This is a genomic window from Micromonospora sp. CA-244673 (assembly GCF_050948395.1).
GTDB lineage: Bacteria > Actinomycetota > Actinomycetes > Mycobacteriales > Micromonosporaceae > Micromonospora.
In genome coordinates this window covers 3,570,162-3,625,013 of record NZ_CP192019.1, presented here as the reverse complement: position 1 = coordinate 3,625,013, position 54,852 = coordinate 3,570,162, and the positions used below count along the sequence as shown (strand labels likewise).

At 72.4% G+C, this 54,852-nt stretch carries 58 protein-coding genes (2 of these 58 running past the window's edge); 28 read left to right on the top strand and 30 right to left on the bottom strand.

The features are described from left to right. From yjfF to ACQP12_RS16810, 11 genes are all read right to left on the bottom strand, one after another. Window positions 1-385 carry the beginning of a galactofuranose ABC transporter, permease protein YjfF gene (yjfF, locus tag ACQP12_RS16860; RefSeq protein ID WP_433279990.1) on the bottom strand. 605 nt of this gene lie to the left of the window's left edge, so the window shows 385 of its 990 coding nt (coding positions 1-385); the start codon lies at window positions 383-385; its stop codon lies beyond the left edge, outside the window. Further along, window positions 382-1,452 carry an ABC transporter permease gene (locus ACQP12_RS16855; RefSeq protein WP_433279988.1) on the bottom strand — a complete coding sequence of 357 codons (1,071 nt, stop codon included), beginning with the start codon at window positions 1,450-1,452 and terminating at the stop codon, window positions 382-384. Before ACQP12_RS16855 ends, yjfF begins: the two co-directional genes overlap by 4 nt. Further along, a complete protein-coding gene (locus ACQP12_RS16850) occupies window positions 1,449-2,987 on the bottom strand; it encodes a sugar ABC transporter ATP-binding protein (protein ID WP_433279986.1) in 1,539 nt (512 codons plus the stop codon). Before ACQP12_RS16850 ends, ACQP12_RS16855 begins: the two co-directional genes overlap by 4 nt. Before the next feature lie 111 nt (window positions 2,988-3,098). Next, on the bottom strand, window positions 3,099-4,091 hold the full coding sequence (locus ACQP12_RS16845; RefSeq protein ID WP_357951233.1) for an ABC transporter substrate-binding protein: 993 nt from the start codon (window positions 4,089-4,091) through the stop codon (window positions 3,099-3,101). Window positions 4,092-4,227: 136 nt separating this feature from the next. Then, window positions 4,228-4,920, bottom strand: coding sequence for an L-ribulose-5-phosphate 4-epimerase (locus tag ACQP12_RS16840; RefSeq protein WP_433279984.1), 693 nt, complete (start codon window positions 4,918-4,920; stop codon window positions 4,228-4,230). Then, window positions 4,917-6,596 carry a ribulokinase gene (gene araB, locus ACQP12_RS16835; protein WP_433289301.1) on the bottom strand — a complete coding sequence of 560 codons (1,680 nt, stop codon included), beginning with the start codon at window positions 6,594-6,596 and terminating at the stop codon, window positions 4,917-4,919. Before araB ends, ACQP12_RS16840 begins: the two co-directional genes overlap by 4 nt. 265 nt (window positions 6,597-6,861) lie before the next feature. Then, entirely contained in the window at window positions 6,862-7,848 is a 987-nt protein-coding gene (locus ACQP12_RS16830; RefSeq protein WP_433289299.1) for a LacI family DNA-binding transcriptional regulator, read from the bottom strand. A gap of 225 nt (window positions 7,849-8,073) precedes the next feature. Then, a complete protein-coding gene (locus tag ACQP12_RS16825) occupies window positions 8,074-8,577 on the bottom strand; it encodes a hypothetical protein (protein ID WP_433279983.1) in 504 nt (167 codons plus the stop codon). A gap of 63 nt (window positions 8,578-8,640) precedes the next feature. Continuing rightward, entirely contained in the window at window positions 8,641-10,380 is a 1,740-nt protein-coding gene (locus ACQP12_RS16820) for a multicopper oxidase family protein (RefSeq protein WP_433279981.1), read from the bottom strand. Next, window positions 10,377-10,829: a DUF6220 domain-containing protein gene (locus ACQP12_RS16815; protein ID WP_433279979.1), complete on the bottom strand. Its 453-nt coding sequence runs from the start codon at window positions 10,827-10,829 to the stop codon at window positions 10,377-10,379. The genes ACQP12_RS16820 and ACQP12_RS16815 overlap by 4 nt, the downstream gene beginning before the upstream one ends. Before the next feature lie 12 nt (window positions 10,830-10,841). Beyond that, on the bottom strand, window positions 10,842-11,831 hold the full coding sequence (locus ACQP12_RS16810) for a carboxymuconolactone decarboxylase family protein (RefSeq protein WP_433279977.1): 990 nt from the start codon (window positions 11,829-11,831) through the stop codon (window positions 10,842-10,844). 143 nt (window positions 11,832-11,974) lie between these two features. Here ACQP12_RS16810 and ACQP12_RS16805 point away from each other — a divergent pair, with 143 nt between their 5' ends. The 3 genes from ACQP12_RS16805 (at window position 11,975) to ACQP12_RS16795 (ending at window position 15,204) form a co-directional block, all read left to right on the top strand. Next, window positions 11,975-13,105 carry a sensor histidine kinase gene (locus tag ACQP12_RS16805; protein ID WP_433279975.1) on the top strand — a complete coding sequence of 377 codons (1,131 nt, stop codon included), beginning with the start codon at window positions 11,975-11,977 and terminating at the stop codon, window positions 13,103-13,105. A 60-nt stretch (window positions 13,106-13,165) separates the two neighbouring features. Next, entirely contained in the window at window positions 13,166-13,828 is a 663-nt protein-coding gene (locus ACQP12_RS16800; protein WP_433279973.1) for a response regulator, read from the top strand. A 95-nt stretch (window positions 13,829-13,923) separates the two neighbouring features. Next, window positions 13,924-15,204, top strand: a complete 1,281-nt coding sequence (locus ACQP12_RS16795; protein ID WP_433279971.1) for a D-alanyl-D-alanine carboxypeptidase family protein — start codon at window positions 13,924-13,926, stop codon at window positions 15,202-15,204. Between the two features lie 42 nt (window positions 15,205-15,246). On the opposite strand, the gene ACQP12_RS16790 is transcribed toward ACQP12_RS16795, so the two are convergent. The 5 genes from ACQP12_RS16790 to ACQP12_RS16770 all read right to left on the bottom strand — a co-directional run bounded on the left by ACQP12_RS16790 (window position 15,247) and on the right by ACQP12_RS16770 (window position 19,409). Continuing rightward, a complete protein-coding gene (locus ACQP12_RS16790; protein ID WP_433279969.1) occupies window positions 15,247-17,589 on the bottom strand; it encodes a hypothetical protein in 2,343 nt (780 codons plus the stop codon). Window positions 17,590-17,722: 133 nt separating this feature from the next. After that, entirely contained in the window at window positions 17,723-18,166 is a 444-nt protein-coding gene (locus tag ACQP12_RS16785) for an OsmC family protein (protein WP_357950943.1), read from the bottom strand. A 70-nt stretch (window positions 18,167-18,236) separates the two neighbouring features. Beyond that, window positions 18,237-18,491, bottom strand: a complete 255-nt coding sequence (locus ACQP12_RS16780; RefSeq protein WP_433279967.1) for a DUF202 domain-containing protein — start codon at window positions 18,489-18,491, stop codon at window positions 18,237-18,239. Next, complete coding sequence (locus ACQP12_RS16775) at window positions 18,488-18,841, bottom strand: YidH family protein (protein WP_433279965.1); 354 nt, start codon at window positions 18,839-18,841, stop codon at window positions 18,488-18,490. The genes ACQP12_RS16780 and ACQP12_RS16775 overlap by 4 nt, the downstream gene beginning before the upstream one ends. Then, entirely contained in the window at window positions 18,834-19,409 is a 576-nt protein-coding gene (locus ACQP12_RS16770) for a formylglycine-generating enzyme family protein (RefSeq protein WP_433289297.1), read from the bottom strand. Before ACQP12_RS16770 ends, ACQP12_RS16775 begins: the two co-directional genes overlap by 8 nt. 293 nt (window positions 19,410-19,702) lie before the next feature. Here ACQP12_RS16770 and ACQP12_RS16765 point away from each other — a divergent pair, with 293 nt between their 5' ends. Next, window positions 19,703-20,200: a hypothetical protein gene (locus tag ACQP12_RS16765; protein ID WP_433279964.1), complete on the top strand. Its 498-nt coding sequence runs from the start codon at window positions 19,703-19,705 to the stop codon at window positions 20,198-20,200. Window positions 20,201-20,278: 78 nt separating this feature from the next. On the opposite strand, the gene ACQP12_RS16760 is transcribed toward ACQP12_RS16765, so the two are convergent. From ACQP12_RS16760 to tnpA, 3 genes are all read right to left on the bottom strand, one after another. Next, window positions 20,279-20,671 (bottom strand): hypothetical protein, encoded by a 393-nt coding sequence (locus ACQP12_RS16760; protein ID WP_433279962.1) that lies wholly within the window; start codon window positions 20,669-20,671, stop codon window positions 20,279-20,281. A gap of 153 nt (window positions 20,672-20,824) precedes the next feature. Further along, complete coding sequence (locus tag ACQP12_RS16755; protein WP_433279960.1) at window positions 20,825-22,042, bottom strand: RNA-guided endonuclease InsQ/TnpB family protein; 1,218 nt, start codon at window positions 22,040-22,042, stop codon at window positions 20,825-20,827. Next, window positions 22,043-22,441 (bottom strand): IS200/IS605 family transposase, encoded by a 399-nt coding sequence (gene tnpA / locus ACQP12_RS16750; protein WP_433279958.1) that lies wholly within the window; start codon window positions 22,439-22,441, stop codon window positions 22,043-22,045. It lies immediately after the preceding gene. Window positions 22,442-22,807: 366 nt separating this feature from the next. On the opposite strand from tnpA, the gene ACQP12_RS16745 reads away from it, so the two are divergent. Then, window positions 22,808-23,278: a nitroreductase/quinone reductase family protein gene (locus ACQP12_RS16745; protein WP_433279956.1), complete on the top strand. Its 471-nt coding sequence runs from the start codon at window positions 22,808-22,810 to the stop codon at window positions 23,276-23,278. A gap of 38 nt (window positions 23,279-23,316) precedes the next feature. Here ACQP12_RS16745 and ACQP12_RS16740 read toward each other — a convergent pair whose 3' ends face one another. The 3 genes from ACQP12_RS16740 to ACQP12_RS16730 all read right to left on the bottom strand — a co-directional run bounded on the left by ACQP12_RS16740 (window position 23,317) and on the right by ACQP12_RS16730 (window position 27,091). Continuing rightward, window positions 23,317-23,640, bottom strand: coding sequence for a nuclear transport factor 2 family protein (locus ACQP12_RS16740; RefSeq protein WP_433279954.1), 324 nt, complete (start codon window positions 23,638-23,640; stop codon window positions 23,317-23,319). 128 nt (window positions 23,641-23,768) lie between these two features. Beyond that, window positions 23,769-26,942, bottom strand: a complete 3,174-nt coding sequence (locus tag ACQP12_RS16735; protein ID WP_433279952.1) for a S8 family peptidase — start codon at window positions 26,940-26,942, stop codon at window positions 23,769-23,771. Next, complete coding sequence (locus ACQP12_RS16730) at window positions 26,930-27,091, bottom strand: hypothetical protein (protein ID WP_433279950.1); 162 nt, start codon at window positions 27,089-27,091, stop codon at window positions 26,930-26,932. The genes ACQP12_RS16735 and ACQP12_RS16730 overlap by 13 nt, the downstream gene beginning before the upstream one ends. An 85-nt stretch (window positions 27,092-27,176) precedes the next feature. Here ACQP12_RS16730 and ACQP12_RS16725 point away from each other — a divergent pair, with 85 nt between their 5' ends. From ACQP12_RS16725 to ACQP12_RS16690, 8 genes are all read left to right on the top strand, one after another. Further along, window positions 27,177-27,677: a SigE family RNA polymerase sigma factor gene (locus ACQP12_RS16725; protein ID WP_357950958.1), complete on the top strand. Its 501-nt coding sequence runs from the start codon at window positions 27,177-27,179 to the stop codon at window positions 27,675-27,677. Then, entirely contained in the window at window positions 27,670-28,389 is a 720-nt protein-coding gene (locus ACQP12_RS16720) for a hypothetical protein (protein ID WP_433279948.1), read from the top strand. The genes ACQP12_RS16725 and ACQP12_RS16720 overlap by 8 nt, the downstream gene beginning before the upstream one ends. Before the next feature lie 119 nt (window positions 28,390-28,508). Further along, the gene (locus ACQP12_RS16715) at window positions 28,509-29,123 is read left to right on the top strand and encodes a hypothetical protein (RefSeq protein WP_433279946.1); all 615 of its coding nucleotides are present in this window, start codon (window positions 28,509-28,511) and stop codon (window positions 29,121-29,123) included. A 135-nt stretch (window positions 29,124-29,258) separates the two neighbouring features. Further along, complete coding sequence (locus ACQP12_RS16710; protein WP_433279944.1) at window positions 29,259-29,588, top strand: YciI family protein; 330 nt, start codon at window positions 29,259-29,261, stop codon at window positions 29,586-29,588. Further along, window positions 29,588-30,808 (top strand): RNA polymerase sigma factor, encoded by a 1,221-nt coding sequence (locus ACQP12_RS16705; protein WP_433279942.1) that lies wholly within the window; start codon window positions 29,588-29,590, stop codon window positions 30,806-30,808. Before ACQP12_RS16710 ends, ACQP12_RS16705 begins: the two co-directional genes overlap by 1 nt. A 319-nt stretch (window positions 30,809-31,127) precedes the next feature. Beyond that, complete coding sequence (locus ACQP12_RS16700) at window positions 31,128-31,601, top strand: MmcQ/YjbR family DNA-binding protein (RefSeq protein ID WP_433279940.1); 474 nt, start codon at window positions 31,128-31,130, stop codon at window positions 31,599-31,601. 5 nt (window positions 31,602-31,606) lie between these two features. Beyond that, window positions 31,607-33,010, top strand: a complete 1,404-nt coding sequence (gene sthA / locus ACQP12_RS16695; protein WP_357950974.1) for a Si-specific NAD(P)(+) transhydrogenase — start codon at window positions 31,607-31,609, stop codon at window positions 33,008-33,010. Window positions 33,011-33,123: 113 nt separating this feature from the next. After that, window positions 33,124-33,996: a class I SAM-dependent methyltransferase gene (locus tag ACQP12_RS16690; protein ID WP_433289044.1), complete on the top strand. Its 873-nt coding sequence runs from the start codon at window positions 33,124-33,126 to the stop codon at window positions 33,994-33,996. 29 nt (window positions 33,997-34,025) lie between these two features. Here the strand turns inward: ACQP12_RS16690 and ACQP12_RS16685 are convergent, their stop codons facing one another. After that, window positions 34,026-35,126, bottom strand: a complete 1,101-nt coding sequence (locus ACQP12_RS16685) for a DNA glycosylase AlkZ-like family protein (RefSeq protein ID WP_433289041.1) — start codon at window positions 35,124-35,126, stop codon at window positions 34,026-34,028. An 81-nt stretch (window positions 35,127-35,207) separates the two neighbouring features. On the opposite strand from ACQP12_RS16685, the gene ACQP12_RS16680 reads away from it, so the two are divergent. Both ACQP12_RS16680 and ACQP12_RS16675 read left to right on the top strand, forming a co-directional pair. Continuing rightward, window positions 35,208-35,546 (top strand): ArsR/SmtB family transcription factor, encoded by a 339-nt coding sequence (locus ACQP12_RS16680; protein WP_262284028.1) that lies wholly within the window; start codon window positions 35,208-35,210, stop codon window positions 35,544-35,546. After that, on the top strand, window positions 35,543-36,022 hold the full coding sequence (locus ACQP12_RS16675) for an SRPBCC family protein (RefSeq protein WP_433289038.1): 480 nt from the start codon (window positions 35,543-35,545) through the stop codon (window positions 36,020-36,022). Before ACQP12_RS16680 ends, ACQP12_RS16675 begins: the two co-directional genes overlap by 4 nt. A gap of 74 nt (window positions 36,023-36,096) precedes the next feature. Here ACQP12_RS16675 and ACQP12_RS16670 read toward each other — a convergent pair whose 3' ends face one another. The 3 genes from ACQP12_RS16670 to ACQP12_RS16660 form a co-directional block, all read right to left on the bottom strand. Beyond that, entirely contained in the window at window positions 36,097-36,891 is a 795-nt protein-coding gene (locus ACQP12_RS16670) for a S1 family peptidase (protein WP_357950985.1), read from the bottom strand. A 124-nt stretch (window positions 36,892-37,015) separates the two neighbouring features. Further along, the gene (locus ACQP12_RS16665; protein WP_433289036.1) at window positions 37,016-37,912 is read right to left on the bottom strand and encodes a GNAT family N-acetyltransferase; all 897 of its coding nucleotides are present in this window, start codon (window positions 37,910-37,912) and stop codon (window positions 37,016-37,018) included. Between the two features lie 134 nt (window positions 37,913-38,046). Next, window positions 38,047-38,475 (bottom strand): DUF6010 family protein, encoded by a 429-nt coding sequence (locus tag ACQP12_RS16660; protein WP_433289034.1) that lies wholly within the window; start codon window positions 38,473-38,475, stop codon window positions 38,047-38,049. A 105-nt stretch (window positions 38,476-38,580) separates the two neighbouring features. Here ACQP12_RS16660 and ACQP12_RS16655 point away from each other — a divergent pair, with 105 nt between their 5' ends. Next, window positions 38,581-39,546 carry a GlxA family transcriptional regulator gene (locus ACQP12_RS16655; RefSeq protein ID WP_433289032.1) on the top strand — a complete coding sequence of 322 codons (966 nt, stop codon included), beginning with the start codon at window positions 38,581-38,583 and terminating at the stop codon, window positions 39,544-39,546. A gap of 40 nt (window positions 39,547-39,586) precedes the next feature. On the opposite strand, the gene ACQP12_RS16650 is transcribed toward ACQP12_RS16655, so the two are convergent. From ACQP12_RS16650 to ACQP12_RS16640, 3 genes are all read right to left on the bottom strand, one after another. Further along, window positions 39,587-40,045: an SRPBCC domain-containing protein gene (locus ACQP12_RS16650; RefSeq protein ID WP_433289030.1), complete on the bottom strand. Its 459-nt coding sequence runs from the start codon at window positions 40,043-40,045 to the stop codon at window positions 39,587-39,589. 130 nt (window positions 40,046-40,175) lie between these two features. After that, a complete protein-coding gene (locus tag ACQP12_RS16645; protein ID WP_433289028.1) occupies window positions 40,176-41,648 on the bottom strand; it encodes a M1 family metallopeptidase in 1,473 nt (490 codons plus the stop codon). Between the two features lie 64 nt (window positions 41,649-41,712). Beyond that, window positions 41,713-42,372 (bottom strand): helix-turn-helix transcriptional regulator, encoded by a 660-nt coding sequence (locus ACQP12_RS16640; RefSeq protein ID WP_433289026.1) that lies wholly within the window; start codon window positions 42,370-42,372, stop codon window positions 41,713-41,715. Between the two features lie 114 nt (window positions 42,373-42,486). Between ACQP12_RS16640 and ACQP12_RS16635 the strand changes: the two genes are divergently transcribed. Genes ACQP12_RS16635 through ACQP12_RS16620 form a run of 4 tightly spaced genes read left to right on the top strand, consistent with a single transcriptional unit; the run spans window position 42,487 to window position 45,256 of the window. Beyond that, complete coding sequence (locus ACQP12_RS16635; protein ID WP_433289024.1) at window positions 42,487-42,996, top strand: DUF2231 domain-containing protein; 510 nt, start codon at window positions 42,487-42,489, stop codon at window positions 42,994-42,996. Next, window positions 42,996-43,391 carry a hypothetical protein gene (locus ACQP12_RS16630; protein ID WP_433289022.1) on the top strand — a complete coding sequence of 132 codons (396 nt, stop codon included), beginning with the start codon at window positions 42,996-42,998 and terminating at the stop codon, window positions 43,389-43,391. The genes ACQP12_RS16635 and ACQP12_RS16630 overlap by 1 nt, the downstream gene beginning before the upstream one ends. Window position 43,392: 1 nt before the next feature. Beyond that, window positions 43,393-43,989, top strand: a complete 597-nt coding sequence (gene folE / locus ACQP12_RS16625) for a GTP cyclohydrolase I FolE (RefSeq protein WP_433289020.1) — start codon at window positions 43,393-43,395, stop codon at window positions 43,987-43,989. Between the two features lie 28 nt (window positions 43,990-44,017). Beyond that, on the top strand, window positions 44,018-45,256 hold the full coding sequence (locus ACQP12_RS16620; protein ID WP_433289018.1) for an NAD(P)/FAD-dependent oxidoreductase: 1,239 nt from the start codon (window positions 44,018-44,020) through the stop codon (window positions 45,254-45,256). Window positions 45,257-45,316: 60 nt separating this feature from the next. On the opposite strand, the gene ACQP12_RS16615 is transcribed toward ACQP12_RS16620, so the two are convergent. Beyond that, entirely contained in the window at window positions 45,317-46,669 is a 1,353-nt protein-coding gene (locus ACQP12_RS16615; RefSeq protein WP_433289016.1) for a hypothetical protein, read from the bottom strand. Between the two features lie 415 nt (window positions 46,670-47,084). On the opposite strand from ACQP12_RS16615, the gene ACQP12_RS16610 reads away from it, so the two are divergent. The 8 genes in view from ACQP12_RS16610 to ACQP12_RS16575 are tightly spaced (at most 39 nt apart) and all read left to right on the top strand, a layout consistent with a single transcriptional unit that may run on beyond the window. Next, window positions 47,085-48,086 carry a LacI family DNA-binding transcriptional regulator gene (locus tag ACQP12_RS16610; protein WP_433289014.1) on the top strand — a complete coding sequence of 334 codons (1,002 nt, stop codon included), beginning with the start codon at window positions 47,085-47,087 and terminating at the stop codon, window positions 48,084-48,086. A 39-nt stretch (window positions 48,087-48,125) separates the two neighbouring features. Beyond that, window positions 48,126-49,721, top strand: coding sequence for an FAD-dependent oxidoreductase (locus tag ACQP12_RS16605; protein ID WP_433289012.1), 1,596 nt, complete (start codon window positions 48,126-48,128; stop codon window positions 49,719-49,721). Window positions 49,722-49,748: 27 nt separating this feature from the next. Further along, entirely contained in the window at window positions 49,749-51,032 is a 1,284-nt protein-coding gene (locus ACQP12_RS16600; protein WP_357943744.1) for an ABC transporter substrate-binding protein, read from the top strand. Between the two features lie 11 nt (window positions 51,033-51,043). Then, window positions 51,044-51,991 (top strand): carbohydrate ABC transporter permease, encoded by a 948-nt coding sequence (locus tag ACQP12_RS16595; RefSeq protein WP_357943742.1) that lies wholly within the window; start codon window positions 51,044-51,046, stop codon window positions 51,989-51,991. Then, entirely contained in the window at window positions 51,981-52,823 is an 843-nt protein-coding gene (locus ACQP12_RS16590; protein ID WP_151462263.1) for a carbohydrate ABC transporter permease, read from the top strand. The genes ACQP12_RS16595 and ACQP12_RS16590 overlap by 11 nt, the downstream gene beginning before the upstream one ends. Further along, the gene (locus tag ACQP12_RS16585) at window positions 52,820-53,734 is read left to right on the top strand and encodes an ROK family protein (protein ID WP_433289009.1); all 915 of its coding nucleotides are present in this window, start codon (window positions 52,820-52,822) and stop codon (window positions 53,732-53,734) included. Before ACQP12_RS16590 ends, ACQP12_RS16585 begins: the two co-directional genes overlap by 4 nt. Further along, window positions 53,731-54,438, top strand: coding sequence for an N-acetylmannosamine-6-phosphate 2-epimerase (locus ACQP12_RS16580; protein ID WP_433289008.1), 708 nt, complete (start codon window positions 53,731-53,733; stop codon window positions 54,436-54,438). Before ACQP12_RS16585 ends, ACQP12_RS16580 begins: the two co-directional genes overlap by 4 nt. A gap of 2 nt (window positions 54,439-54,440) precedes the next feature. After that, on the top strand, window positions 54,441-54,852 hold the 5' portion of the coding sequence (locus tag ACQP12_RS16575; RefSeq protein ID WP_433289006.1) for a DUF4127 family protein. 1,229 nt of this gene lie beyond the right edge of the window; the window shows 412 of its 1,641 coding nt (coding positions 1-412); the start codon lies at window positions 54,441-54,443; its stop codon lies off the right edge, out of view.

Below are 54,852 nucleotides of genomic sequence, written 5' to 3'. Positions count from 1 at the left end.
GCTGGATGTCGAAGAAGTGGATCACACAGCCCATCAGGAAGCCGAGCATCGGCCCGATGAGCAGCGCGACGAGCAGCACCAGCGCCGCGGGCAGCCCCTCGCGCAGCAGGAACGCCGACACCATCGCGGTCATCGCGACGACCGAGCCGACGGAGAGGTCGATCCCTCCGGTGAGGATCACGAAGGTCATCCCGACGGCGACGACGAGCAGGAAGCCGTTGTCGATGAAGACGTTGAAGACGACCTGGACGTTCGAGAACGCGCGGTACTGGGACACGCCGACGCCGTACAGGACCAGCAGCAGGGCGAGGGTGGCCAGCACCGGGACGTGCCGCCGGGGCAGCCGCGACCGGGTACGCGCGGCCAGCAGGGAGAGGGTCGTCATGCCGGCACCTGCTCCTTCGGCTGCTCGGTGGCGGGGGTGGGCCCGGCCGCCGGGGCCCGGCGTCGGGTGAAGCGGGCCCGGAAGCCCGGCGCCTGGATGAGGCAGACCGCGATGACCACGACCGCCTTGAACAGCAGCGAGGTCTGGGGCGAGATGTTCATGGCGTACACCGTGGTGGTGAGGGTCTGGATGAGCAGCGCGCCGAGGATGGTGCCGCCGAGGGAGAACCGGCCGCCCGCGAGAGAGGTGCCGCCGATGACCACGGCGAGGATCGCGTCCAGCTCGACCCAGAGGCCCGCCGCGTTGCCGTCGGCGCTGGACACGTTGGCCGTCATCATGAAGCCGGCGACCGCGGCGCAGGCCGCGCTGATCACGTAGACGAGGAACGTGATCCGCGCGGACCGGATGCCGGCCAGGCGGCTGGCCTGGGCGTTGCCACCGACCGACTCGATGATCAGGCCGAGGGCGGTCCGCCGGGTCACCGCGGCGACCAGGAGAGCCGCGGCGAGGGCGAGGAAGATGGCCAGCGGCAGGGTCAGCAGGTGACCGACGCCGATCGCCTTGTACGGGGCCGAGTTGATGGTCAGGATCTGCCCCTCCGTGATCAGCTGGGCGAGGCCCCGACCCGCGACCATGAGGATGAGGGTGGCGATGATCGGCTGGATGCCGATGACCGCGACCAGCACGCCGTTCCAGGCGCCGAGCACGAGGGCCACCCCGAGCCCGAGGGCCAGCGCGGTCAACACCCCACCGATGCTGTTCTGGTCGCGCTGCTGGCTGATGTGGAGGCAGGCGATGGCGCCGCTGATGGCGCAGAGCGAGCCCACCGACAGGTCGATGCCGCCGGTGGCGATCACCAGCGTCATGCCGAGCGCGACCAGGATCAGCGGCGCGCTCAGCCGGAGGATGTCGATCAGGCTGCCGTACAGGTGACCGTCGCGCATCTGCACCGACAGGAAGCCGGGGCGGTAGACGGTGTTGGCGGCCAGCATGCCGACGAGGACGACGACCGGCCAGAAGAGCCGGTGTGTCGTCAACGCCCGGTAGCCGGCCGTTCGGTTGCTCATGACGGCACCCCTTCGTGCCCGGCGCCGGCCGCGATGGTCTGCATGATCCGGTCGGCGTCGATGCTCTGGTCGTTGGTGAGTCGCGCGACCATCTCCCGGTCGCGCATCACGGCGATCGTGTGGCTGAGGCGGAGCACCTCCTCCAGCTCGGCGGAGACGAACAGCACCGCCATGCCGCCGTCGGAGAGCTGCGCGACCAGCCGCTGGATCTCGGTCTTGGCGCCGATGTCGATGCCCCGGGTCGGCTCGTCGAGGATCAGCAGGCGCGGCTCGGTGATGAGCCAGCGCGCGAGCAGGACCTTCTGCTGGTTGCCGCCGGAGAGGTTGCCCACCGGGATGTCCGGGTCGGCCGGCCGGATGCTCAGGGCCTGCACGTACCGTTCGACCAGCTCGTCCTGCCGGCGGCGGGGTACGGGCCGGAGCCAGCCCCGCGCGGCCTGCAGGGCCAGGATGATGTTCTCCCGCACGGACAGCTCGGCGACGATGCCCTCGGCTCGCCGGTTCTCCGAGCAGAAGCCGATGCCGTGGCCGATGGCGGTCACCGGGGTACGCAGCGCCGTGGGTGTGCCGTGCACCCGGACGGTGCCGTGGTCGGCACGGTCGGCGCCGAACAGCAGCCGGGCGACCTCGGTACGGCCCGAGCCGAGCAGCCCGGCGAGGCCGACCACCTCCCCCTCGTGGATGGTGAGGTCGAACCGTGCGACCGCCGAGCGGCGTCCCAGCTCGCGCACCTCCAGCAGCGGTGCGCCCTCCGCCGGCGCGGCGTCGTGCCGGGACTGCTCGTCGAGTCGCTCCAGCACCCGCAGTTCCTTGCCGATCATCTTCTCCACCAGGCCGAGTTGGGGAAGCTCGCTCGTCGGGTACTCGCCGACGAGCTGGCCGTTGCGCAGCACGGTGATCCGGTCGGCGATCTCGTAGACCTGGTCCAGGAAGTGGGTGACGAACAGGATCGCGAGGCCGTCGTCGCGCAGCTGCCGCATGACCCGGAACAGCTGCGCGACCTCGCCCGCGTCGAGGCTGGAGGTGGGTTCGTCGAGGACCAGCACCCGCGCCTCGATGTCGATGGCGCGGGCGATCGCCACCATCTGCTGCACGGCCAGCGAGTAGCTGCCGAGCTGCGCGTTGACGTCGATGTCGAGGTCCAGCCGGGCGAGGAGGGCGCGGGCGCGCCGCCGCATCTCCGCCCACCGCACCGCGCCGAGCCGGCGGGGTTCCCGGCCGATGAAGATGTTCTCCGCCACGGAGAGGTTGGTGCAGAGATTGACCTCCTGGTAGACGGTGCTCACGCCGGCGGCGGTGGCCTGCATCGGGCCGGTGAAGGACACCTGCTCGCCGCCGAGCGTGACCGTGCCGTGGTCGGCGCTGTAGACGCCGGTCAACACCTTGATGAGGGTCGACTTGCCGGCGCCGTTCTCGCCCATGAGGGCGTGCACCTCGCCCGGGAGGAGGCGGAAGTCCACGCCGTCGAGCGCCCGTACCCCCGGGAAGGACTTGCTGATCCCGGTCATTGTCAGCACTGGATGGCTACCCGTCATGCCACCGGGTCCTTTCCTGGTCGATGAGGCGGTGGGCGGTGTGGGCGCGGCGGCCGGGCCCGAGGCCCGGCCGCCGCTTCCGGATGCGGGGTCGCGACCCCCGTGGTCCGGTCAGTACTTGCGGTTGGGCAGTGCTTCCTTCGCCTGCTCCTGGGTGAAGGTGGTCTCCTGGGTCTCGATCCGGGCCGGCACCTCCTCGCCGTTGTGCACCTTCTTGACCAGGTCCATGAGCTGGGGACCGAGCAGCGGGCTGCACTCGGCGATGAAGTTGAACTTTCCGTCGGCGAGGGCCTGCATCCCGTCCTTGACCGCGTCGACGGTGATGATGGTGATGTCCTTGCCGGGCACCTTCCCGGCCGCGGTGATCGCCTCCAGCGCGCCCAGACCCATGTCGTCGTTGTGGGCGAACAGCACGTCGATCTTCGGGTTGGCCTTCAGGAACTGCTCCATCACCTGCTTGCCGCCGGCGCGGGTGAAGTCACCGGACTGGGAAGCGACGATCTTGAGGTTGGGGTTGGCCGCGATCGCCTCGGCGAAGCCCTTCTTCCGGTCGTTCGCCGGCGCCGAGCCGGTCGTGCCCTGCAGCTCGACGATGGTGACCGGGCCGGTGGCGGCCTTCTTCTGCTCCACCAGCCACTCCCCCGCGAGGCGGCCTTCCTTCACGAAGTCCGACCCGAGGAAGGTCTTGTAGAGCGACTTGTCGGCCGAGTCGACGGAGCGGTCGGTGAGGATGACCGGGATCTTGGCGTCCTTGGCCTCCTTGAGCACGGTGTCCCACCCGGACTCCACCACCGGCGAGAAGGCGATCACGTCCACCTTCTGCTGGATGAAGTTGCGGATGGCCTTGATCTGGTTCTCCTGCTTCTGCTGGGCGTCGTCGAACTTGAGGTCGATCCCGGCCTCCGTCGCGGCCTCCTTGATCGAGGTGGTGTTCGCCGTGCGCCAGCCGCTCTCCGCGCCGACCTGGGAGAAGCCGAGCGTGATCTTGCCGTCGTCGCCGCCGCTGCCGCCCGTGTCGCTGTTGCCGCAGGCCGCCACGCCGGTGGCGAGCAGCGCGGCGGCGAGCACCGCGATGACCTTGCGGGACGGCGGGTGTGTCCTCATTCTCTTCACCGCAAATCTCCTCGGGGTAAGCGTTCTGGGAGGCCGCGCGCCCCCGTGGGCGCACGGCCTGCGCTGGTGGTGGTGGGTGGTGCGACGCGGACGGTCCGGGGAACGGCCGCGCGATCGGGGCGGCCCCTCAGGGGCTCGCCGGTGAGGGAGGCCGCTGTCCGTAGGCGTTCTGGTAGCGGTCGTGCAGGGCGTCGACGTCGGCGGCCGCCATCGGCAGCGGCGCGCCGAGCGCCCGGGCCAGGTGCGCCGTGCGGGCGATGTCCTCGCACATGACCGCGGCCTTCACCGCGGCGCGGGCGTCCCGCCCGATGGTGAAGACGCCGTGGTTGCGCATGAGCACCGCCGGCGAGCGGTGCCCGGCGAGGGTCGCCACGATCCCCTTGCCGATGTCCTCGCCGCCGATCAGGGCGAACGGACCGATCGGAATCTCGCCGCCGAACTCGTCGGCCTGGGCGGTGAGGTGGCACGGGATCGACTCGCCGCGGGCCGCCCAGGCGGTCGCGTACCCGCTGTGCGTGTGCACCACCCCGCCCACCTCGGGCAGGGCGCGGTAGACGTAGGCGTGGGCGGCGGTGTCGCTCGACGGCGCGAGGTCGCCCTCGACGACGACGCCGTCGAGGTCGCACACGACCATGTTCTCCGGGGCGAGGTCGTCGTAGTCGACGCCGCTCGGCTTGATCACCATGAGGTTCTGTCCGGGCACCCGGGCCGAGACGTTCCCGGACGTCCACGCGACCAGCCGGTAGCGGGTGAGTTCGGCGTGCAGCCGGGCAATGCTCTCCCGCAGCCGCCGGATCTGCTGACCGGGCTCGGCGCTCATGCGACCACCTCCAGCGGCGTGTCGACCTGTGCCGCCGGTCGTTCGACGGCGGCGTTGCGCAACGCGCGGAGGCGGGACATGACGTCGTTGCCGCCGCGTCCGAAGTGGTCGTGCAGGGTCCGGTACTCGGCGTAGAGCGCGTCGTAGGCCCTCGCCCGCCCGGGATCCGGCCGGTAGGCGTCGCGGTCGACCCGGCCCATCGCCGCCGAGGCCGCGTAGACGTCCGGATAGGCGCCGGCGGCGACCGCCGCGTGGATGGCCGAGCCCAGCGCGGGCCCCTGCGCCGAACCGATGAGGCTCAGCGGCCGGTTGGTGACGTCGCTGTAGATCTGCATGAGCAGCGGGTTGGCCGTCAGGCCGCCGGCCACCACCAGCTCCCGGATCGGCACCCCCGCCTCGACGAACGCCTCGATGATCATGCGGGTGCCGTACGCGGTCGACTCCAGCAACGCCCGGTAGACGTCCGCCGGCCGGGTGGCCAACGTCAGCCCCAGGATGAGACCGCTCAGGTCGTGGTTGACCAGCAGGGAGCGGTTGCCGTTCCACCAGTCCAGCGCGATCAGTCCGTGGGCGCCGACCGGCTGCGCCGCGGCCAGCTCGCAGAGCCGTTCGTGCGAGTCGACACCCGCCGGCGCGGCGTGCGCGACGAACCAGCCGAAGATGTCGCCGACGCCGCTCTGGCCGGCCTCGTAGCCCCAGGCGTCCGGGCTGAGTCCACCCTCGACGACACCGCACATGCCCGGCACCTCGGCCAGCTCGGTGCCGTTGACCACGTGACAGGTCGAGGTGCCCATGATGGCGACGAGGTGGCCGGGCACCAGCGCCCGGGCGGAGGCGGCGGTGACGTGGGCGTCGACGTTGCCGGCCGCGACCGCGATGCCCTCGGGCAGGCCGGTCCACGCGGCGGCCTCGGCGGTGAGCGCGCCGGCCCGGGCGCCCATGGGAAGCAGTGGCCCGTCCAGCTTGGCCACAAAGTCGGCGAACCCCGGGTCGAGCGCCGCCAGGAAGTCGCGGGACGGATAGCGGCCGTCCTGGCGGATGCCCTTGTAGCCGGCCGTGCAGATGTTGCGGGTCTCCACCCCGCAGAGCTGCCAGACGATCCAGTCGGCCGCCTCGACGAACCGCGTGGCGCGACGGTAGATCTCCGGGTCCTCGTCGAGGATCTGCAGGCCCTTGGCGAACTGCCACTCGGCGGAGATCTTCCCGCCGTAGCGGTGGAGCCATGCCTCGCGGCGCTCGTGCGCGAGCGCGTTGATCCGGTCGGCGTGCGGCTGCGCGGCGTGGTGCTTCCACAGCTTCACCCAGGCGTGCGGCCGGCTGCGCAGCTCCGGCACCTCGCAGAGCGGGGTGCCGTCGGCCAGTGCGGGCAGGACGGTGCAGGCGGTGAAGTCGGTCGCGACCCCGATCACGCGGGCCGGGTCGATCCCCGCGGCGGCCACGGCGGCCGGCACCGCGTGCCGCAGCACCTCCCGGTAGTCCTCGGGGTCCTGCAACGCCCAGTCCGGTGGGAGCGGCGTCCCGTCCGGGAGCGTGGACTCGATCACCCCGTGCCGGTACTCGTGGACCGCGGTGCCGAGCTCCGCGCCGTCCCCGACGCGGACCACCAGGGCCCGGCCCGACAGCGTTCCGAAGTCGACCCCGACGACGTACCGGTCCCCCGATCCGGTCACTCCCACCACCTCCGCCTGCCTGTGCCGTGGCTCACATTGTTAGCGCTCACATTGGTGGTGGTCAAGGCGCCGGCGCAACAGTTCGGTAACCGGCAGGGTCGTTGCCGGGAAGCGCGGTTCGGGGCTCTGCCCACGATCCGTCCGGCGTGCGGGCGCGACGGCCTCGGCGGCGAACACCACGGACCGAGCGATCACCAGCCGCGGGAGCTCAAGCCCTGTTAGCGGTCACAGCGTCGGCACAACGGACGTTGGCCCGGCCCACCGCGGCCGGTCAGGCCGGCGGGGCGGCGACGCTGTCGCGGGAGACGAGCCTCGGTGCGATGGTCCGCCGCAGCTCACCGACCACGCCGGACTCGATCTGGGCGAGCAGCAGATCCAGACTGGCCCGGGCCACCGCGACGAAGTCCGGCCGCACCGTCGTCAACGGCGGAATGAAATACGCCGCCTCCGGCACATCATCGAAACCCACCACACTGATCTCCGCCGGCACCCGACGACCATGCTCATGCAACGCCCGCAACACACCCAACGCGAGGTGGTCGTTGGCCGTGAACACCGCCGTCACCTCAGGCATCCGCGCCAACACCTGCCCACACCGGTAACCCGACGCCGCCGACCAGTCCCCCGCCACCAACGGCGGCACCTCAGCACCCGCCACCCGCAGCGCCTCCCGCCACCCCTCAATACGCCCCGCACTGTCAAACCAGTCCGCCGGCCCCGACACATGCCACACCGTCCGGTGACCCGCCTGCAACAGATGCCGCGTCGCCGCCCGCGCCCCCGCCACCTGATCCACCGTCACCAACGGCACCGGCCGACGCGGATCACCATCCACCGTCACCAGCGGAACGTCCTTCGGCAGATGCTCCAACGCCTCACCAGCCGACTCGACAGGAGCGATGACGACAATGCCCGCCACCCGATGCGCCAGATGCCGCTCCACCGCCGCGGAAATCGACACCCGATCCAAATCCCGCACACTACCCACCGTGACCGCGAAACCCACCTCCGCCGCGGTCTGCTCCAACGCCGCCAACAACGACGCCGGCCCATACAACGTCGTGTTCTGCGCCACCACACCAATCACCTGCGACCGACCCGTCACCAACGCCCGAGCCGCCCGATTCGGCCGATACCCCAACTCCACAATCGCCGCCTGCACCCGCAGACGCGTCTGCTCCCGCACATTCGGATGCCCGTTCAACACCCGCGACACCGTCTGATGCGACACCCCCGCAAGCCGAGCCACATCCGTCATCGCGGGACCACGCACGGCACACACCCTCCCCGCCAAGCCCCGACCGCCAAGCCCCCCGGCAGCCCCCGGCACGGCGCCGGGGCCACCCGGCGCGAACGAGCGGCCAGTGTACGCCCCGGCGCGTGCCCTCCCCGGCGAAGCGCCGCCGCGCTCCCGGCCAGGGGCCGGGAGCGCGGCGGCAGCTCAGGGCGGCGTCACACCGCCCTGAGCTGAGGCACGTGTCGCTCAGCCGCAGTTGCCCCAGCTGGACCGACCGGCGCTCTGCCAACTGGTGGCGTACAGGACCTCGCCGCGGTACATCACACACTTGTCGCGGGCGGAACGCTGGATCGCGGCGTAGTACTTGTAGCTGCCGGAGTCGTCGACCCAGGAATCGCCCTCCACCCGGATGCCCGCCGACGCCCCCGTCGTCGAGCCGAGGGCCACCCGCTTGAGGGTGGCGACACAGTTGTAGCCGCTCGCGCTGTTGTACATCAGGTAGACGTCACCCACCCTGGTGCCGTCCGGCGCGGTGATCGACCGGTGGCCGTCACTGGCGTAGGCCCACGAGCCACCGAAGTCGTTGTTGCACGCCTGCGCCGCCGTGAACGGGTTCGCGGCCTGAGCGGGCGTAGCGAGCGTCACCGCCGCGACGGTCGCGGCGAGAATCGAGATGGCCAGTCGTCGCGCTGATCGGCGCACACTTCCTCCAGACAATCCGGCGCGGGAGCCGCGCACACGGGTCGCCATGATCCCACAGTGGATGGTCACCAAGATCACCGACTCCGCGACGCACGCCCGCCGCCCGGACGATCACGAGTACATCAGGTGCAGCGTCATCCCGGCGTCGGCGTGCGCCAGGTTGTGGCAGTGGTTGGCCCACATGCCGGGATTGTCGGCCCGGAACGCCACCTCCCAGACGTCGCCGGGGCGCACGTCGAAGGAGTCCAGCCACAGCGGGCTTCCGGTGGCCGGCGCTCCGTTGCGGGACAGCACCAGGACGTGGTGGCCGTGCAGATGCCACGGGTGCACGACCTGGGACCGGTTCACGATCGTGAACCGGACGGCGTCGCCGAGGCGGACGACCTGGGGCGGGATGTCCGGGTCGGCCGCGCCGTTGACGGTGTGGGCGTATCGCGGAAGCAGTCCGTGCAGGTCCAGGCCGCGGTCGAGCACGAGGGTGAACGTCCGGTCGAAGCGGGACCACGGCACCGGGGCAGGCGCGCCGTAGCCGAGCGGATCCAGCACCGGCCACCCGGCGGTCGCCGCCGACACCGGTCCGGTCGAGTAGACGGCCCGTCCGTCGACGAACAGCGCCACGGGCGTGGCGGGCGCGGTGAACACCAGGTCGTAGCGGCCCCCGGCCGGGATGAGGACGGCGGTGTCCACGAGGGAGGTCGGGCCCCGCAGGTCCGATCCGTCGATCGCGGCGACCCGGAACGGGGTGCCGGCCAGGGCGTACCGGTGCGTCGTGCTGTCCGTGTTGATCAACCGCAGCCGCACGGGCGTCCCCGCCTCGACCGGCTCGGTTCTCGGCTCGGGCAGCGGACGGCCGGAGAGGGTGTGCACCGGCACCGTGACGTCGACGCCGGTCGCCGGCGCCGGGCGCACCACCAGGACGCCGTAGAGCCCCATCCGCACGCCGACGTCGGACACCGCATGCGTGTGGTACCAGTAGGTCCCGGCCTGATCGGCGCGGAACCGGTAGACGAACTCCTGGCCGGGCAGCACCGCCGCCTGCGTCACGCCGGGCACCCCGTCCTGGCTGTTCGGCACGTCGTACCCGTGCCAGTGCAGCGTGACGCCGCGCGCGATGTCCCGGTTGCGCAGCGTCACCTCCAGGACGTCGCCGACGGCGGCGGTCAGCTCCGGCCCGGGAACCTGCCCGTCGAAGGCCCACGCCGCGACGTCGCGGCCACCGGCGCGCACCGTCGCTGTTCCGGCCGTCAGGGTGAACCGCCTGGTCGGTTCGCCCACGGTCCGCGCATCCCCAGCTCCGTGATCATGGGGTACGGCGGGAGCGGCGCCCGGGGCGGCGGCCAGCGCGGTTCCGGTCAGCAGCGCCGCGACCGCCACCACGAGGGCCACCCGCGAGACCGTCCGGGACGGGGGCGCGCCGAGGAAGCGCCACGAGACCGCGGTCGCCGTGACGACCCCGGCGACCGCGAGCAGTCCCGCGCCCGCCGACGCGGGATAGCCGTGCAGGACCGTCACGAGCAGGGCGCCGCTGTCGGCGTACCCGGCGAAGAGGAGCGGAACCGCGACGGAGCGGATGTCGCCCGGGGCCCGCAGCAGCCGCGGCCCGGCGACCACCACCCCGGCGAGCGCGAGCGGCGCGGCGATGAGGACCTTCTCCGCCGCGAACCACCAGCCGGCGCGGGCGAGCGCGGTGATCGTGACGGCGCGGGCGAGCGTGGCGACCAGGGCGAGGGCCGCCAGTCCGAGGGCGAGCGGCCGGCGCCGGGCGGCCGACGCGGCGCCGCCGCCCAGCCACCCGGCGGCCGCGAGGACCGCGATCACGAGGTCGGCCGCGAGCAGCGAGCCGACGGTCATGCCGGCTCCCCTTCCCGGACGGTCACCTGGGCGACCTCGGCCGGCGCCGGGCTCGCCAGCTTCCGGGCTGCCCGGAGCACGCCGACCACGACGTGCACCGCGACGATCCCGTTGACCGCGTGCAGCCCGGCGATGGTCAGGCCGACCGGCGTGCTCCCGCCGGCGGCGTCGGTCGTGCCGTTCGCGAGCGTGGCGAGGAGCGCCTGCAGGATGACGAGGCCGAGCGGCAGGACCGTCAGTCCGACGAGCCGGCCCGGCGCCTTCGCCAGGGCGGCGAACAGGATGGTGAGCAGGGTGAGGACCGGGATGACCGCCATCCCGGTGGCGCTGTGCAGCGCGTAGGCGCGCTCGCCCGCGGGTTTCGTGAACGCGCCCACGGCGGCGAAGACGAACTGCAGGGCGAACGCGACGAGCAACAGGGTGCTGGTGACGACGAAGGCTTTCCGCATGATCGTTTCCCCCTAGAGACGAGCCGAGGTCAGTGCCCGGGCGACGTGATCGGTGGCCGTCATCGCGCCGTACGCGACCAGCCGCACGAGGTCGGCGTCGCCCGGATGGGACAGCCGCCAGAGGGCGACGTCGCCCGGGCTGATCGAGCCGGGCGCGAACGCCGCCAGCAGCGCGATCCGCGTCCCGACGCGGTCCGTCCCGGGCACGTCCCGGACCAGGTCGACGGCCCAGTCCGCGGGCCGGTCCGGGAACCTTCCGTCCTCCCAGCGCACGGTCGCCGCGACGGTCTGGCGGGCCACGTCGCCCAGCAGATCCCCGCCGCGCAGGGCGGCGTCGCGCAGCGCCGCGTACGCCACGCCGACCGGGCTGTCCCCGGCCCAGGCCGGTGGCGCCGTCGTGCCGGCGTCGACGAACGGGAGGCTCCGGCCGGGTTCCTTCGCGCCGCGGGCCGTCCTGGCGTAGAGCCGGCCCCCGACCGAGCGCACCATCGGGGAGCGCTGCAGGCCGCCGGGCAGCAGATCGGGGTCGAGCAGCGCGGACACGACCCGGTTGATGAAGTGGAAGGCGAGCAGGGTGCCGGTGAACTCCGGGCGGTACCGGCCGGTCCAGTCGGCGGCCGCGGGGCTGCGGCTGGCCTCGGCCCAGCGGGCGAGTTCGGCGTGCCTCGGCTCCGGTGGCGTCCCGCCCTGCGCGATGACCTCGGCCAGCGCGTGCTCGCCGAGCGCGTGCAGCAGCATCACGTGCGCGTCGACGCAGAACCGGCAGCGGTTGGCCCGGGACACCGACGACGCCACGAGCTCACGCTCGACCCGGGACGCGTCGCCGGCGAGCAGGGCCTCGCGCATGAGCGCCCAGGTCGCGGCCATCACCTCCGGTACGGCCGACAGCGCCTGGAAGGTGGGCACCGGCCCGAGGAACTCGTCCCGCAGCTGCCGGTAGACCTCCGCGGTGAGTCCCGTGGCAGCCGACGCTTTCGCGGGGGTGAAGAAGCGGTATGTCATGGGTTCGATGCTTGCCGCGGACGGCCGGGAAAGCGTCGTGCCGTCGCAGGCACTTGCCCGGCCGCCGATACCACCTCCGCGGTACGCCCCATCTACCACGGACGCGGGATGCTCCCCGAGGACTGCCGTTCTACAGTTCGACCATGCGCCGCGACCTGCCGTACGCCCTCAGCGGCCTCTTCCTCGGTGCCCTCCTGCTCGGCAACGCCGCGCTCGCGCCGGACGCCGCACCGGTCGGGGTGCTCGACGTCGCCCTGGTGCTGGCCATGGCGGCGGCCCTGGCGGTGTGCCGGCGGCACCCCGTGGTGGCGTTGGGCGTGGTGACCGCCGCCATGCTGGCCGTCCACGTCCGGGTCCATTCCGGGGTGTCCGCCGCGTTTCCCGTCCTCGGCGTCGTCTACGTCGCCGCCTGGCGGGGGCACCGATCGGCCGCCGCCCTGGCCAGTCTCGTGTTCCTCGGCGGTTTCCTGGCCCGCGACGTCTCGGTCGCGCCCGCCGGCCGGCCCGGCCAGCTGATCGTCGAGCGGACGGCCCTGCTGCTGGGCTGGTTCGTCGCGGCCAACGTCGCCGGGCTCGTCGCGCGGCAGCGCCGGGCGTACCTGGAACAGGTCGAGCAGCGGGCGTTCGAGGCGGAACGCACCCGCGAGGAGATGGCGTTGCGCCGCGCCGGGGAGGAGCGCCTGCGCATCGCCCGCGATCTGCACGACTCGCTGACCCACAACATCTCCGTCATCAAGGTGCAGACCGGGATCGCCGTGCACCTGGCCCGCAAGCACGGCGAGGAACCGTCGGCCACGCTGCTGGCGATCCAGGAGGCCAGCAGCGCCGCCATGCGGGAGCTGCGGGCGACCCTGGACGTCCTGCGCGCGCCCTCCGACGGGGACCGTGTCGGGCTGGACCGGGTGGGCGAACTCGCCGAGCGGACCAGTGCGGCCGGCGTACCGGTGCGGCTGACCGTGACCGGTCAGCCCGGGGACCTGCCCGCCGAGGTCGATCAGGCCGGCTATCGCGTCGTCCAGGAGGCCCTGACCAACGTGGCCCGCCACGCCGGCCCCGCCACCGCCGAGATCCACGTCGAGTACGCCCCGGCACAGCTGACCGTCTCGGTGACCGACGACGGTCAGGCGTCGCCGGTCCGCCCGGTGACACCGGGTGTGGGCCTGCGCGGCATGCGGGAGCGGGTCACCGGGCTGGGCGGCACCCTGCAGGCCGCCGCCCGCGACGGCGGCGGGTTCGCGGTCCGGGCGACCTTCCCGCTCGGCGGCCCGGCATGACCGGGCGCGTGCGCGAGGTCCGGCCGGCTCGGTCCGCTCCGACGGGAGGGAGGAGCCGGCATGATCCGGGTTCTGCTGGTTGACGACCAGGCCCTGATGCGGGCCGGGTTCCGGGCGTTGCTCGACGCCGAGGAGGGCCTGGAGGTCGTCGGCGAGGCCGTCGACGGCGCCTCTGCCGTCCAGCTGTCGCGACGCCTGCGGCCGGACGTCGTGCTGATGGACGTGCAGATGCCGGGGCTCGACGGCATCGAAGCCACCCGGCGCCTCGCCGCCGATCCCGACCTGGCCGCGGTCCGCGTCCTCATCCTCACCAACTACGGGCTCGACTCCTACGTGTTCGCCGCTCTCCGCGCGGGCGCCAGCGGGTTCCTCCTCAAGGACGCCGACCCCGCCGACCTGCTGCAGGCCATCGGCGTCGTGGCGCGCGGCGACGCGCTGCTCGCCCCGGCGGTCACGCGCGCGCTCATCAGCGAGTTCGTGGCCGGCCCCCGACCGGCCGACCCGGCGGCCGGCCGCGACGTGCTGACCGCCCGCGAGCAGGAGATCGTCGAGCTGGTCGCCCGGGGGCTGAGCAACGACGAGATCGCCGAGGGTATGGTGATCAGCCCGCTGACCGCCAAGACACACGTGAACCGGGCGATGACGAAACTGCACTGCCGCGACCGCGCCCAACTGGTCGTGTGGGCGTACGAGTCGGGGTTGATCACGCCGCGCCGCCGGTGACAGCCGCCTTGACCAGGTGACGGCAGTGGTGATACCGAGATCACCACGCCGCCGGCTGCCGAGCCACGCGGAGTACCACACGGGGAGAAATCAGCATGCTCGACTCTGCGACGACCCAGGTGATCCCACCGGTCCCGCCGCCGCCTCGCCGCCGGCGGCGCCTCCCGGTGCTGATCAGCGTCCTGACGACCCTGCTCCTGATCGCCGCCGTGCTGGTGGCGGTCGAACCGCTGCGCCACCCGCTGCCCGCGCCGACCGTCACCCGGACGCTGGCCGCGTCGACGGTCATCCCCGGCAAGGCACCGACGGTGCCGTGGCCGCGTTCCGGGCAGGCCGCCCTCTTCGTGGAGGGCGTCGGATCCATGGGCACCTCGGGCGGCAGCGAGCCGATGCCCATCGGAAGCGTGGCCAAGGTGATGACGGCCTACGTCATCCTGACCGAGCACCCCCTCGACCGGGGCGAGCATGGGCCCAAGCTGACGGTCAGCGCGGCGCAGGCGGCCGCCTACCCGAGCGAGCTCGCGCGCGGCGAGTCCCTCATCCGGGTCGCCGCGGGCGCGGTCTTCACCGAACGCCAGGCCCTCCAGGCGGTGCTGTTGCCGTCGGCGAACAACATGGCGCGGATCCTCGCCGCCTGGGACGCCGGCAGCATCGACGCGTTCGTCGACAAGATGAACGACACGGCCGCCGAACTCGGCATGCGGGACACCCGCTACACCGACCCGTCCGGGCTCAGCCCGCAGACCGTCAGCACCGCCGTCGACCAGGTGATCATTGCCCGCAAGGCGATGGCGCTGCCCGCGTTCGCGGAGATCGTGGCCCAGAAGAAGGCCACCCTGCCCGTCGCCGGCGAGGTCAAGAACTACAACTCGCTCGTCGGCCGCAACGGCGTGGTGGGGATCAAGACCGGGTCCACCGACGAGGCCGGCGGGTGCCTGTCCTTCGCGTTCGTCCTCACCGTGGGCGGCCGGAAGATCACCGTGGTCGGCGCCGTCCTCGGGCAGCCCGGCGTGGACACCCCGGTCCAGTTGGAGCGGGTCTTCCGGGTGACCCGCTCGCTGATCCGCAGCGCCACCTCCGCCATCGGGCTGCACCCGGCCGTCCGGGCCGGCGACCCGGTCGCCACGGTACGGGGGCCATTCGGCGCCGAGACCACGCTGACCGCCGCGAAGGACCTCTCCGTGGTCGGCTGGCCGGGCCTCCGCGTCAAGCTGGCCACCGACATCCCAGCCGTGCCGGCCGAGCTGCCCGCCGGCGCCGCACACGGCCGGGTCAGCGCCGCCGCCGGCGGCGGCAGGCCCGTCACGACCCCACTGCGGTCGGGCGTACGGCTCGAACCCCCCGGCACCTGGGACCGCATCCGTCGGCACCGCTGACCGGGTGGTGCGGCGCGCCGGCCGGCGGCCGGCGCGCCCCGGTCACCGCAGCAGGCTCGCCGCCTTGGCGACCGCCTGCTTGAAGCTCGCCAGCGCCTCGTCGTAGTGCGCCGCCTGCAGCCGGCTGCGACCGGCGGCGATCAGGCCGGCGATCGTCGCGAGCTCCCTGGTCGCCTGCGGGCTTGCCGCCTGCGCCCTCGCCAGCTCGGTCCTGGCGATCGATTCGCCGGTGAGCCCGACCTGCTGCAGTTGCGCGCTCGGCGACGCGCCGCGCGACTGCGCGATGAGCAGGTACGACGTCGCGTGGCCGAGCTTGGTGACGGCGGCGGCCGGGTTCCCGGCCAGCAACGCGTCCAGGGCTCCGTTGCGGGCCGCGCCGCCGTGGTTGCCGATGAGTTCGTCACGTGCCGAGAGCAGGGCGGACCGTACGGCCGGCGTGGCGGTCGGAAGCATGGCGGTGAGCTGGTCGGCGACGTCCTGGAGCAGGTGGGCGGGCGCGCGGATGACGAACGGAACCGTCGATGCCGTGGGCGCGAACTGCCCGGAGCGCCGGGTCTCGATCGTGAGCTGGTACGTGCCGGCGGGCAGATCCGGCGGAGTGGTCACCGTCGCCGCGCCGTTCGCGTCGGTCGTGGCGGTGGCGGTGAACGCCACGACACCCTCGTGGCGAAGCGTGAACGTCACGGTGGCTCCCGCGACACCGGCCCCGGAGTCGTCCTCGGGGGCGAGCCGGGCGGAGAGGGTGGGCGTCGAGCCGGCCGGCGCCAGCGGCAGCAGCCCGGCGAGGTCGAGCCGGGTGTTCCTGAGCGCGACGTCGACCGTCAGCGGGGAGGTCGTCGCGACGGCGGGGTTGGTCTGGCTCCAGCCTCGGATCGCGATGTCGTACGTCCCGACGGCCGCGTCGGCGTTCGGCGTGACGGTCGTCCGGGCGAGGGCGGTCTCGCCGGCGCAGAGGATCCGGGCGCCCCTGGTCATCGTCCAGCCGGGCGGCAGGTTCACGGGCTCGAAGAAGAACGTGTCGCAGCCGGACTCGGCGGTGTTCATGACGGGGACGTCGACGGTGTGGCTGCTCCCCGCGACGGCGCGGACCGGGCCCGCCTGGTCCAGCGGGTAGGTGTCGACGAGAATGCCGGGTCCCGGCACGTCGAAGTACGCCCGGACCGTCTCGTCCTTGGCCCCGATCGCACGGACCGCCACACCGGACGGGGTGCCGTCGGCCCACTCCCGTGCCATGGTCCGCTGCGGAGTGTTGGGGTCGGAGGGATCCCAGGCGTCCCGGCTCGACCCGCCGTAGTTGTTCGTGGGGGTGGTCGTGCCGTCGGGCAGCATCGGCTCGATCGGCCGCAGGCCGTTGGCGACGCCCAAGGAGTTGTCGTTGACGCGCCAGATGACGAGCCCGGCGTCACTCGCGCCCTGGTCGTAGGTGCCCGGCGTCAGTTCGCGGTTCTCCACCATGAAGTAGTCGTTCGTGCCGTCGTCGGGGTCGTACAGGATGAAGGAGTCCCCCGTGGTGTCGGCCCGCCGGATGTCGTAGAAGCCGTCGGCCTCCACCACGACCGGTGTGGTCCAGCCCAGATGCATCTTCGTCCAGGAGTTCGGCGCGAACAGGGCGGTGTCCGGCAGGTTGCAGGTCGGCCCCGCGAAGTCGAGCCGTCCGGCGCCGAAGCCGTAGAGGTCGGCCATGTCGGTCAGGGCGTGGCCGTTCTCGTGGATGATCGTGATCAGGTTGGTCGCGGTGTTGACCAACGGCACCTGCAGGGCGTTGAGGTTGGTGCCGTCCAGCGTGACGGGGGCGACGCCGCTGTTCAGCCCGCATCCCTGACCCAGCGGGAGGCTGGGTTCGGCCTCGAGCATGTTGACGATGATTTCCTGGTTGTCGAGCCGGCCGTTTCCGTCGACGTCGTAGGTCGAGTAGTCGAAGAAGGGGTCGGCGAGCTCGAGCAACGTCTTGTTGCGCTGCACGATCGACGTGGCGAAGAACTGCGCCTTCGTCCCGGGATAGCGCACCTGCACGACGCCGTCCTGTGCGGTCCCCTGGTATTCGGAGGCCGGGAAGACGAACAGGTCGTTGAACGACAACCGCCGGAAGTAGTCGCCGACGCTCGGGAAGGTGGTGCTGGGGAAGCCGGTGCCGAAGTAGCGCCGGGCGACCGTCGTCGCGTCGAAGTCGTTCGGGTAGTCGACGTCGTCCCAGCGGATGTAGATCACGAGGAGGGCGCGGTCGGCCTGACCACCCGCGTGACTGAACAGCGGCCGGCTCACATGCGTGGTGCCGGGGTGGGAGAAGTCGTGCGGCGGGGAGGGATACGGCACGGCGAGGGCCGGCGTGGCGAGGCCCAGGGCGACGACGAGGACCACGAGGAGGGTGCCGGCTCTGCGCATCATGATCGCCTCTGGATGCTGGTGACGACTCTCCCACCATCTCTACGCCCCTGCGAGGGCAGCAACAATGCGCCGTTCGGCCAGCGGGCGCCGGATTCCGGGCGGGCGCCTTCGGCGCCCGTGACCTGAGGAAACCTCAGTCCTCGACGGACGGGGCAGCCTGGACGGTCGTGACCGGCGTCCCACTTTCGACGGTACGGGAGACGGTGCAGAGCCGGTCGTGCGACTGCTGCAGCGATCGGGGCAGGGCCTCGCGCGCCTTGTCGCCGTCGGCGCCCGCCGGGAACGTCACCGTGAACTCGACCTTGAGGTTCCGCATCCGGTTTCCGCCGGCCTCGTCCCGGATCTTGTCACCCGTGACGTCGACGGTGAACCGGGTCGGCTCGGCGCGGCGGCTGGTGATGTGGTCGACGTCGATCGCGGTGCAGCCGCCGATGGCGGCCAGCAGCAGCTCCACCGGCGTGAAGTCCCCGTCCTCACCGGTGCCCATCGACATCGACCCGCCGCGGACATTCCGGGCGACGTACTTCCCCATGCTGGTGCGCTCGATCTCCACCGAGCGGAAGGTGTCCTCACTCATGACAGAAAGCTACCCGGCGCCTCTCCCCCGCACAGCGGCAACGGTGCGCCGCTCGGTTATCCCGCGTTCGCTACGCCGCGAGCAGGAGGCCCGCCAGGGTCAGGGCGCCGGTGGCGGTCGCGAGGCCGGCGACGGCGAGCAGACGGTCGCGACGCAGCGCGAGGACCGCAGAAAGCGCCGTGGCCGACCCGGCGGCCACGAACAGCGACCCGGAGCCGGTGTGCAGGCCGAGACGGACGAGCAGCAGGGCGCTGACGAGGGCGACCGCGGCGGTACGCGTCCACGCCATTGCCGTCCGTTCCCGTTGCAGGCCGGGATCCCTCACGACACGACGGCGACGACGAGCACGCCGGTGCCGAGCACGCCCAGCGCGGCGGCGACCAGGACCAGCAGCGGGGTGAACGGGATGCCCTGGCCGAGGCGCATGGCGCGTTGGGTGCGGGCCCAACGGCGGTAGGCGGCGACCGGAAGCAGCGTGCCGGCCACCGCGAGCACCGCGGCGAGGCCGCTGCGGGTGCCGGTCAGCGCCGACGCCGGCAGGAACTGGATCACCACGACCGCGCTGGCCAGCAGGGCCAGCGCGGTGCGGATCCAGGCGAGGAACGTGCGTTCGTTGGCGAGGGAGAAGCGGTAGTCGGGTTCGGTGCCCTCGCGCATCCAGACGGGCTCAGGCATCGATGGCGCACCGGAAGCCGGCGTGACCGGTGGTGCTGTCCGGCGTGGACGACGTACGGGCCGAGACCCGGTAACGGTTGCAGTAGGACTCGTGACACAGGTAGGAGCCGCCACGCATGACCCGCGTCGTGCCGGCCGGCGGGCCCGCCGGGTCCATCCGGGTCGCCGGCGAGGACTCGGCATGCCAGTCGGTGCTGAACCAGTCGGCGCACCATTCCCAGACGTTCCCGCTGGTGTTGAAGAGGCCGTGACCGTTGGGGCGGAACGCGTTCACCGGCGCGGTGCCGATGTGGCCGTCGTCGCCGGTGTTCCGTCGCGGGAAGTCGCCCTGCCAGGTGTTGCAGCGGTGCTGGCCACGCGGGGTGAACTCGTCGCCCCACGGGAAGCGGGCCTGGTCGAGGCCGCCGCGTGCGGCCTTCTCCCATTCGGCCTCGGTGGGCAGGCGCTTGCCGGCCCACGCGGCGTAGGCGGTCGCGTCGTTCCACGACACGTGCACCACGGGGTGGTTCGCCCGCCTGGTCACGTCCGAGCCCGGTCCCTCCGGCGCGCGCCACGACGCCGCCTCCACCGGGAGCCACCACGGCGCGTGTTCATCGACGCAACACGTGTTGAACAGCCGTGACCCGACCGAGACCTGTGACGATCCCGTCCCGCTCGGTGTCCCCACGGCGATGTGCCGTGCCTGCTCGCCGAGGGCCTGCCCAACCCCGAGATCGCCGAGCGGCTCGTGATCAGGCGACGAGACCGTGAAGACCCACACCGGCCGGCTGCTGGGTAAGCTGAGCCTCCGGGACCGGGCGCAGGCGATCCTCGTCACCCAAGGTCCGGGCTGGTCGTCCCGCGCGGCAATCGGAGTGAACGGTGAACGACGACGCGCTCGCCACCTCGCTCGCGGCGCACCTGGACGCACTGACCTTCGCGGACCGGTCGACCGACGAGGTCACCGCGCTGCTTGTCGACGCGGTCGCCGCGTGGGGTGCGGCCCAGGGCTTTCGGGTGTACCGGCGCGCCACGAGTGTCGTCCCGCTTCCCGCCCCGTACCAGAACCGGCACTCGGTCGTGGACGTCGCCTTCGCTCGTCCCGCCGCTCATCCCGTCGTGATCGAGGTGGACCGCACGGACCGCCGGCGCACGGTGCAGAAGCTGCTCGCCGAGGCCGCCGCCGGCCGGGTCGCGCTCTGGGTGCGCTGGGGGCCGGGACCGTTCGCCGTACCGCCCGCGCCGGTCCGCCTTGTCACCTGCGAAGTCGCCGTGCGCAACCACAGGCACTCGCGACTGCCGGCCCGTCCCGCGCCGCAGCACTCCGCGCCGGCCGGCGCCGCGGCGGATCCGGTCGAGCTTCCGCTCATCGCAGATTGAGCTTCGTGCCCTCGTGGCCGGCGACGAACCCGAGCCGTCCGAGGACACGGGTGGCGTGGACGTAGCCGACAGCCTCGATCAACGACTGGCCGTCATCGCTTCGTCGGCCCACTCCCGTGCCATGGTCCGCTGCGGAGTGTTGGGGTCGGAGGGATCCCAGGCGTCCCGGCTCGACCCGCCGTAGTTGTTCGTGGAGGTGGTCGTGCCGTCGGGCAGCATCGGCTCGATCGGCCGCAGGCCGTTGGCGACGCCCAAGGAGTTGTCGTTGACGCGCCAGATGACGAGCCCGGCGTCACTCGCGCCCTGGTCGTAGGTGCCCGGCGTCAGTTCGCGGTTCTCCACCATGAAGTAGTCGTTGGTGCCGTCGTCGGGGTCGTACAGGATGAAGGAGTCCCCCGTGGTGTCGGCCCGCCGGATGTCGTAGAAGCCGTCGGCCTCCACCACGGCCGGTGTGGTCCAGCCCAGATGCATCTTCGTCCAGGAGTTCGGCGCGAACAGGGCGGTGTCCGGCAGGTTGCAGGTGGGCCCCGCGAAGTCGAGCCGTCCGGCGCCGATTCGGCAACATCTGGTGGTTGACTTCCTCCCCGCGCCTGAAGGGCGGGGATTCCCGTGGCTGAGGCGCGTTCACGCCGCGAGCCGTTCGGGTGGTTGGCGTTTCACAGACAGCCCTGCGGCTAGGTCTCCACGCCCTGTTACCGCCAGCCCGGCGGCGAGGATGTTCTTGGCCGCGTTTACGTCGGCGTGGTCCTGATGCCCGCAGGCGACGCACCGGAAGACCGCTTGGCTCTCGCGGGACTCCGAGGCGACATGCTTGCAGGCGTTGCAGGTCTGCGACGTGTACGCCGGGTTGACCTTCTCGATCTTTGCCCCGTAGTAGCGGGCGGCGTGTTCCAGCTTGAGCAGGAATCCGCCCCACCCTTTGGCGAGGATGGCCCGGTTCAGGCCAGCCTTCTGGCGGACGTTACGGCCGGGCTGCTCAACGGTGCCCTTCGCGCTGGCCGTCATGTTCTTGATCCGCAGGCCCTCGACAGCGACCATGCCGTGCTCGCGGACCAGGCGCACGGCGGTCTGCGCGGCGAAGTCAGCTCTGCGGGCCCGGATACGGGCGTTGAGCCGGCCGAGTTGCGCGCGGGTAGCGTCGCGACGTTTCGATCCGCGGTTGCGGCCATGGACCCGCAGCGACCGCGATAGGCGCTGCTGCAACCGCTTGAGCCGGGCCGCCTCGCCCGCGGTGACGAACTCCCGGTCGTCCAGCCCCCCGTCAGAGGTGGCCACCGCCACGGTGACACCCCGGTCCACCCCGACCGGCGGCTTACCGTTCGCCGCCGCCTCGGCAACGCCGTCCTCGACGCAGAACGAGATGTACCAGCGTCCGCCGTCACGGCAGACGGTGGCGTTGCGGATCGCGCCACCCAACGGCCTGGTCCACCGAAACCTGACCGGCCCGAACTTCGGCAGGCGCACCTCACCCCACCTGCGGTTCAGCCGCCGCACCGCAATGTGCTTGGGGTCGGGAAACCGAAACGACGGGGCCGTGCGGGCCTTGGACCGCCAGCGCACCCTCCACGTGCCATGCGTCTTGCACGCCCGGTCCAGGTCCCGCAGGGTTTGCTGCAACGTGTGCGACGGCGCGTCGGCCAGCCACGCGCAGTCCGGGTCCTTCTTCGCCTCGGCCATCTGCCCGGCCTGCTCGTTGTAGCCAATGAACGCGCCGCGGCGGCGGTACTCACGGCGCTGCTCCAACGCCGTGTTCCACACCGCCCGACACACCGCGCCGACCTGTCCGGCGTAGGCGGCCTGCTCGTCGGTGAAAGCGAGCAGATAGCGGCGGCCGGTCAGCATTCAGCGGCCCTTCTGCTGCTCGACATACTCCTTCACCGCTGCCAGCGGCGCGTCACCGGCGGTCGCCACGAAGTACGAATTCGTCCATAAAGTCGGCAACCGGGAACGCAGCGACGGAAACTCCTCACGCAGCACCCGAGACGTCCGTGCCTTGACCGCCTTGACGAGCTTGTGGACACCGAACCGCGGGTCCACCTCGACAAGCAAGTGCACCTGATCGGGTCTGACCTCCAACGCCACCAGCCACGCCCCCTTCTCCTCCACCACCTCACCGATGAGCTGCTCCAACCGCTCCTCGATCCGGCCGCCGAGCACCCGGCGTCGGTACTTCGGGCACCACACAACGTGGAAAGCGCACTGGAACACGACGTTGCTGTTCGACCGCAGGGCAACCGACACCCGCGCCACATACAACCTCGTGCTATCTACTGTCCGTCCGAAATCGACACGCTAGCCCCACGGCCAAAGCCGGGGGGTCTGCGCGCTACGCACTTCGATCAACACAGCGATCGAGGACGTCGCACCCGAGGTGGGGATGCGGCGGCTCGCCGAACCGCGGTACGCCGAGGCGAGCGCGACGCACAGGAGACCCTGGACCGGGAGCTGAACGGCCGCACCGACAGCGTCGTCAGCCGCCCGGTGATCGGCTGACGGCAGACGGCAGACGGGCGCGGTGGACGACCGGCCACCCGGCACCGCCGGTCCGCCCGGTACCGCGGCGGCATCCTGTTCGTACCATCGCCCTTGTCGGCGTTGGAGGTCGTCATGTCGGTCGATATTCGGGCAGGGAAGCCGAAGCTTCCGCCGCGCTGGTTCATCCGGCTGGCCCGGTCGGTGCACCGAGGTCTGTATCGGGCCTTCCGGGGACGGGTCCTCTGGCGGCCCCGCGCCGACCGTTGGGGCACCCTGCGGCTGTCCACGACCGGGCGCCGCACCGGTCAGCAGCGCAGCGTCATCGTCGCGTACCTGGAGGACGGGCCCAGTCTGTTCACGCTGGCGATGAACGGCTGGGTTGAGGGGGAGCCCGCCTGGTGGCTCAACCTGCAGGCGCATCCGGACACGGCTGTCGACCTGGTCGGCGGACGGCGGCTCGTCCGCGGGCGCACCGCGACGGGCGACGAGCGGTCGCGGCTGTGGGCCCGCTGGCGCGAGATCGAGGCCAACCTCGACGCTCACGCGGCGCTACGGTCGTCCGAGACCGCGGGGGTGGTCCTGGAACCCCGCCCCGCCGGGTAGGGGTCGCTGAGCTCGACAACCCCCGATGCCGGCGGAGGTCAGTCGAACTGGACGATCAGCTCGGCGACCTGGCCGCCGCGGTAGCGGAGCGTCATTGTGCCGGTGCCGCCGCGCGACCAGGTGAAGGTGACGACGTCGCGGTCGCCGTCGGAGCGGATGCCGCTGACCCGGATGGTGTCGTCGGGCGGGTGTTCGGCGTAGGCGATCGCGATGGCGTCGCGTCCCCGCTGTGATCCGACGGCCCGCCCGACGAACGTCATGACCGCGTCGGGATGCAGGGCGTCGACGAACGGCGCCCAGTCACCGCTGGTGACCGCCGTGTTGAAGCGCGCGACATGGGCTCTGGCCGATGCCTCCGTCATGGCGGTCACCGTACGCCAGGTGGGCCTCGGACGGCGCTCACGGGGACGCTCGGGGATGCGGCTGATCGGCGGAGGCACGGTCCGGGGCGGCGCCTTCACGGCCGCCGCCCCGGACCCCGAGGTGAGCCTCAGGCGATCCGGTAGGCCCGCTCGATCGTCTGGGTCACCGTGTTGCCGGCACTGTCGGCGGCGGTCAGGCGCAGCGAGACGAAACCGGGCCGCCGCGGGTGCCTGATGAGGGCGGCACCCCGGTGCACCGGCACGGCGACCCACGTCCTGCCGTCGTCGAACGAGACCGAGACGTCGAGGATCCGGCCGGGCGCGGCCGTGGAGCCCGCCTGCCGGTCCAGCGCCACGGGCAGGGTCATCGTCGTGCCGGCCCGTGCCGTGTTGGTGTCGTCGAGGGCGGGCATGGGCCGGGCCGTCGTCAGGGGCAGCCGCTCCGGCTTCACCGTGTGCCCCGAGGTGAAGGTCCAGGCCACCGAGACCGACGTCGACAGGGTGTCCGGCGCGCCGCGGGTGACGGTCGCCTCCAGGCGGTAGGTGGCCCTGCCGGGAGGCACCGCGAAGTCCGCGTACGGGCTGTCGGCGGTGGCGATCTCCGTCCCGTTGCGGGACAGCCGCAGGTGGATCGGCAGGTCGTCGCGGCTGGCCGGGCGGCCGGTCGCGTCGCCGAACAGGGGCGGCGACGCGACCGAGATGGTGTCGCCGTCGCGGCCCGCGTACGCCAGCGGCGCCAGGGCCGGCGCGCGGCCCACGGTGGGCCCGAAGGGCGCGGCGTTCCAGGTCTGGGTGTACGTCCGGCCCGCCTCGAAGGTGGACTCCTGCGTGGTGAGGTTGTCGCCCTCGACGAACGTGGACGTCCAGACGATGCCGCCGTCGGTGTTGTAGTACTCGGTGGCGTGGAACGGCAGGTCGACCGGCGTGCTCGAACCGATCGGCCCCGCGCCGCCGGGCGACGCCGCGCGGTGGTAGCGCACGGCGGTCGCGGCGGTGGACTGGCTGCGGTAGGTCGCCTTGACGGTGGCGAGGTTCTTCGGGGACAGCTTCCTCGTGAGGCCGGTGAACATGTCGCCCTGCCGAACGTACGCCAGGTCGTAGGTGTAGGGGCTGTTCCGGAAGCTCCGGTCGGGGCCGGGGCGGGCGAGCCCGACGCCCAGCGTCGCGGTGAACTCGGGGGCCGCCACGGCGGGACCGATCCGGCCGAAGAAGACGTCGTCGAACGACACCCCGCTGAGCTGCGCACCCGGGTAACGGAGGCCGTCGTTCCAGTTCGCGCTCACGTTGATCGCGAGCGGCGCGGCGTCGGGCTGGGGCAGAGTCAGCGAGACCGGCCGCGCCGTGCGGGCGTCGAGCGCCTCGGTGACCGGGCCGCGCACGTCGAGGACCGGCTGCGCGAGCAGGGTCGACACGTCGCCGTCGTGGATGGTGCTGTACAGCGCGTACCGGCCCTTGGGCAGCCGCAGGACGCCGCCGCCCGGTTGCCCGTCCAGGGTGCTGAACTCGCCCGTCGCCAGGTTCGCCGCCACGGTGGTGTACTGCGTGGCCGGTCGGCCGTCGCGCCCGGTGTGGTCGAGCCGGACGTCGTAGCTCTCGATCTCCCGGTTGAGCGCGAACGGCGTCCGTACCCGCAGGTCCTGAGCGCCGGTCGCGGTGAGCGCGCCCTGGTAGAGCCCATCGGGCGCGTCCACCCGGGTGTCCACGGTGATCGTCGCCTGGGCGCGGCCACCGGCCGGCACCACCAGGGTGGCCGGGCTGACGGTGACCATGCCGGCCGGCGCCGGGGCGACGGTCAGCGACAGGGTGACCGGCGCGGTGCCGGTGTTGCGGTAGCCGACGACCTGGGTGACCGGGGTGTCGTCGGCGTGGGGCCAGCGCTGGACCGGGAAGTCGATGGCGGCGATCTCGGCGGCGATCGGCTGGGCGACCGCGCGGCCGATGTCCAGCCGGCCCGCGCCCTGCTCGTAGAGGCTGTCCTCGCCGGCCGGTCGGGCCGAGTCCATGAGGGCGGCCTTGAGCTGCGGGCCGGACCAGTCGGGGTGCTGTCCGGCGAGAATCGCGGCCGAGCCCGCCACGTGCGGAGTCGCCATCGACGTGCCCGACATGGCGACGTAGCCGCCGCCCGGTGCGGCGGCCACGATGTCCACGCCCGGCGCGCTGATCTCGGGCTTGATGTGGTTGTCGCCGACGCGGGGTCCCCGCGCGGAGAAGTAGGCACGCTGGTCGTCGGCGTCCACGGCGGCGACGGCGAGCGCGTCGTCCGCCGAGGCCGGCGTCATGACCGACTTCGGCTTGCCCTCGTTGCCGGCGGCGACCACGAAGAGGGTGCCGTACCGGTGACTCAGGTCCTGGACCGCGGTCTCCAGCGGGTCGAGGCCCGGCCGGTCGGTGTCGCCCAGGCTCAGGTTGACCACCCGGGCCTGCGCGGCGGCCCACTCCATGCCGGCGATGACGTCCGAGTCCTGGCACTCGTTGGTCGCGCAGACCTTGCCGACGACAAGCTTCGCGCCGGGCGCCACGCCGCGGTACCTGCCGTCCGAGGCCGCACCGCTGCCCACGATGGTCGACGCCACGTGGGTGCCGTGGCCGACGGTGTCGTCGGGGTTGTCGCCGCCGGTGAAGTCCCGGACCGCGGCGAGGTGCCCGGCGAAGTCGGGGTGGCCGGCGTCGATCCCGGTGTCCAGCACGCCGACGGTCACCCCGGTGCCGTCGAAGCCGGCCTGCCAGGCCGCCGGGGCGCCGATCTGCGGCACGCTGCGGTCCAGGGAGATCCGGCCCTTGCCGTCCAGCCAGACGCGGGTGACCCCGGCGGCGAGCGTGCGCTCCGACGTGGTCCCCCGGGTGAGCGACGACCACAGCTCGGCCCGGCCGTCGCGGTCCGCCCGCACGGCCAGCGCGTGGGCGGCGGGCAGGTCCGCCCGCACCCGCGCGGCGCCCCGGACGGCGGCGGACCGTGCCTGCGCCGAGGCGTTCTCCGGGTACGCGACCAGCAGCGGCAGTTCGGCCGTCCGGTCGTCGTAGCCGAACTCGCCGAGCGTGGTGAGGTCGAACAGCCGCCGGTCGAGTCGACCGTCGTGCAGCAGCGGCACGGCGTCCACCGGGATGACGTACCGGTGGCCCCCTTCCCGGCTGCTGACGAACCGCATGCCCGCCCGCCCCGGCGCCCGGTGGATCTCCGGTTGGCCGTCCGCGCCCAGGGACACCCGGTCCCCGGTGATCAGGGTGAAGGTGCCGGGCGTGCCGGGAGCCGTGGGCGCGGGCCTCTCCTGCGCGTCCGCGGAAGGGGCCGTCAGGCCCGCCACAGCCAGCGCGGTCGCGAGTACTCCGGCTGCCAGGGCGCGTCGTTGCCGTCGTCGCACATCGTCCTCTCCGCCACGGGCCTCTCCCGGGACGGCACGATGACGCCTGGTCGGGTCGACGGGTTGATCACCTTGGCTGTGACGGTGGTCACAATCTCAGCCCGCGCGGTGCGACCCGTCGCCGCTCCCCTGTTGCATGCCGCGGTGACCACCGTACGAGGCTCGGGGGCAGGTCAGATGCGTGACGCGGAGGAGTTCGACGCCCTCTACGCGGCCTGCGCGGGACGGATCGTCGGTCACGTCTACATGCTGACCGGCAACCGCGGCGAGGCGGAGGACGCCGTCGCCGAGGCCTTCATGCGGGCCTGGCAGCGCTGGCGGACCGTGCGGGAGGCGGACAGCCCGGAGGCCTGGGTCCGCCGGGTCGCCTCCCGGATCGCGGTGAGCAGCTGGCGCAAGACGTTCAACCGGATCCGCGCGCACCGCCGGGCCGCGGTCGACCAGACCGTGCCCGGGCTCAGCGAGGATCACGTCGCCCTGCTGCAGGCGTTGCAGCGGTTGAACGCCAACCAGCGCCGCGCCGTCGTGCTCTACCACCTGAACGACCTCAGCGTCGCCGAGGTGGCAGCCGAGATGCAGGCGCCCGTCGGCACCGTCAAGTCATACCTCGCCCGGGGCCGGAGAGCGATGGCGGAGATACTGACCGAGACGCACCACGAGGAGACCCACCATGGCTGATCCTCGCGACGACCTCAGGGCGATCGCCGACGGAGTCCGGCGCGTCACGACGCTGCCCCCGGCGCAGGCGTTGCGCCGGCGCAGCGACCGTCGGCGGCGCCGCACCGCCGTCACCGGAGCGGCGCTGACCGTGCTGGTGGTGGCCGCCGGCACCGCCCTGCTGCAGGGGCGGGACCACGTCGAGACACCGGACGCGGGTGTCGGCCCGGTGGACCGGGCACCGGCGTCGGTCGTCCCGTCGACGACCGCCTCGACGGAACAGGAGATCCTCGCCGGCCGGCGGCAGACCCTCATCGTGGTACCCGGGATGGGCGGGGCGGCGCTCGCCGTCGACCGGGACGGCGACCGGGTGCGGGCCACCACCGAGCAGGGCATCGACGACCGGGCCCACTGGGTCCTGCACCCCGAAGGGGACAAGTTCCGGATCATGCTGGCCGCGCCGCGCGGCGGCGGCCAGGTCTGCATGACCGTCGTGCACGACGCCGCGCCGGGCAGCGTCCGGAGCCGGGGGTGCGACCCCACCGCGCAGACGCAGCTTTTCACGATCGAGAAGGTCCCCGACGGGACCTACTCGCTCTTCCAGGGCCGGCGCTACGTCCAGACGGTCGACGGCACCAACGCCCTGGTCCCCGACCTGCCCGAGGGCCTGACCACCACCTACAAGTTCGAGGACCGCGGCCCCGCCCCCACCGAACGGTCGGGTGGGGGCTGAACGGCGGGCCGCTGGTGGGACCGACCTACGCCCTCGCCGCGCAAGCGGCGCCCATGAGCCTGCCAGACTCTACATAGGAGCGGGCCCTTCAGCAGCGAGGTCGCGGAGGAGGCAGGTTGATGTTTGGCCGATCGCAGCGACAGGACGTCGACGCACTCAGGGAGAGGTTCCTCGCCAACCGGGAGAAGGTCAGGTCGTGGATCGGTGGTTGGGACTGCCCGGAGGTCGAGTGGCCCGAATTCGCCGAGATTCCCCACCCCTGGGTGGTGACGCAGGCGGACGAGCGGATGTGGCTGAAGCGCCACGCCCCGTTCCTGGACGAGTACGGGTGGATCCTGGAGGCCCGACCGGTGGCGCGGGGAGTCAGCCAGGTCGTGGCGCACTGGCAGTTCGGCGAAGGACACGAGTTCGAGCGTCTCGACATCGACTTCCGGAGCGTCGCCGATCCGCCGTACCTGGCCGAGAAGCTTGCCCTGGGAGCGCACGCAGCCGATCTGAAGGGCTGGCAGGAGGCCGACCTGCAGGGCGTGTACACCTGGCTCTTCGAGGGGATCGACAGCCGCCCGCTGGGCGAGATGGTGCGCGGGCAACAGCGCAGCGGGTTCATCCTGTTCCAGCTCACCCGGTGGCCCCACAGCAGCAGCGAGATCAACGTGCGGCTGCGGATGACCTTGACGGACACGGCGCTGGACGGCACCCCGTTGACCGGCGCGGGAGAGTCGGCCTCGGCGTGAGACCGCACGCCGCCGGGCGTACCCGGAATGCGTCAGGATTCTCGGCGGAGGGTGTCGGATCGGGGCGGCGGCGTTCGTAGCAGGGGTGAGAGGCGCCCCGAGGGGGCGGCCGCGGGACGACAGGAGATGACCCGGATGGCGCAGTACCTGATTTCCGTGCTCGACGACACGACCGACCTCGCCAGCGCCGAGGAGATGGCCGCGATCGACGTCTTCAACGAGCAGCTCCAGGCCGACGGCCACTGGGTCTTCGCCGGCGGCCTCGCGGCGCCCGGCACGGCCACCGTCGTCGACGGCCGGGCCGGGGAGCCGGTGTTCACCGACGGGCCCTACGTGGAGTCCAAGGAGCACATCGCCGGCTTCTGGATCATCGAGGCTCCCCACCTCGACGTGGCGCTCCGGCTCGCCGCCCTGGGATCCAGGCACTGCAACCGGAGGGTCGAGCTCCGGCCGCTCCTGGGTTGATGACCGACGTCGACGAGGTGATCACGCGGGTCCACCGCGAGGAGTGGGCCCGCGTGGTCGCGACCCTGGCCGGGCGCTTCGGCGACCTCGACATCGCCGAGGAGATGGCCGCCGAGGCGTTCGCGACGGCCGTCGCGCGCTGGCCGGTCGACGGGGTCCCTCCGAGTCCCGGCGCGTGGCTCACCACCACCGCCCACCGCAAGGCCATCGACCGGATCCGGCGCGAGGTCCGGCGCGAGGACAAGCACCGGGAGGCGCTGATGCTGTTCGACACCCCCGAACCGCTCGGCGTCATCGACGACGACCGGCTCCGTCTGGTCTTCACCTGCTGCCACCCCGCTCTCGCCATGGAGGTACGGATCGCGCTGACCCTGCGGATGGTCGGCGGGCTCACCGTGCCCGAGATCGCCCGCGCGTTCCTGGTCCAGGAGACCGCCATGGGCCGGCGGATCACCCGCGCGAAGGCGAAGATCAAGGCGGCCAGGATCCCCTACGGCGTGCCGTTGCGCGAGGACCTCCCGGCCCGGGTCACCGGGGTGCTCGCCGTCCTCTACCTGATCTTCAACGAGGGCTATCTGGCCTCGGACCCCGGGAAGGAGGCCGTCCGTGGCGACCTGACCGCCGAGGCGATCCGGCTGACCCGACTGGTCCGTGCCCTGATGCCGGCGGACGGCGAGGTCGCCGGACTCCTGGCCCTCATGCTCCTGACGGAGGCCCGCCGGGCCGCCCGCGTGTCGGCGAGCGGTGAGCTCGTCACCCTCGCCGAGCAGGACCGCGGCGCCTGGGACCGCGAGCTGATCGCCGAGGGCCACGCCCTGGTCCGCGCGCGCGTCGCCTCCGGCCAGGCGCCGGGGCGCTACCAGATCCTCGCCGCGATCAACGCCGTGCACACCGACGTCCGCGACGCCCGTGACACCGACTGGTCTCAGGTCGTCGCGCTCTACAACCAGCTGGTCCGCATCGACCCCTCGCCGATCGTGCGGCTCAACCGGGCGATCGCGGTCGCCGAACTCGACGGCCCGGAGGTCGGCCTGGCGGAGGTGGACGCGCTGCCGCTCAATGGCTACCACGCCTTCCACGCCACCCGCGCCGACCTGCTGCGCCGGCTGGGCCGCAGCGCGGAGTCACGGGCGGCGTACGACCGGGCCATCGGGCTGGCCGGCAACACCGCCGAGACGGCGTACCTCGTGCGTCGCCGCGACCAGCTGGCCGGCCCGTGAGCGGTGACGGCCTCGGTTGGATGCCAGGGGCGACTTTCGTCACCGCCGGAGGAAAGCCTTGCCGGGCGCGATGAAAGCTATGGACATCGGCAGATGTCTTTTGTAGCGTCGGCCACGCACGCGATGGTCATACCTGCGGAGGCTGCGGTTCCGACCCGGGCGGCCCGCAGTGCCGCCGGACACCGGGGCCGACGTCCGGTTCGACGGGAGCCCGCCGATCGTCGGCCCCGGTGTCCGGCACCCACCGTCCGCGCCGGTGCCACCCCTCGGGTACGCCGCCCGCGCGGGACTGTCGGAGGGGCGGCGTAACGTCCCGCGCGTGACCGATCCTGGCGACGTCCCACCCGAGATCCTCGATCGGCTCCGGCCCGTCTGCCTCGGCCTGCCCGAGGCCTACGAGGAACCGGCGTGGGTGGGCACCCGGTGGCGGATCCGCAAGCGGACCTTCGCCCACGTGCTCACCGTCGACCCCGACCACCAGGCCGCCTACGCCCGGGCCGCCGCCAGCGACGAGCCGATCTGCGTGCTCACGTTCCGCTCCCCCGGCGACGAGATCGCCGGGCTGCTCGCCGGCGGGCACCCCTTCTTCAAGCCCGACTGGGGCGCCGACGTCGTCGGCATGCTGCTCGACGACGGCATCGACTGGGCCGAGGTGGGCGAGCTGCTCACCGAGAGCTACTGCGTGCTGGCCCCGAAGAAGCTGGCCGCGCTGGTCGACCGGCCCGCCGCGCCGTCGGGCCCGGGACAGCCGGCGGGCGCCTCTGGCGCGCGCCGGGACATGCTGCCAGGCTGAGGATCGTGTACGACTACGACCTGCTGGTGCTGGGCTCCGGGCCGAGCGGTCAGAAGGCCGCGATCGCCGCGGCCAAACTCGGCCGGCGGGTCGGCATCGTGGACCGCCGCGACATGATCGGTGGGGTGTGCATCAACACCGGCACCGTCCCGTCGAAGACGCTGCGCGAGGCCGTCCTCTACCTCACCGGCCTGAGCCAGCGTGACCTCTACGGCAGCAGCTACCGGGTCAAGGAGGAGATCACGGTCAGCGACCTGGCCGCCCGGACCCAGCACGTGATCAGCCGGCAGACGGACGTCATCCGCAACCAGCTGGCCCGCAACCGGGTCGCGATGATCACCGGCACCGGCCGGTTCGCCGACGCGCACGCGGTCTGGGTCGACGGCGGCTCCGGCCGGGAGTCCCGGGTCACCTTCGACAAGATCGTCATCGCCGCCGGCACCCGGCCGGCCCGCCCGGACAGCGTCGACTTCGACGACCGGACCATCGTGGACTCCGACGGGGTCATCAACCTCCAGGCCGTACCCCGCAGCATGGTCGTGGTCGGCGCCGGCGTGATCGGCATGGAGTACGCGTCCCTGTTCGCGGCGCTCGGCACCAAGGTGACCGTGGTGGAACGCCGCGACCGGATGCTCGACTTCTGCGACGAGGAAATCGTCGAGTCGCTCAAGTACCACCTGCGGGACCTGTCCGTGACGTTCCGCTTCGGCGAGGAGGTCGCCGCGGTGGAAAAGCACCAGACCGCCGCGCTGTGCGTCCTGAAGAGCGGCAAGAAGATCGTCGCCGACACGGTCATGTACTCGGCCGGCCGCCAGGGCCAGACCGACGACCTGGCGCTGGAGGCGGCCGGCCTGGCGGCGGACCACCGGGGCCGCATCCAGGTCGACGCGACCTACCGCACGGCGGTCGACAACATCTACGCGGTCGGCGACGTGATCGGCTTCCCGGCGCTCGCGTCCACCTCGATGGAGCAGGGCCGGCTGGCCGCGCAGCACGCCTGCGGCGAGCCGGTCCGCGCCATGCCCGAGCTGCAGCCGATCGGCATCTACACGATCCCGGAGATCAGCTTCGTGGGGCGGACCGAGGAGGAGCTGACCGACAGCTCGACCCCGTTCGAGGTGGGCATCGCCCGCTACCGCGAGCTGGCCCGCGGCCAGATCGTGGGCGACTCGTACGGCATGTTGAAGCTGCTCGTCTCGCCGGACGACGGGCGGCTGCTCGGCGTGCACGTGTTCGGGACCGGGGCCACCGAGATCGTCCACGTCGGGCAGGCGGTGATGGGCTGTGGGGGCACCGTCGACTACCTGGTCGACGCGGTGTTCAACTACCCGACGCTGGCCGAGGCGTACAAGGTGGCGGCCCTGGACGCCGCCAACAAGATCCGCAACATCACCCGCATCGACGGCTGACGGATCCGCGGCGACGGGCGGCCCCTCCCCCGTGACAAATGTCAGCGGCGTCGGACCGTGGCCGGCGTTAACGTCGGCCGCGGAGCCGACGTCCCCGCCGAGAGAAGGACCCGATGTCGAGAACGCCGCGGGCGAGCCGCACGGCGGTGCTGGTGTGCCAGGGTCGCGCTGCCGCGGACGGGCTCATCGCACCCGGCCGCTTCGCGGATCCGACCGCCCTGCCGCTGCTGCGCCCCGACGAGCGGGAGGCCGTCCAGTGGGTCCGCGACGGTGTCCCACCCCGGACGTGGCAGCAGCGGCTCGACTACGAGACCGTACGCGCCTCCGCCGAGCTGATGGCGCTCCGGACGATCGCCATCGACGACGCGATCCGCGCCCACCCGTCTCCGCAGCTGGTGATCCTCGGCGCGGGGCTGGACGGCCGCGCCTGGCGGATGCCGGAACTCGCCGGGGTGACGGTCTTCGAGGTCGACCAGCCGGCCAGCCAGCAGGACAAGCGCGACCGGGCCGTGGACCTGCCCGGCGACCCGCCCAGGTTCGTCCCGGTGCACTTCGGCCGTGACCGGCTGGCCGAGACGCTGGCGGCTCACGGGCACCGGGCCGACGTCGCCACGACCTGGCTCTGGGAGGGCGTCGTGCCGTACCTGACGAAGGCGGCGGTGGCCGGCACGGTCGCCGAGCTCGCCGCCTGCTCCGCGCCGGGCAGTCGCCTGGTGGTCAACTTCCAGAGCCCCGCCGTCTCCACCACGCTGGGCCGGGTCGTCGCCCGGCTGCTGACGGCCTCCACCGGCCGGGCGAGCGTCTGGGCGAACGAGCCGTGGCGCTCCACCTGGACGCCCGCCGCCATGGCCGCGCTGCTCACCCGGCACGGCTTCCACGTCACCCGGGCGGCGAACCTGCTCGACACGGCGCGGGCGCTGGGCCTGCCGGTCCCCCGCGCCAGGTCGCTCCGCCACAGCCAGGTGACGGTTGCCGACCGGGCCTGACCCGCGGCGCGTCGCCGCGGGCGCGGCGTTCAGGACGGGAGGGCCAGGGTCAGCCGCAGCCAGTCCGCCAGCTCCTCGATCTCGTGCCGCACGGCGCTCGTCATCGCCCTGGTGAACGGCACGTCCCGGTGGATCGCGTCCACCCGGAACACACCGGCCCTCCGGTCGGCGGTGGCGTCGAGCTTGCCGACCAGCCGGTCCCCGTACAGGATGGGCAGCGCCCAGTAGCCCCAGCGGCGTTTCGCGGCCGGCTTGTACATCTCCAGCTGGTAGTCGTACTCGAACAGCTCGGTCATCCGGCGGCGGTCGTAGACGAGCCGGTCCAGCGGGGACAGCAACGCGGCGCGGCCGGTGAACTCCCGGTCCAGCAGCTCGGGGTCGACCCGCCACTGGCCCTTCACACCCTTGACCACCGCGGGCTCGCCCGCCACCCGGACGTCGTTCGGCTCGCCCGGGCTCTCGGGAGCGCGGGGGCGCGCGATGCCCAGCGCGCGCAGCCGCCGCTCGTCACGGGTCCGTTGCGCCTCCTCGTAGGGCACCACCTCGTCGGGGTAGACCCGTTCGGCGAGGTCCCACAGCCGGTCGGCGCCGCGCCGGCCGGCGGCCGCGACCTCGCCCCGCTGGACGAGGAAGTCGATCATCTTCCGGACGTTGCGGTCGTTGGTCCAGCCGGAGGAGCGCCAGGGGACCACGCAGGTGTCCGGCAGCTCGCGCGCCGGCAGCGGCCCGTCGGCGCGGAGCCTCGCGAGGATGTCCAGCCGGCACCCCCGGTTGGCGTCCACCCAGTCCCGCAGGCCCTCCTGCCAGTCGCGCAGCGGCGGACGGCCCGGCCACTCGGCCATCTCCGCCCGGTACAGCGCGAGGTCCTCCGGCGGGCGGATCAGGCCGTGCAGCTCCAGCAGGGTCTGCTCGTCGAGGGCGTCGCGCAGGTGCGCCGGGGAGTACGAGGAGCCGAGACGGCTCCACAGGACCAGGTCGGCGCTGGGCACGACGGCGGACGTCGGATCGTTCTGCAGCAGCGTCAACCGCCGGACGACGTCGAACATCCCGCTCGGGCGATGGGCGTCCAGGAGCTGGGCGCGCACCGCGAGGCGGCGGGCGTCGCCGCGGGACAACTCGTGCACGGTCACCAGCCGAGACTAGGAGGCCGGTACGACTCCCACATCTCGCCATCGTTGACATGTGACCATCTGGTCACCTATTCTCGTCTCGTGAGCGACGACGACGATCTGGTGTTCAAGGCGCTCGCCGACCCGACCCGGCGCGCCCTGCTCGACCGGCTCTTCGTCCGCGACGGCCAGACGCTGACCGAGCTGGAGTCCGAGCTGGCGATGACCCGCTTCGGCGTCATGAAGCACCTGCGCCTGCTGGAGGACGCCGGTCTCGTGGTCACCCGACGGCAGGGCCGGGAGAAGCTGCACTTCCTCAACCCGGTGCCGATCCGGCTGATCCACGACCGGTGGATCGACAAGTACACCGCGCACCACACCGCGACCCTGCTGGAGCTCAAGGCGGAACTCGAACGCGACGACCCGAAGGAGAAACGATGACCACCACGACGACCGGGACCACCAAGGTCTACCGGGTCTACATCAAGGCCACCCCGCAGGCGATCTGGGACGCGATCACCAAGCCGGAGTGGACCCGGCAGTACGGCTACCAGTGCCTGGCCGAATTCGACCTGCGGCCGGGCGGCCGGTACCGGGCCCTGGCCATCCCCGAGCACCGGGAGTCCGGCATGCCCGAGGTGCCCGTGGAGGGCGAGGTGATCGAGGTGGACCCGCCGGTCCGGCTGGTGCAGACCTGGCGGCCGACCTGGCTGGACGAGCCGGCCACCCGGTTGACCTACGAGATCGCGGAGCGGGGCAACGGCGTCACCTCCCTGACGGTGATCCACGAGCTGGGCGACGCGCCGCAGACCATGGCCCAGGTCAACGGCCAGGTCGAGAGCGCCGGCGGTGGCTGGCCCGAGGTCCTCAGCGACCTCAAGACGCTGCTGGAGACCGGCAAGCCGCTCTACGCCTGACCGCTGCCCCGAACGAGACACACGCGAGGGCGGCCCGGCTGGTCGTACGCCGGGCCGCCCGTCGGGCCGTGCGGTCAGCCGCCGAGGCTCGCCGCGGCCGAGGCGATCGCCGAGGAGAAGTAGCTCACCTGGGTGTAGACGCCCGGGTAGTTGGGGCGGGCGCAGCCGTTGCCCCAGCTGACGATGCCGACCTGGATCCAGGCGTTGCTGGCGTCGCGACGGAACATCGGACCGCCCGAGTCGCCCTGGCAGGTGTCCACGCCGCCGCTGGCGTACCCGGCGCAGATCTCCTCGGCGGGGATCAGGTCGCCGCCGTAGTTGGCGTTGCAGGTGGCGTCACTGACGAACGGCACGGTCGCCTTGAGCAGGTACCGCTGCTGGCCGCCCCCTTCGGTCGCCGCGCCCCAGCCGGCGATGGTGAACGTGCCGCTGTCGTAGGCGGTGGTGTTGGCGATCTTCAGGGTGCTCAGCCCGGTGACCGGGGTGGCCAGGCGGATCAGCGCCCAGTCCTTGCCGCTGCCGTTGTAGCCGGGAGCGCGGTAGACGTAGTTCGACCGCACCGTGATCCGGCTGGACGACTGGAGGTCGACCACGCCGAGGGTGGCCGTGATGCTCGTGTTGGTGCCCGTGCGGCCGACGCAGTGCGCGGCGGTGAGCACCAGGCGGGGGCTGTACAGCGCGCCGCCGCAGCCCATCGAGAGCCGCACCATGAACGGGAATTCGCCCTGTGCGGCGCGGGTGCCGCCGACGACGTTCGGCGTGATCGGCGCGGGGTCGGCGACGGCGGGTGCGGCGAGAGTGAGACTGCCCGCGGTCACCGCGGCGAGCGCGGTGGCCAACAGGCCGGTGAGGGTACGCCAGCGAACCATGAATTCCTCCGCATCAGGACCGGTGCGCCTCGTGGGCACACCTGATTCGAGATTGCGGACAGCATATTGAGATCAATGAATCAGTTGGCCATACCCTTCGGGTCGTATCGCGCCGATATGACCGTCACGGCCTCAGGGACTTCTCGAACCAGTGGTGCGCGTACGGCTCGTCGTTGTACGGCGCGACCTCCCGGTATCCGGTGGCGCGGTACAGCGCGATCGCCTCGGTGAGATTGCGGTTGGTGTCCAGCCGGACGGCGGTCCAGCCCCGCTCCGCGGCATGCCGTTCCAGCTGCTCCAGCAGGCGGCGGCCGACCCCGAGCCCCCGGACGGCGTCGGCCACCCAGACCCGCTTGATCTCCGCGGGCGCGCCGGCGTGCAGCTTGATCGCGCCGCAGCCGACCGGCTCGCCGTTGAGGGTGGCGAGCAGGAACACGCCGGCGGGCGCGACGAGTTCCTCGTCGCGGACCGGCTTGCTCAGCGCCGGGTCGAACCCGCCGTCGAAGCGCCGCGCGACCTCGTGGGCGTAGGCCCGCACGCAGGCGCGGGCCCGGGGGTCTCCCGGTGGGCACGGCTCGACGACCACCATCGAGCCGACGAGCAGCCGCTCCATCTCCGCCATGGCCGCGACCAGGCGCTCGCGGCGCTGGTCGCTGAGCGGTTCGAGGATGGACCGGGCCAGCTCATCGGATCGCTCGTCCAGCTCGGCCCACTCCGACCGTCCGGCCTCGGTGAGGGCCGCGACGCGCACCCGCCCGTCGCCACCGGCCCGGTCGGCCGGGCCGACGCGCACGAGCCCGTCGCCCTCAAGGGTGCGCAGGAGCCGGCTGAGGTACCCGGAGTCCAGTCCGAGCCGGGCCCGCAGCGCCGCGACCTCGGCCCCGCCGGGGCCGATCTCCCACAGCAGCCGCGCCTGCGCGAGCGGCCGATCGCGGGACATGTACTGGTCGTCGAGCGCGCCCACCCGCTGGGTGACCGTCCGGTTGAACCGCCGCACGGTGGCGATGAGATCGGAGTCCATATACCTGACTTTAGTCAGGCTTCAACGATGGCCGCCAGGGGGCCGGCCCCGCCCGATCAGGTGGAACACCCGACTGAGCTCCGGGTTTGTGGCAGCCGGCGCGGGCGTCGCAGGAACAACGGCGGCGTCCGGTCCTACGCCGCGTCGCCGGTGGCGGCGCGACGGCCGGCCGTCCGGTCGACCCAGGACCGCCACAGGTCCGGCACGGACCTGCCGCCGGCGAGGCACCACGCGGCAATGACCGGGTCGCAGATCGCGCAGCCCAGCGAGGAGTGCGCCGCGAACGGCAGGATCGGTTCGCCGTACCGGTGGTGCAGCAGGTCCCAGGCGGTGTGCATCAGCCACGCCACGCCGATCCACCGCCAGGACCGCAGCCCCCGGAAGGCGACGTACGTCATCGCCGCGGTGAACAGCAGCTCCCAGACGCCGAAGCCGCCGCTGAGGTAGGCGGCGCCCGCCCCGGCGACCATGATCGCGTTGAAGGGTCGGCGGTGCACGGCGGGGATCAACGAGTTCAGCGCGGCGTAGGCCAGCCCGATCAACACGGGCGCGATCACGATCATGCAGCGAACCTACGACCGCGGGAGCAGGGCGAACAGTGCCGCGAGCGCCACGCGTCAACGGTTCACCGCCACGGCGCCCGCGGCGGCCGGGGGTAACGTCGCCGGGTGCACACGGTGGCGGTGGCGGCGTTCGACGGGGTGGTCGGCTTCGACCTGACGACCGCGCTCGAGGTGTTCGGCAGGGCGCGGCTGCCCGGCGGCGCGCCGGCCTATCAGGTGAAGGTGTGCGCCGAGCGCCGGGAGGTCGACGCGGGTTCCTTCGTGCTACGCGCGCCCTGGCGTCTCGACACCCTGCTCGAAGCGGACACGGTGATCGTGCCCGGCATCGCGGACCTCGCCGCGCCGACCTCGGCGCCACTGCTCAGGGCCCTGCGGGCGGCGGCCGCGCGGGGCGCCCGGGTGGCGTCGATCTGCGTGGGCGCCTTCATCCTGGCCGAGGCCGGCCTGCTCGACGGCCGCCGGGCCACCACCCACTGGTCCGCCGCCGCGGAGCTGGCCCGCAGACATCCCTCCGTCACCGTCGAGCCGAACCTGCTCTACGTCGACGAGCGTGACGTGCTGACCTCGGCGGGGGCGGCCGCCGGGCTCGACCTGTGCCTGCACATGGTCCGGCGCGACCACGGCGCGGCCGTCGCCGCGGATGTCGCCCGCGCCTCGGTGATGCCGCTGGAGCGCGCCGGCGGCCAGGCGCAGTTCATCACCTACGAACCACCGACCGCGAGCGGCTCCCTCGCGCCGCTGCTGCAGTGGCTGGCCGGCAACGCCGGTCGGGACATCGACCTCGACGACATGGCAGCCGAGGCCGCCGTCAGCGTGCGCACCCTGTTGCGGCGCTTCCGCGCCCAGACCGGAACCACGCCGATGCGGTGGCTCACCCAGCATCGGGTACGCCGGGCGCAACACCTGCTGGAGACCAGCGACATGCCCGTCGAGCGGGTGGGGCAGGCGACCGGCTTCGCCTCCGCGACGACGTTCCGCGACCGGTTCAAGGAACTCGTCGGGGTCAGCCCGTCGGCGTACCGGCGCACGTTCTCGCCCCACCGAAGCACGTCGGTCTCCGGGCCCGCGTGACAGCTCGCCATCTGGACCTGGGCAGGTGTGCGGGGCGGCGTCAGGCCGCTTCGACGAGTCTGGCGAGGTTCGCCAGGGCCATGCGCGTACCCGTCTCGTTGTCCTCGGCCGGGATCGCGTCGGGAATGCCGTCATGCCTGACGACGACTTCGGTGCCACCGTCCACGTCGGCCAGCGTCGTGGTCATGGTCATCGCACCCTGGAGCGCGGGATCGTCGGTCTCGAACTCGACGACCTCGACCACCTCCTGGTCGGGCACGATCCTGACGAAGTGGCCGTGGTAGCTGTCGGTGTGCGCCCGCGACTTGCCGGTGTTGTCCGGTGTCTCGTAGGTGAGCGAGACGCGCAACGAGCCGCCCTCGCGCGCGTCGAACTCGTGCACGTAGCCGCTCATGCCGGTCGGCACCCGCCACCTGGCGACCGCCGCTGGGTCCAGAAGCGCCCGATAGACGGCCGAGCGCGGTGCCTTGACGAGTTGAGATATCCGGGTCGAATACATGGAGCAAATCTAATGTCCCGCGCGGGACAAGCATCGGGACACACTCACCTCGACACGACCCGGGTGGGACGTCGCGCCGCCGCCGCACGCCCCGGCACCTACCGGCCGGGGGGCGCGGCGGCGGCTCGGCTCACGCGACGGTGACGGCCTTCGGCGTGGTCTTCGAGTCGAGCCACGTGTTGATGAGCTTGGTGAAGTCGCGCCCGGTCTTCTTGTTCACGAAGGCGATGAACGAGGCCCGGTCCTGCTGGGTGTTGCGCTGCTCCTGCACCCAGGCGCGGGCCAGCGCGAAGAACGCCTTGTCGCCCAGCTTCCGGTGGATCTCGTGCAGCATGGCCTCCGGGCAGAGGTAGACGTTGCCCTCGGCGAAGTTCTTCGGGTTGGGCTTGCCGGGCGGGCCGAGCTTCTTGCGCACGGCGGCGTCGGCGTCGCGCAGGTACCGGTCCAGGCTGGCGTCACTGAGGTGCAGGGTCTCCTTGGTGTACAGGTCCTGGGCGTACTGGGCCCAACCCTCGTTCAGCCACAGGTCGGTCCAGGTGGTCGGGGTGACGGAGTCGCCGAACCACTGGTGGGCGTACTCGTGCAGCAGGTCGCCTCCCCAGCGGTCCCGGCGGGCCTTGGTGTTCTCGATCTTCCGGCCCATCGTGATCATCTGCTGGGTCTCCATGCCGGACGCCGAGTCCACCACCACGACGCCACCGGACGGGAACGGGTAGGGGCCGAACTTCTTCTCCAGCCAGGCCAGATACTGGGGGGACTTCTTGAGGTACGGCAGCAGCTTGTCGTCGGCGCCCTTGCGGTACCAGAAGGTCAGCGGGATGCCCCGGGGCCCCTTGGCGGTCAGCTTCTGGTACCTGCCCACCGCCAAAGTGGTCAGGTACGTCGCGACCGGGTCGGCGCTGCGGTAGGTGAACGTGGTGCCGGACTGCCCGGCCGGGGTGCCGCTGGCGATCGCGGTCCAGCCCGCCGGGACGGTCACCCGGATGTCGTAGAGGGCCTCGTCGGACGGCTGGTCGTTGGCCGGGTACCAGGTGAAGGCCCCGAACGGCTCCTGCATCGTCCAGAGGCCGCCCTCCTTGGTGACGGTGAGACCCAGGTCCTCCACGTCCTTGCGGTGCGAGGGCATCGGCGTCGTCTTCGGCTTGCCGTGGTACTTGACCACCAGCGTCACCGGCTTGTCGGCGACGACCGGCGCGGTCACCGTCAGCTTCTCCTTGGCGACGGTGCCGGTGACCGTCGTGTCGTCCAGCGTCACCCCGTCGACCTGGTAGGGCATGAAGTCGAGGACCACGTTGGGAGCGTCCTTGGTGGGCCGGATCCGCAGGGTGGCGGTGCCCGTGAGGGTTTTCGTCGCCGGCGCCCAGTCCAGCACCAGGTCGTAGTGCAGGACGTCCAGGGCGTCGGTGCCCCGGGCCGGGTAGACCTTGTCGGCCACCGGGGTCGAGCGCCCGGCCTGCCAGGCGGTGTAGTCGACGGCCGGGGCGGTGGGGCTCGGCGTGGTCGTGGGGGCGGACGGGCCGGCGGCTGGGGCGGCCGGGTCGGTGGTGCACGCGGTGACGAGCAGCGGTGCGAGAAGCAGGCTCAGTGGGACGTGGCGACGCATCAGCGCACCATACGGCAGTGATCCACTTCCGTGGGGCCCCGCTTCGTCACCGGAAACGAGGGGCCTAGTGCTCCGCGACGGCCTCCAGCCGGACGCAGCAGGCGCCGGGGCGTGGCGCGAGCCGGGGCAGCAGGTCGGTGCGGCCGGCGCCGTCGACCAGGCCGGCGAGGAAGGCGTGGTTGAGCCCGCACACCAGGTCGGTCTGCCGGCTGGCGAGGGCGTGGAACGGGCAGTTGCGCAGCAGCACCTGCTCGGCGAGCGTCTCGGGTTCGAAGCCGAGGCCGGCGAGCACTCCGACGAGGTCCTCCCCGCTGTCGCGTACCCGCGCGCCGATGGTCCGGCCGCGTTGGCGGGCATGCCGCCGTGCCGCCTCGGGGGCGTCGTGCGGGTCGTCGGCGACCGCGTCGGCGAGGATCTCGGCGATGAGCTCGTAGCGCCGCTCGGGAACGGTGATCGCCACGCCGTCGCCGGCCGCCTCGTAGACCTTCGGGGTCCGGCCGCGGCCCCGGGGCTGGTCGGCCGGCGTCTCGTAGCGGGATCGCAGCAGGCCGGACTCGACCAGCTTGTCGAGGTGGAACGCGGTGAGGTTGCGGGACATGCCGTGCGCCTCGGCCGCCTCCTCGCGGGTGACCGGGTGATCGGCCCGGCAGACGTAGTCGTAGAGCGCCCGTCGGGACCGGTCGACGAGCGCGGCCATCGCGTTCCAGCGCTCCCCCGTGCTCACAGCCCCGAGGTTATCACCAACGAAGGCTATTGAAATTCCGGACGCGGTGGGGCACCATGATCGCTATCACCAATGAGCGTTGGTGAAAATCACCTGGGGGTTCCCGTGCGACCCATGGATCAGGCCAAGCATCCGGTGAGCAACCTGGCCGGTCGCTACGGCCACCCACTTCATCCCGCGCTGGTGGCGGTGCCGATCGGCGCCTGGGTGGCCAGCTTCGCCTTCGATCTCGCCACCCGTTTCGTACCCGGGTCGGCGGGCCTGGCCGACGGCGCACGGTGGCTCATCGGCCTCGGCGTCGTCGGCGCGCTCGCCGCCGCGCTCGCCGGCTTCCTGGACCTGTTCGCCATCCCCACCGGCACCCCCGTCTTCCGCACGGCGCTCGCCCACATGGTGATCAACCTCGCGGTCACCGGCGCGTACGCGGTGAACTTCGCCCTGCGCGGCGGCGGTACGCCGGGTCCGGTGCCGGTGGGACCCCTCGTGCTCTCGGCGCTCAGCCTCGCCGGCCTGGCCGTCGCCGGTTACCTCGGCGGCGAACTGGCCTACCGGTACGGCGTGCGCGTCGCCGACGAGACCACCCAGGCGCGGGGCTACCACCGCGCAGACAAGGAGAACTCCTGATGGGCATCGCCGCACTCGTCACCTGGCTGATCACCGCCGCCGGTGGCTTCGTCATGCTCGGCACCTGGATCCGCCAGGGCGGCCACCGACCCGGAAGCGGCAGCCGACTGGCGCCGGGCCTGGTGTTCGGCCACTTCGCCCTGGCCGTTGTCGGCCTCGTGCTGTGGATCGCCTACCTGGCCCTCGACAACGACGTGCTGGCGTGGGTCGGGTTCGGGGCGCTCCTGCCGGTGGCGCTGCTCGGGTTCACGATGCTGGCCCGCTGGATCCCCGCCCGCCGGTCCGGCACCGCCGAGTCCCGGTTCCCCGTGCCGGTGGTGGTCGGCCACGGCCTGTTCGCCGCCGCCACGCTGGTCCTGGCCGCGCTCGCGGCCCTCGGCGTGGGAGGTCGCTGAGGTGAGTGTCACCGCCCTGCGGGTGCAGCACGAGCGCCCCCGCCGCGACCCGGCCGCCGCCGAACGGGCGGCGGCGGAGTTCCTCACCGCGCTCGGCGTCGACCTCTCCGCCGACGGGCTCGCCGACACCCCGGGCCGGATGGCCCGCGCCTACGCCGAACTGCTCACGCCGCGCGAGTTCCAGCTGACCACCTTCGACAACGACGAGGGCTACGACGAGCTGGTGCTGGCCCGGGCCATCCCGATCCGGTCGGTGTGCGAACACCACCTGCTGCCGTTCGTCGGCGTGGCGCACGTCGGCTACCTGCCCGGCGAGCGCATCCTGGGGCTGTCCAAACTGGCCCGGGTGGTCGAACTGTTCGCCCACGGCCCGCAGGTCCAGGAACGCCTCACCAAACAGATCGCCGACTGGCTGACCAGCCACCTGCGCCCGCGCGGGGTCGGCGTGGTCATCGAAGCCGAACACCTGTGCATGACGCTGCGCGGCGTCCGGGCCGTCGGCAGCAGCACCATCACCTCCACCCTGCTCGGCACCCTGCGCGACGACCACCGCTCGCGCGCCGAGTTCTTCACCCTGACCGGGGTCGGCCACCGCTGATCGACGCACCCAGAAAGGAGCTGGACCGATGTCGAAGACCGGCACGTTCGTGATCGTTGGCGCCGGGCTCGCCGGCGCGCGGGCCGCGCAGACGCTGCGGGAGGAGGGCCACGACGGCGGCGTCGTCGTGATCGGCGACGAACCCGACCGACCGTACGAGCGGCCGCCGCTGTCCAAGGGCCTGCTGACCGGCGGCGCCGAACCCGACAGCGTGTTCGTGCACGACGCCGGGTGGTACGCCGAGCACGACGTCGACCTGCGCACCGCCGCCCGCGCCGCCGCCGTCGACCGCGCCGCCCGGGAGGTCCGGCTCGCCGACGGCCAGCACCTGCGGTACGACAAGCTGCTGCTGGCCACCGGCGCCTCGCCCCGCGACCTCGCGGCGCCCGGCACCGACCTGGACGGGGTGCTGCGGCTGCGCACCCTCGCCGACAGCCGCCGGATCGCCGGGGCGCTGGTCGACGGCGCGCACCTCGTGATCGTCGGAGCGGGGTGGATCGGCCTGGAGGTCGCGGCCGCCGCCCGGCAGCGCGGCGCCACCGTCCACGTCGTCGAGACCGCGGCGCTGCCGTTGCGCCGGGTGCTCGGCGACGAGATCGCCCAGGTGTTCGCCAACCTGCACCGGGACCACGGCGTCACCTTCCACTTCGGCGCGCAGGTCCACGAGATCCGCGGCACCGGTCGGGTCTCCTCGGTCCTGCTGGCCGACGGCACCGAGCTGCCCGCCGACGCCGTGGTGGTCGCCGTGGGCGTGCGGCCGAACACCGAGCTGGCGACCGCGGCGGGCCTCGCCGTCGAGAACGGCATCCACGTCGACGCGTCCCTGCGCACCGCCGACCCGGACGTGTACGCCGCCGGCGACGTCGCCAACGCCTACCATCCCCTGCTGGGGCGGCGCCTGCGCGTCGAGCACTGGGCCAACGCGCTGCACGGCGGCCCCGCGGCGGCCCGCGCCATGCTGGGACAGCCGGTCAGCTACGACGACCTGCCCTACTTCTACACCGACCAGTACGACCTGGGCATGGAGTACGCCGGACACGCCCCGCCCGGAGCGTTCGACCGGGTCGTCGTCCGGGGCGACGTCGCCAAGCGCGAGTTCATCGCCTTCTGGACCGCCGGCGGGCGGGTCCTCGCCGGCATGAACGTCAACGTCTGGGACGTCGTCCCGTCGATCCGGCGGCTCGTCACCGCGGCCCACCCGGTCGACCTCCACCGGCTGGCCGACCCCGACGTGCCGCTCGACGAGGTGCGGCCCCGGAGCGCATAGTCGGCGTCGCGCCCGCCGGGCTCGGCCGGCACCCGCGGGTGCCGGCCGAGCCTCAGGCGATCAGCGCTGGTCGTGCGGGACGGTGACGGTGACGGTGCAGCCCACCGGCCGGCCGATCTCGTCGTGGCCGGCGTAGGTGAGCTGGTAGACCCGGTCCCCGCCGTTACCGGCCCGTTCGGCCCGCAGCTTGCCGCTCGTGTCGGGCGTCCCGACGGCGAAGCCGCTGACGTCGGCGGCGTCGCCGCCGGTCACGCCGGTCAGGGAGAACGCGTTCGGGCCGAGCACGCCGTCGTGCAGGTCCGCGGTCACGTTGACGTCGACCAGCTGGTGGTTCGGCGGCCACAGGACCGGCCGGTCCACGGCGCAGTCGAGCTGCCGCATCGGCAAGGGGTTCGCCAGGGTGGCGGTGGCGTGCCCGATGGTCGCGGTGAGCCGGCCGCCGGCCTCGTAGTACATGTGCGCGGTCCGGCCGTCGAAGTAGAACGTCGGCGCGGCCGAGCGGCCGAGGTCGGGGGCGGCGGCCATCGAGTCGTGCACGACGCCGAGGTGGATCTCCTGGTCGAAGTTCTCCCCGACGTCCACGGCGTGCATGTTGCCGTCGGCGGCGTGGTAGATGACGACGTTGCGGTCGTTCCAGCGCAGGAAGAACGGGCCCGAGGCGTTCGGACCCTCGTCGCCCTGCGGGGTCACGATCGGTTCGGGCTGCATGGTCCAGGTCCGCGCGTCGTTGGAGACCGCCCAGCGGATCCGCCGCGACACGGGCCCGGTCGGTCCGGGCAGCGCCGCGGTCGGGTTGTCCATGAAGACCATCAGGTACCGGGTGCCCAGGCGGGGCACGGACTGCTCGAACACCCGGGCGTAGGAGGTCTCGCCGCCGGTCGTCTCGTTCCGGCTGACGGCGGTGCCGCCGTAGCTGAAGTGGATGCCGTCGTCGGAGGTCGCGTACCGGGTGATGGAGTTCTCGCCGTGGAAGTAGAGGAACAGCTTCCGCTCCCCCTCGATCCACACGGCGTGCGGCGAGGAGATGTGGCTGACCGTGGAGTAGTGCGGCAGCCAGGTGTTGCTGATCAGGGGGTTGGCGGTGTACTCGGTCCACGGACCGTCGATCGAGTCGGCGTACGCCAGGGCGATGCCGCCGGGACGCTCGTGCGGCGCGTAGTACAGGTAGTAGGTGCCGAGCGGGTTGGGGAAGTAGTCGGCGGCCCGGATGACGCTCGGGAAGATGAACTCGTTCGTCGGGTTGTAGGCCAGGGTGCTCTTGTCGAACGCGGTGCCCTGGTAGGTGAACTGGGGGAAGTCGAGGCCGGTATCCGCGGCGGCCGGTGCGGCGCCGGTCAGGGCGGCGACGAGCAGGCTGGCGCCGGCCGTGGCCAGGACGGCGCGTCGAGAGGACGGGACGGATGGCTTCGTCATGCGGCTTCCTCTTCTGTCGGTGCGATCGGGTGACGGTTCGCGAGCAGCGCGGGATGACTCTCAGTGAGAACACAGGGGACATCGATCGGCCGACGCCAGCGGCGTCGCCGTGCTAATACGTATTAGCGTCTATGTTTCTCGAATGTTGCGCGCCCGGCGGCCCCTCTGTCAAGAGGTGGCCCGGCGAGGCGCCCATCCACCCGGCCCACCGGCCAACCAGCCGGGTGGCCGATCGGCTAATGCGCATTACTCCAGCGGGTTCATCGCGCCGAAATCTTCCGGCCACCTCTTGACAGGCGCCGCCCCACCCGCCAGGCTCCTTCCCAACCCCGAGCGCTAATACGCATTAGCCGCAGCGGAAGGACCCGACGTGACCGCTCCCCTCAGACGTGTCACCCAGCGTGACATCGCGCGGATGGCCGGCGTCAGTCAGGCGACCGTGTCGCTGGTGCTCAACAACCGCACCGACGCGGACGTCCGGATCGCTCCGGAGACCCGGGACCGGGTGTTGCGGGTCATCGCCGAGACGGGCTACGCCGCCGACCCCGTGGCTCGCCGCCTCGCCTCGCGGTTCAACCGGATCATCGGCGTCTTCACCTACGAGCCCGCGTTCCCCAGCGGCAGCCGGGACTTCTTCCACCCGTTCCTGCTCGGCATCGAGGAGTACGCCGAGCGGGTCGGCTGCGACCTGCTCCTGTTCACCAGCGCACCGGTCGTGGACGGCCGGCGGCGCATCTTCCACCAGGACAACCGGCTGCGGCTGGCCGACGGGTGCATCCTGCTCGGGCGCGAGATCGACGGCGCGGAGCTGCAGCGGCTCAACGGTGACGGATATCCGTACGTGGCCGTCGGGCGCCGCGACGACGCCGGCGGGCCGGTCCCCTACGTCGGCGCCGACTACGCCTCGGCGGTGTCCCGGCTCGTGGAGACCGCGCTGCGGCACGGCCACCGCCGCCTCACCTACGTGGGCATGGGCATGACCGCCGAGTCCTCACAGGACCGGCGCCAGGGCTTCGTCGCCGCCGCGGGCACCGCCGAGAGCGCCCGCCAGGTGGCCGCGGCGCCCGGGGCGGCCGACGCGACCCTCGACGACCTGCTGGCCGACGGGAGCACGGCGGCGTTCGTGGAGGACTTCGCCACGGCGGTGGCACTGGAGGCGGCCGCCCGCCGCCGCGGCCTGACCGTGCCCGGCGACCTGTCGATCGTGACCCTCGGCGATCCGACCGTCCCCGTCCCCACCGACATCGCGTTCACCGGGTTCCGCATCCCCCGCGAGGAGATGGGCCGGCAGTCGGTCGAGGTGCTGACCGGCGTCATCGACGGCAGCGCGGGCGGCCTCCAGCAGCGACTTCTCCCCTGCGAACTCGTCGAGGGCAGCACCCTCGGCACCCCTGATCTGGCGGTCGACCGACGCTGAGCGGTCGGCCGCGCAACTGGAAGGAAGCAAGTGGTCATCATGCGTGCGGACGTCCTCGTCGTCGGGGGCGGCCTGGGCGGTGTCGCCGCGGCGCTCGCCGCGGCCCGGACCGGCCGGTCCGTCATCCTGACCGAGGAGTTCGACTGGCTCGGCGGGCAGCTCACCAGCCAGGCCGTCCCGCCGGACGAGCACTCCTGGATCGAGCAGTTCGGCGCCACCGCCAGCTACCGGGCGCTGCGCAACGGCATCCGCGACTACTACCGTCGCCACTTCCCGTTGACCGAACGGTCCCGGGCGTGGACCGACCTCAACCCCGGCGCGGGCTGGGTGAGCCGGCTCTGCCACGAGCCGCGGGTGGCCGTCGCCGTCCTCGAGGAGATGCTCGCCCCGTACCGCGGTTCGGGCCGGCTGCGGGTGCTGCAGCCGTACCGGCCGGTGGCCGCGGAGACCGACGGCGACCGGGTGACCGGCGTGACGCTGGCGCACCGCGACCGGGACGAGCGGATCGACGTGGTCGCGCCGTACGTCCTGGACGCCACCGAGACCGGCGAGCTGCTGCCGCTGACCGGCACCGAGTACGTCACCGGGTTCGAGTCGCGGGAGGAGACCGGTGAGCCGAGCGCCCCGGCCGAGGCCCAGCCGATGAACATGCAGGCGGTGTCCGTCTGCTTCGCGATCGACCACGTCGACGGGGACCACACCATCGACCGCCCGGCGGGGTACGACTTCTGGCGCGACTACAAGCCCGACTTCTGGGGTGACCGGCTGCTGTCCTGGAAGTCGCCGCACCCGCGCACGCTGGAGATCGTCGAGCGCAGCTTCACCCCGAACCCGGACGACGACCCGTTGAGCGTCAACGCCGACCAGCGCGTCAACCCCGGTGACGGCAACCTGTGGACGTTCCGGCGGATCGCCGCCCGGCGCAACTTCACCGACGGCGCGTACGGCAGCGACATCACGCTGGTCAACTGGCCGATGATCGACTACTTCGAGGGTCCGGTCATCGACGTGCCGAACGCGTCGTGGCACCTGGCCAAGGCCCGCGAGCTGTCGTACTCGGTGCTCTACTGGCTGCAGACCGAGGCGCCCCGGCCCGACGGCGGCACCGGCTTCCCCGGCCTGCGGCTGCGCGGCGACGTGACCGGCAGCCCCGACGGCCTGGCCCAGGCCCCGTACATCCGCGAGTCCCGCCGGATCCGGGCCGAGTACACCGTCGCCGAGCAGGACCTGTCCCTGGCGGTCCGGGGCGACCACGGCGCGGTCAGCTACCCGGACGCGGTGGGCGTGGGCATGTACCGGATCGACCTGCACCCGTCGACCGGCGGCGACAACTACATCGACGTGGGCTCCTGCCCGTTCGAGATCCCGCTCGGCGCGCTGATCCCGCAGCGGATGGAGAACCTGCTGCCGGCCGGCAAGAACATCGGCACCACCCACGTCACCAACGGCAGCTACCGGCTGCACCCGGTCGAGTGGAACGTCGGCGAGGTCGCCGGCCTGCTCGCCGACTTCTGTCTGGCGCGGGGCGAGTCCCCGCGTGCGGTCCGCAACACCCCCCGTCTGCTGGCCGACTTCCAGGACCGCCTCACCGCGGCCGGCGTGGAACAGCGCTGGCCGCGGATCGCGGGCTACTGAACACACACCCCCGGTGAGGAGAAGATTGTGAGAGCAGGAAAGGCTTTGCGCGGCGTCGCCGTGGCGCTGGCCGGCGCGCTCGCCCTGACCGCCTGCGGCGGCGGTGGCGACTCCGCCGACAGCGGTCCGGCGAAGCTGCGGATGACCGTCTGGTCGGCCAACGAGGCGCACCTCAAGCTGTTCAACGAGATCGCCGACGAGTACCGCAAGAGCCACCCGGACGTCGCCGAGATCAAGTTCGACCCGCTGCCGTTCGACAACTACACCACCACCCTCACCACCCAGATCGCCGGCGGGAACGCGCCCGACCTGGCCTGGGTGTTCGAGAACTCCGCCCCCGACTTCGTGGCCTCGGGCGCGCTGGCGCCCTTGGACGACACGCTCAAGAAGACCGAGGGCTACCAGTACGAGGACCTCTCCCCCGCCACGATCAAGCTCTGGCAGAACGACGGGAAGCTCTACGCGTACCCCTTCTCGACCTCGCCGTTCGGGGTCTTCGTCAACACCGACATGGTCAAGAAGGCCGGGCAGAAGACCCCGGCCGAGCTGATCGCTGCCGGGCAGTGGACCTGGGACAACGCCCTGGCCACCGCCGCCGCGGCGGGGGCGAAGTCCGGCAAGGCCGGCCTGGTCATCCGGGACTTCGACTACAAGGGCTGGGACAACCTGTCCACCTTCTGGACCGGGTGGGGCGCCCAGGCCTGGAGCGAGGACGGGAAGACCTGCGGGTTCAACAGCCCGGAGATGGTCGACGCGATGACCACCCTGCACAAGGCCACCTTCACCCAGAAGGCGCTGCCCGGTCCGGGCACGACGGCCGACTTCTTCGCCGGTGACTCGGCCATGACGGTCACCCAGATCTCCCGCGCCTCGCTGCTGAAGGACGGCGGCTTCGGGTGGGACCTGGTGCCGCTGCCGGCCGGGCCGAAGGGCAACTACGCGGTGGTCGGCCAGGCCGGCCTCGGGGTGATGAAGAAGAGCCCGCACGCCAAGCAGGCGGCCGACTTCCTGGCCTTCTTCACCAACCCCACGAACGCGGCGAAGCTCGCCCAGTTCTTCCCGCCGCCCCGGCAGTCCCAGCTGACCGCCGAGACGCTCGCCAAGACGAACCCGAAGCTCAAGCCGGAGCAGCTGCAGAAGGTCGTCATCGACGGCATCACCAACGGCGTGGTCAAGCCCAGCCACGCCGGCCAGGCCGAGCTGAGCCAGCAGGTCCGCGCCGGCCTCGACCCGCTGTGGCAGCCGAACGCGGACGTCAAGGCCGTGCTCGACGGCGTCTGCGCCAAGATCCAGCCGCTGCTGGCGAAGTAGGGCTGACGATCATGACCCAGACGGACACCAGGGTGGGCCCGGCGACTGCCGGGCCCGCCCCGGGCCGGGCCCGGCCGTTCTGGACCACCCGCCGCCGGGACCAGCTCACCGGTTACCTGTTCATCACCCCGCAGCTGCTCGGCAGCGCCGTCTTCGTGATCCTGCCGCTGGTCCTCGTGGTCTGGTACAGCCTCCACGAGTGGAACGTGCTCGCCGGGACCTTCGACTTCGTGGGCACCGACAACTACCAGGCGCTCGCCGACGACCCCAACCTCGGCGCGGTGCTGCGCGCCACCGGGCTGTTCTCGGTCGGCCTCGTGGTGGTCAACCTCGGCCTGGCGTTGCTGCTGGCCGTCCTGCTCAACCAGAAACTGCGCGGCACGATCCTGTTCCGCACGCTGTTCTTCTCCCCCGTGGTGGTCTCGCTGGTGGCCTGGACCATCGTGTGGGGCTTCCTGCTGCAGGACAACGGTGGGCTGAACAGCCTGCTCGACACCGTCGGCATCGACGGGCCGAACTGGCTGCGCGGCGAGGGCACCGCGATGGTGTCGGTCATCGTCGTGCAGGTGTTCAAGAACGTCGGCCTGAACATGGTGCTGTTCCTGGCCGCCCTGCAGGGCGTGCCGGCGGACCTGTACGAGGCCGCGGAGGTCGACGGGGCGAGCCGGCTGCGGCAGTTCTGGCGGATCACCGTGCCGCTGATCAGCCCCACGATCCTGCTCACCTCGATCATCACCGTGGTCGGGTCGCTGCAGGTCTTCGCGCAGATCGCGGTGCTCACCCAGGGCGGACCGGGCACGTCGACGACGGTGCTCGTCTACTACCTGTACCAGCAGGCCTTCCAGTTCCATCACTTCGGCTACGGCGCCACGCTGTCGATCGTGCTGTTCGCCATCGTGCTCGCGCTCACCGTGCTGCAGTGGCAGATGCGCAAGAGGTGGGTCTTCCATGAGTCGTGACCTGTCGCGGCGGACCAAGCTGGTGCTCTACGGGGTGCTGCTGGTCCTGGCGATCCCGTTCGTCTTCCCGACCTGGTGGATGGTCACCTCGTCGCTGAAGCCGGTGGCGGACATCTTCGCCTTCCCGCCGGACCTGCTGCCGACCAACCCGCGGCTCGACGCCTACCGGCGGGTGTTCGAGTTGCAGCCGTTCGGGCAGCAGTACCTGAACAGCCTCTACATCGCGCTGCTGGTCACGGTCGGCACCCTGGCCGTGTCGGCGCTGGCCGGGTACGCCTTCGCGCGCATCCGGTTCCGCGGCCAGAACGTGCTGTTCCTGGTCGTCCTCGCGGGCCTGCTCATCCCCAGCGAGGTGACGATCGTGCCGCTGTTCCAGATGTTCTTCAAGCTCGGCCTGGTCAACACCCACTGGCCACTCATCCTGGTGCCGATCTTCGGCGCGCCGAGCGTGCTGGCGACGTTCATCATGCGGCAGTTCTTCATCAGCCTCCCCGGCGAGCTGGAGGAGGCGGCCCGGGTCGACGGGCTGGGCCGCTTCGCCACGTTCTGGCGGATCGCCCTGCCGCTGTCGCGGCCGGCGCTGGGCGCGGTGGCCATCTTCACCTTCCTGCACAGCTGGAACCTGTACCTGGAGCCGATCGTGTTCCTCTCCTCGCCGGAGAAGTTCACGCTGCCCCAGGCGCTCACCCAGTTCGTCGACGCCTACGGCGGCCCGATGTGGGACGTCCAGCTGGCCGCGGCGTCGATGACCGCGCTGCCGGTCCTGGTGGTGTTCGTCATCGCGCAGAAGCAGTTCGTCGAGGGCCTCGCGCACACCGGTCTCAAGGGATGACGGCACCGGTCGTCGGCATCGACATCGGCGGCACCAAGACGGCGGCCGCGCTGGTCGACCGGGGCGGGCGGGTGCGGGAGCGCCGCGAGGTGCGCACGCCCGCCCGGTCCGGGCCCGACGCCGTGCTTGACGCCGCCGCGCGGCTGGCCGCCGGCCTGCTCGGCGCGGCCACCGGACCGGTGGGGGTGGGCACCGCCGGCACGGTCGAGCCCGCCACGGGCGTCATCCGGTACGCCACCGACAGCCTGCCCGGCTGGACCGGCACCCCGGTCGCCGACGCGCTGGCCGCCCGGCTGGGCCGGCCGGTGCGGGTCACCAACGACGTGTACGCCGCCGCGCTGGGCGAGTGCTGGGCCGGCGCCGGACGGGACCGCGCCCACGTGCTGCTGGTGGCCGTCGGCACGGGGCTGGGCGGGGCGGTCGTGCGCGACGGCCGCGTCGAGGCCGGTGCCCGCGGCGCGGCCGGCGGGGTCGGGCACCTGCCGGCGCCGGGGGCCGAGCGGCTGCGGTGCGGATGCGGCCGGCCGGGGCACCTGGAGGCGGTCGCCTCGGGCAGCGGGCTGGCCGCCGCGTACTTCCTCGAAACCGGAACCCAGGTCACCGGCCGGACCGTGGCGGATCGCGCGGCGGCCGGGGACGGGGTCGCCGGGCGGGTCGTGGACCGGGCCGGAGCCGCCCTCGGCGCGGCCCTGGCGGGGCTGGTGGCCCTGCTCGACCCGGACGCCGTCCTGGTGGCCGGCGGCGCGGCCGGCGCCCTGCTGCCCGCCGCGTCGGCCGCCTACGCGGCCGAGTTGCCGGCGGGCTGGGCCGACGTTCCCCTGCGGCCCGCGGCGCTGGGCACCGACGCCGTCGTGGTCGGCGCGGCCCGGCTCGCCATGGACAGCCACGATATCGAAAGGACCGACCGGTGAACGTGCTCGACGACCTGGCCGGCGGGCTGGTGGTGTCCTGCCAGCCGCTGCCCGACGACCCGGACGACCCGATGCGCGACCCGTACGTGCAGGCCCGGGTGGCGGCCGCGGTGGTGCGCGGCGGCGCGGTGGCGGTCCGGGTCAACGGACCGGACGACATCGCCGCGGTGCGCCCCCTCGTCGACGTCCCGGTGATCGGCCTCTACAAGCACGGCACCGAGGGCGTCTTCATCACCCCGACCGCGGCCCACGCCCTCGACGTGGCACTGGCCGGCGCGGACATCATCGCGATCGACGCCACCGACCGCCCCCGGCCGGACGGACGCACCTTCGCCGACACGGTCCACCTGATCCGCGAACGGACCGACGCGCTGATCCTCGCCGACATTGCCACCGCGGCCGAGGGCGTCGCCGCCGTCGAGGCCGGCGCCGACGCCGTCGCCACCACGCTGTCCGGCTACACCCCGGCCAGCCCACCGACTGACGGGCCCGAGCTCGGGCTCGTGGCGCGACTCGTCGCACAGCTGTCCGTACCGGTGATCGCCGAAGGGCGGTACCGCACCACGGAACAGATCGGCCGGGCCTTCGAGGCGGGTGCGCACGCGGTGGTGATGGGCAACGCCGTCACCTCACCGCTGTGGATCACCCGCCGGCTCGTGCCGGCCACCCCCCGCGCGGCGAGCGCACCGGAAAAGAGGGAGTGAGCATGAGAAGACGTACCCTCCTGGCCACCGGCGTGGCCGGGCTGGCCACCGTGGCCGTCGGCCGGCCCGCGTTCGCCGGGCCCGCCGGCCGGCAGCTGACCGTGGCACTCGTGCCATTGGACGACCGGCCGGTCAACACCTACGCGCCGCAGATGACCGCCGCGAGCGCCGGCGCCCAGGTGCAGCTGCCGCCGCGGGAACTGCTGGGCCGCTTCTTCACCCCCGGCGACGGGGCCGCCATCGCCCGCTGGCTCGGCACCACCGACGGTGTCGACGGGTACGTGATCTCGGTCAGCATGCTCGCCTACGGCGGCCTGATCGCCTCACGGACCGCCGCACCGACCCTGGCCGCCGCCCTGGACAACCTGGCCGCCGTCCGGGACCTGCGCGCGGCCCGGCCGGACGCCGTGATCG

What these genes read in the sequence shown, in the direction of transcription:
- ACQP12_RS16855 (WP_433279988.1), bottom strand. Translation starts at nt 1,452, where the DNA reads ATGAGCAACCGAACGGCCGGCTACCGGGCGTTGACGACACACCGGCTC.
- ACQP12_RS16850 (WP_433279986.1), bottom strand. Translation starts at nt 2,987, where the DNA reads ATGACGGGTAGCCATCCAGTGCTGACAATGACCGGGATCAGCAAGTCC.
- ACQP12_RS16845 (WP_357951233.1), bottom strand. Translation starts at nt 4,091, where the DNA reads ATGAGGACACACCCGCCGTCCCGCAAGGTCATCGCGGTGCTCGCCGCC.
- ACQP12_RS16840 (WP_433279984.1), bottom strand. Translation starts at nt 4,920, where the DNA reads ATGAGCGCCGAGCCCGGTCAGCAGATCCGGCGGCTGCGGGAGAGCATT.
- ACQP12_RS16830 (WP_433289299.1), bottom strand. Translation starts at nt 7,848, where the DNA reads ATGACGGATGTGGCTCGGCTTGCGGGGGTGTCGCATCAGACGGTGTCG.
- ACQP12_RS16825 (WP_433279983.1), bottom strand. Translation starts at nt 8,577, where the DNA reads ATGGCGACCCGTGTGCGCGGCTCCCGCGCCGGATTGTCTGGAGGAAGT.
- ACQP12_RS16820 (WP_433279981.1), bottom strand. Translation starts at nt 10,380, where the DNA reads ATGACCGTCGGCTCGCTGCTCGCGGCCGACCTCGTGATCGCGGTCCTC.
- ACQP12_RS16815 (WP_433279979.1), bottom strand. Translation starts at nt 10,829, where the DNA reads ATGCGGAAAGCCTTCGTCGTCACCAGCACCCTGTTGCTCGTCGCGTTC.
- ACQP12_RS16810 (WP_433279977.1), bottom strand. Translation starts at nt 11,831, where the DNA reads ATGACATACCGCTTCTTCACCCCCGCGAAAGCGTCGGCTGCCACGGGA.
- ACQP12_RS16805 (WP_433279975.1), top strand. Translation starts at nt 11,975, where the DNA reads ATGCGCCGCGACCTGCCGTACGCCCTCAGCGGCCTCTTCCTCGGTGCC.
- ACQP12_RS16800 (WP_433279973.1), top strand. Translation starts at nt 13,166, where the DNA reads ATGATCCGGGTTCTGCTGGTTGACGACCAGGCCCTGATGCGGGCCGGG.
- ACQP12_RS16795 (WP_433279971.1), top strand. Translation starts at nt 13,924, where the DNA reads ATGCTCGACTCTGCGACGACCCAGGTGATCCCACCGGTCCCGCCGCCG.
- ACQP12_RS16790 (WP_433279969.1), bottom strand. Translation starts at nt 17,589, where the DNA reads ATGATGCGCAGAGCCGGCACCCTCCTCGTGGTCCTCGTCGTCGCCCTG.
- ACQP12_RS16785 (WP_357950943.1), bottom strand. Translation starts at nt 18,166, where the DNA reads ATGAGTGAGGACACCTTCCGCTCGGTGGAGATCGAGCGCACCAGCATG.
- ACQP12_RS16775 (WP_433279965.1), bottom strand. Translation starts at nt 18,841, where the DNA reads ATGCCTGAGCCCGTCTGGATGCGCGAGGGCACCGAACCCGACTACCGC.
- ACQP12_RS16760 (WP_433279962.1), bottom strand. Translation starts at nt 20,671, where the DNA reads ATGCATCTGGGCTGGACCACACCGGCCGTGGTGGAGGCCGACGGCTTC.
- ACQP12_RS16755 (WP_433279960.1), bottom strand. Translation starts at nt 22,042, where the DNA reads ATGCTGACCGGCCGCCGCTATCTGCTCGCTTTCACCGACGAGCAGGCC.
- ACQP12_RS16745 (WP_433279956.1), top strand. Translation starts at nt 22,808, where the DNA reads ATGTCGGTCGATATTCGGGCAGGGAAGCCGAAGCTTCCGCCGCGCTGG.
- ACQP12_RS16740 (WP_433279954.1), bottom strand. Translation starts at nt 23,640, where the DNA reads ATGACGGAGGCATCGGCCAGAGCCCATGTCGCGCGCTTCAACACGGCG.
- ACQP12_RS16725 (WP_357950958.1), top strand. Translation starts at nt 27,177, where the DNA reads ATGCGTGACGCGGAGGAGTTCGACGCCCTCTACGCGGCCTGCGCGGGA.
- ACQP12_RS16720 (WP_433279948.1), top strand. Translation starts at nt 27,670, where the DNA reads ATGGCTGATCCTCGCGACGACCTCAGGGCGATCGCCGACGGAGTCCGG.
- ACQP12_RS16715 (WP_433279946.1), top strand. Translation starts at nt 28,509, where the DNA reads ATGTTTGGCCGATCGCAGCGACAGGACGTCGACGCACTCAGGGAGAGG.
- ACQP12_RS16710 (WP_433279944.1), top strand. Translation starts at nt 29,259, where the DNA reads ATGGCGCAGTACCTGATTTCCGTGCTCGACGACACGACCGACCTCGCC.
- ACQP12_RS16705 (WP_433279942.1), top strand. Translation starts at nt 29,588, where the DNA reads ATGACCGACGTCGACGAGGTGATCACGCGGGTCCACCGCGAGGAGTGG.
- ACQP12_RS16690 (WP_433289044.1), top strand. Translation starts at nt 33,124, where the DNA reads ATGTCGAGAACGCCGCGGGCGAGCCGCACGGCGGTGCTGGTGTGCCAG.
- ACQP12_RS16675 (WP_433289038.1), top strand. Translation starts at nt 35,543, where the DNA reads ATGACCACCACGACGACCGGGACCACCAAGGTCTACCGGGTCTACATC.
- ACQP12_RS16670 (WP_357950985.1), bottom strand. Translation starts at nt 36,891, where the DNA reads ATGGTTCGCTGGCGTACCCTCACCGGCCTGTTGGCCACCGCGCTCGCC.
- ACQP12_RS16665 (WP_433289036.1), bottom strand. Translation starts at nt 37,912, where the DNA reads ATGGACTCCGATCTCATCGCCACCGTGCGGCGGTTCAACCGGACGGTC.
- ACQP12_RS16660 (WP_433289034.1), bottom strand. Translation starts at nt 38,475, where the DNA reads ATGATCGTGATCGCGCCCGTGTTGATCGGGCTGGCCTACGCCGCGCTG.
- ACQP12_RS16650 (WP_433289030.1), bottom strand. Translation starts at nt 40,045, where the DNA reads ATGTATTCGACCCGGATATCTCAACTCGTCAAGGCACCGCGCTCGGCC.
- ACQP12_RS16645 (WP_433289028.1), bottom strand. Translation starts at nt 41,648, where the DNA reads ATGCGTCGCCACGTCCCACTGAGCCTGCTTCTCGCACCGCTGCTCGTC.
- ACQP12_RS16635 (WP_433289024.1), top strand. Translation starts at nt 42,487, where the DNA reads ATGGATCAGGCCAAGCATCCGGTGAGCAACCTGGCCGGTCGCTACGGC.
- ACQP12_RS16630 (WP_433289022.1), top strand. Translation starts at nt 42,996, where the DNA reads ATGGGCATCGCCGCACTCGTCACCTGGCTGATCACCGCCGCCGGTGGC.
- ACQP12_RS16620 (WP_433289018.1), top strand. Translation starts at nt 44,018, where the DNA reads ATGTCGAAGACCGGCACGTTCGTGATCGTTGGCGCCGGGCTCGCCGGC.
- ACQP12_RS16615 (WP_433289016.1), bottom strand. Translation starts at nt 46,669, where the DNA reads ATGACGAAGCCATCCGTCCCGTCCTCTCGACGCGCCGTCCTGGCCACG.
- ACQP12_RS16610 (WP_433289014.1), top strand. Translation starts at nt 47,085, where the DNA reads ATGGCCGGCGTCAGTCAGGCGACCGTGTCGCTGGTGCTCAACAACCGC.
- ACQP12_RS16605 (WP_433289012.1), top strand. Translation starts at nt 48,126, where the DNA reads ATGCGTGCGGACGTCCTCGTCGTCGGGGGCGGCCTGGGCGGTGTCGCC.
- ACQP12_RS16595 (WP_357943742.1), top strand. Translation starts at nt 51,044, where the DNA reads ATGACCCAGACGGACACCAGGGTGGGCCCGGCGACTGCCGGGCCCGCC.
- ACQP12_RS16590 (WP_151462263.1), top strand. Translation starts at nt 51,981, where the DNA reads ATGAGTCGTGACCTGTCGCGGCGGACCAAGCTGGTGCTCTACGGGGTG.
- ACQP12_RS16585 (WP_433289009.1), top strand. Translation starts at nt 52,820, where the DNA reads ATGACGGCACCGGTCGTCGGCATCGACATCGGCGGCACCAAGACGGCG.